Consider the following 56,489-nt stretch of genomic DNA (forward strand, 5'->3'; position numbering starts at 1 on the left):
TCGTGGGGGTGGGTGTGGGGGGCTTTGCTCCTTCCCTTGGGCGGGCTACCTCGCCATCCAGACGGAGAGGCTATCACGTAGGGCGAGTGAGGTGTGCCTCAGGAGCCATGCCGTACGGAAGGAGTAGCTCAGTGGAATGCTGCAGTCGAGCTCGGGGAAGGCTTTGCTGAAGGCCTTCGCCTCGGTGTCCGTACAGACCGTATAGGTGATCTTACCCGAGGCGACCCGCATGGCTAGCTGCTCGGCTTGGTAGAGGCTGTCGATATCTAGGTGGATGCTGTCGCCGATCTCCTCGCTCAGGTGCTCGATGAAGAGGGCGAAGGGAGAGCCCTTCGGTAGGGTGACCGTTCGCCCCCCGAGCTCGATCTGCCTCTTCACGAGGGTCGTGCTGTCCGCCCTACGCTGTACGAGGAAGAGTGGACCCGAGGTCTGCTGTCCGAAGAGCAGGAAGCGGGTCGTATCCACATCTGCCGTGCTCGCCATAGGACGTACGACGAGGTCTGCCCCCCCGTCACTCAGGAGCTGTAGGGCACGCTCCCAGCTATTCTCCAGGATGACCTCTACCCGTAGGCCACTACGCTCCTGGAGCTTCTTGGCTAGGGTGTAGACGGCGCCCGTGAGTTCACCGCCCTCGGCATGCACACCACCCTCGGTGTAGGCAGTCAGTAGGCGGAGTGTTCCCTCGCGTCGTATCTCGGGGTAGTCACGCCCTACGGTAGGGGGCGGTGAGACCTCGCCCCCGCTATGGGTGCGCAGGTAGAGCATCACAGCGACGACGAGGAGGAGTAGGACGAGGTAGAGGGGAGTACGTCCCTTGAGGAGCTTGGTCTGCATGGGTCAGGGCGGGGTTAGTTATTGAGATCTACGATGACACCCCCAGCGAGGTACATCGGGTTGTAGGGATACTTGTACATCGCTAGGCGGGAGCTGGTAGCGAAGGCCTCGGTGACGTTGTACATCTGGAGGAAGAAGCGGGCACGCTTCAGACGGAAGTTGGCATAGGCATTGATCAGCGGAGCCTCCCCCCCGATCTTGCCCTCCGTCTGTAGGATGAACTGCTGGGTCGTCGGGAGGTAGTAGGGGGCATAGTAGGCACTGTGCCAGTAGGCCTTGAGCCCTAGGTCTATGCGCATGACTTGAGCTACGAGGAAGCGTAGGTAGACATCTGCCGCCGCAGTGAGCTGGGGGAGAGGAAGCACAGAGGGCTGTGAGGAGGTCTGGTAGGCGGCCTCTACATCCCAGTTGAGTAGGCCTGCGCTCCCCGTCTGCCTTGCCCGTAGGGAGAGGACTTGGATGATGTCGGAGTATTGGCTGGGCTCGCCCTTGGCTCCATAGTAGATATAGTTCTGCAGGCTCGCCGTGCGTGCCTCGAGCTGGGTACCCCAGGAGCTGAGGTGTACCTTGCCCCCGAGCTCGAGACGACGGGTGAACTTCAGATCCTTGTCCCACCAGCCATAGGTGCCGTGGTGATGAGCAGCGAAGTAGGAGGGACGAGCATTATCAATGTAGGTGTCGGCCTCGAGGGCGAACTCACGGCGGAAGAGACGGAAGGCCGTACGTATATCCCCCTCTAGGCGGAAGGCGCCGAGGTCAGAGCCAAGTACACCGAGTTCACCCCGAGCGGAGAAGTTAAGCCCCGTGCCCTCCCTGCGCTCCATGAGTCCCCCGACGAAGGTCGAGGAGAAGCGGTCGGTCACTCCATAGAGATGTGTCGTGGCATCGGGGTTCTTCGCCCAATACTGCTCCTGCCGTACATAGGCTGATAGGCCGAACTTCACCCAGGGACGGAAGCCCTCCATGAGCGATAGGGCTAGGGTGTTGTGCAGCGTAGTGAGCTGGGCGGTATCGTTGGGGTAGGCATACTGGACGGGTGTGCCTCCACCACTCGGAGTACGGGTCTGTGTCGTCACGGGATCGCCGAAGACAGTCTTCCAGAGGTTGTTCTCCCCCTGAGCCTGTAGGCGACGGCTCTGCTTGTTGTAGTAGGTCGTCAGGGACACCCCACCGACGGGCACGAAGTAGGTGGAGTCGAGCCGGAGGCTATCCCCCGAGCGTGAGGCCTCCTCTAGCTCCCGATCTGTAGGGGTACGACGGACGCTCCGATAGCTCCCTAGGCGATAGGTCTGGGCGAGGTAGGCATGACCTGCACGGATGCGGTTCGTCAGAGGCTCTGTGATCAGGACGGGGATGTCCTTGGCACTAACCTTGGTGCGCCCGTTGGTGTTGTAGCGGTCGGGATTGAGGATGTAGTCGGAGTTCGTGATCCCTCCGTTCTCCTGCTGCTTGTAGTAGTCGTTGGCTACGTAGGCATAGAGCTCGTAGCGGTCGGCTCGGTAGCTAGCGAAGAGGCGATAGCGTGCGTCCTTGCTACGGCTATTGGTATAGAAGCCCTGGGCATTGCGGTAGTCGAAGTTTGCCCCGACATTGATCTCTCGCCCCATGTTCACACCGAAGTCCCCCGCAACGACGTCTTCGCTCTCGTTGGTCTTGAAGTTGCGCTGGTAGCGCACGAAGGTGAAGGGCGTCTTCGTGTCGTAGAAGCGTACCTCCTCAGGGGTGTAGAGCATACGATAGTAGCCGTCGGTGTAGAAGAAGTCCCCCACACGACGAGGTCGGTCGAAGAAGAGCTTCGCCTGCCAGAGGTGGTTCATATTCCCTTGATAGGCCGTCCCTAGGGAACGGAACTCTGGGGATATGTACTCAAAGGTGTAGTGGGTGAGCGTATCGGGCATCTGCACCTGCACCGCTCTGGCGACGCTGGGAGTGATGCGGTAGGCACGTAGCTTGTCACCACGCACCATCTTGATCTCATCGGGGATCTCTACGACGTCTCGCACCTCGTAGGGACTATAGGTGCGCCGCTCGGGCACCTGCGCCTGTGCTACGGCACTCACGAGTAGCAGCACAGTCAGTAGTATGGTCTGTAATCTCATCTAATATCTATTGATAAGGCAGCTCTCTCCCTCCTAGCAGTGCTCCATCCCACAGCTACAGCCCCTAGGGTCGATCTCGATGGTGATGTGCTCCAGCTGGTAGCGAGAGGCTACTCGGCGAACCTCCTGCTTGAGCTCAGCCCAAGCCTCGGGGGAGGGGTAGCTCGGACAGTCGAAGACGAGGTGCAGCGAGGCAATATGCTGCTCCCCGTTGAGCGTCCATATATGTACGTCGTGTACCGAGAGGACGCCTCGTAGGGCTTCGACTTCGTGTACGAAGCCCTCTTGGTCTACCTCCACGGGAACCCCTTGTAGGAGGATGCGGAAGTTGTCACGGAGATTGAAGTACACATTGTACAATATCCATGCAGTGATCCCCAGTGAGAGCAGAGGGTCAAGGATCGGAAGATCGACAAAGTACATCACGACACTGACGATCAGTACTGCTATCCAGCCCAGCACATCCTCCATCAAGTGTAGGCGCATGGAGCGTTCGTTCAGGGAGTGTCCCCCGCTCATTCGCCAGGCTGCATAGCCGTTGATCAGGAGGCCGAAGATAGCTAGTAGGAACATCCCCTCGGCGTGGGGACGTGCAGGATGGATGATGCGCTCAATGGACTCTGTGATGACGAAGAACGAGCCGACTAGTAGGATCACCGATATAAGTAACGAGCCGAGGAGCGAGAACCGCTTGTAGCCGTAGCTGAAGTAGCGGTCACGCCCTTTCTTCGAGAGTCGCTCCAGATACCAAGCGACGCCGAGCGAGCAGGAGTCCCCGAGGTCGTGTAGTGAGTCCGAGAGGATAGCGACACTCCCCGTATAGAGCCCCCCGACGAGCTCGACGGCTGCGAAGAAGAGGTTCAGCAGGAAGGCTACGAGGATATTCCCCTCCGCATGGTGATGATGGTGGTGATGGTGTCCGTGGCCATGACTATGCACATGGCTATGGGTATGAGCGTCGTCGTGGCAGTGTCCGTCGTGCTCATGCTTATGGTCGTGCTCATGAGGATGCTCATGAGTGTGACCGTGGTGCCCCTCCTCGTGTTGGTCGTGGCTGTGTGCTCCTTCGTGCCCCTGGTGGGTTAGCTCTGCACTTTCATTATGCTGGTCGTCATCGTGTCCCATTCTCTGATAGCTTTGAAGTCCTAATTATACACTATTGAGCTTGTTGTATCACAAAAGTACAACTATTTAGGCGTACGATACGAGAGCTTCTAGGGGAACCCCCTTCCCTCACCCTAGGGGTGTGGAGCACGATGAGCCTGTAGGCGGGCTCTCCATACGAGGAAGAAAGCGAAGAATACAAGCCCCTTCAGCACAGAGGTTAGGCAGATCGCCCACCAGGCTGCCTCTAGCCCCCAGCCTAGGGAGACGAAGAGTAGAACGATCGGGATGCGCAGATACGTCCCCACGATCCCTATCCCTGCGGATAGGTAGGTCTTGCCTAGACCGTTGAATAGCCCCCCAGTCGTGATCTCCAGCATCATAAACATCTGGCTGAGCCCCACGATCCTTAGGTAAAGCCCACCCGCAGTATAGGCCTCTCGCTCGGGGACGATGAGCGAGAAGAGCTCCTCACTGAACAGGAGAAAGGCTAGCATCCCCACGAAGCCCACCGAGAGCGTGAAGGTGAGAGCTCTTCGGTAGACCTCATAGACTCGTCGCAGGTGACCAGCTGCCCAGTTTTGTCCTACGATAGCCACTAGGGCGGTCGTCACACCGTTGGCGGTATTCCAGGTTAGCGCCTCGATCTGTGCCCCCGTGGTCATCGTCGCCACTCCGATATGCCCGCCGATACGAGAGACCACTCCACCCATATAGATACTCACGAAGGCAAAGAGGACATTGAGTAGCACGACGGGTACACCTACCTGCAGGATATGCAGCACGTAGCTCCTACGTAGGCGGACAAAGAAGGGGAAGCTATCGAAGAGCTTGTCCCGCTGAGCCTTCCTCACGAAGAGGAAGAGTACCACCGTCTGGCTGATCACTGTGGCGAGGGCAGCCCCTTGTACTCCCCAGCCGATGAGGTGGATGAAGAGCGGGTCTAGGAGCATATTGCACCCTAGACCAATGCACATGATGTGGAAGGGAACCTTGCTGTGCCCAATGGCGTTGTACAGTCCCGTGAGGGTAGCCGTTAGGAAGATTTCGGGGAAGCCGATGAGGCTCACATACATATAGCTCAGAGCGTCGTGACGGACTCCCTCCTCTAGGCTATAGAGATCGACCATAGGCTCGGCACAGAGTGCATAGCCGATGGTCAGGAGTGTGCCCACGAGGAGACTCATCGTGACGTTGTGCGAGGCATATCGTCCCGCCTCCCTCAGCTCTCCCGAGCCGACACAGTGGGAGATGGTGACCTCACAGCCCGTCTTGTTGAGCCAAGCCACAGAGTTGGCTATCCAAATAAAGACGGAGACCACTCCTACAGCTGCTAGAGCCTCGCTACTTAATCGCCCCAGCCAAGCCATGTCGGTGAAGCTATATGCGATCTGCACGAAGGAGGTACCCATGATGGGTAGAGCCTGCTGGTAGAGCAGTCTCGTGAGGTCACCCTGCGTCAGATCCTTGACCTTACTCATCTAATTATTGGTTGTGATCCCCTGGGGTATATCCTTTGCTCTTGGGTAGCTCCTTTGCTCCCTTTGCTCCCTTTACTGATGGAGCAGGACAGAGGTTATACACTCTAGGGGTGTATCTTACGAATTTGAGGCACAAAGGTACACTATTTCCCTCTGTACGTTCCGTCTCTTATCCACCTAATAGCTCCGCATGAACTCGCTCGCACACTCCTGCCTTTGGATCTTCGGGAAGATTATTTCATATCCCAGGGAGCCTTAGCCCATCCCTAGAGATCCTACGTATTATCCCCAAGGGATAGACATACAAGCGAGCCCTAGAGAGGAGATACTTAGAGCGCACTTGTGTACACGCGTGTATACAGTTGTGTACACGTGGGTATACAGTTGTGTACACACGTGTATACTCATCCCTCCTAGGTAGGAGGTATTCGCTGGGTATCTCTACACCTAGGATACGGATACTTCTATCTTCGGTGTATGCTCCTTGACGACCTTGCCCTCGCACTATGGTGATTTCATGCGTCAGCCCTGTCCTCCTAATAGCTCCGCAGTATGAGGATAAGCTAGTGGCGGTAGTGGAGGGTGAGGATAGCTAAGGTCATCGAGGGGCGGGTCTCTACACGCTGGTGCTGGTGCAGGAGCTTGGCCTCGAGGGTGTAGGCATAGGAGGGTTGCCAGCGTAGACGCATCCCTACATCAAACCCTTCGCCGAAGAGGAGCGTAGAGGTGTATTCGTAGCGTACCCGAGGGTGTGCTGCATAGAGCCTTGCCTGCCAGTCCTGAGCACGGAAGTAGTCGGCGAAGAGCCCGACACGTAGCTGATCCCCTAGCGAGAGCCGTACATCTGCTAGGACTGCCCAGCTGGGGCTGCTCTTGGCCTTCGCCCAGCTGTAGGTGAGTGCTCCCGTCCACCCCTCTCCCTCATGACGCAGGCCTAGGCTGAGGCGCTGTGCTCGATCCCCCACAGCCAGCTGCCGCTTACGAAGAGAGGCTAGGAGCAGTGTGCTCCCTGCCCGATCGACACCCAGCTCTAGGTGTGCCCCATAGTCCCAGCCCCGATGCCTTGGGGTGAGGCTATCCCGCTCGGAGAGCCTTCGGTAGCCACCAGCATAGAGCTGTAGCTGTAGGGATCGGATAGGTAGAGGGGGGCTCCATAGGGCTCGTATGCCCTCCTCGTCATTTGGGCGAAGGCTATGCGTACCACTTCGCCCATAGTAGCTCCAGTAGTCGGGTGCGATATGCCAGTAGGAGAAGCGTGCATCGCCGAGCGTCATCTGCTGTAGGCTCAGGTGCTGGATCAGTGCCCATGCCCCGAGCATATTCCGACTTAGCTCGCCACTGAGTCTCAGGTGTCCCTGCCTGCTCTGCCACCCGTAAGATAGGCTGAGGGCAGAGCTCGAGGAGAGCCCCTGTAGGTGTGGACGGTGCGAAGCCCCCGTAGCTACAGCTAGTGGATACCTTCGCCAGTCGTGGTACAAGGCTTGCAGAGAGATATGCCCCTGTGATGCTCTGTACTCGATCCAGCCACCGAGGAGGCGACTGGGGACCTTCCTTCGATGGCGCCATTCCGTCGGGGTGCGGTGTAGCCCTGTCTCCGAGAGCCCTACGATATGCCCCTCTTCGTCGATCCTGCCATCGAGGCTACGTGAGGAGGCGAAGGCTCCTATCCGCCAGCGCTCCTGCCCCATCTCTAGGGCAATACCTCGGCTAAAGTCGCTCTCTGTGCTGGAGCGAAGGGGGCGGATCCCCTCGGGAAGGCGAGGGGAGAGCGCTCTGAAGCTCATCGGGTACACCCCCTGCCCTAAGAGTAGTCCACAGCCACGGGAGACCCGATAGTCCCCGAGGACGAACTGACGTAGGAGCCCTCGCTGAGTGAGCGCCCAGTGGAGGTTGTAGCTGTCGAAGCCTCGGTGCCCGTCATAGCTCCACGGCTCGCCAGCATCCTTCTCGGCGCTGATGTAGAGACTGCTCGCACGTGCACTGCGGTAATGTAAGCGTAGCAGTAGTGCACTATTGCCCCCGAGGTAGCTCTGTCTCTGTGGGGATAGCTGTCGTGTACTCGCCCTTCCCCCGACCTCAAGGCGTCCCTCTCTCCCTCGTTGCTCCACCTCAGAGGGTGGGCTACAAGTGAGGACGGGAAGTAGGAGGCTGATGAGTCTGCTATCCCACCCTTGTATGAGCTTGAGGTCTCCTAGCTCACGGAAGGGGCCATAGAGTCTGCGATAGTCGATGAAGTGCGTGATCTGTATATCCCGTACGAAGGGGATACGCTGGAGTTCCTCGGGCAGTAGTTGGTTGATGTCTAGGGGAGCTTGGCTGAGCTCGTCATAGAGCTGCTGGATCGCTGTCGCCTCTTCGTCTGAGAGTAGACCTAGGTGCCTCTGCTCCTCGATATAGTCCTCCCAGGGATGAGCCTGTCGGGGTAGGCTATCCTGCTGGGCGGACATCTTTAGAGGAGCGAGGAGTAAGGCTAGGGTGGCGGTGAGGAATAAATACCGAATAAAGCGTATGTGTGTAGGCATGGTAAGGTCAGTTGGGGGGGCGGTGCGTACTAGTCGGAGGGGGTAATAGCCTCGGCGAGCTCGATGAGACGTGCGAGGGTATTGCGGTTGCGAGTCGTAGCGGTGAACTTGAGTTTCTTCTCTAGGAAGTTATTGCTTAGCTTCGATCGGCTTGCATCCTTCGGGAGGTACATATAGAGTCTGCCCTCTACCATACGGAGCTCCTCCTCCCCGAAGTCCTCCTGACAGAGGGCTGCTATTCGCTTCGGGTCAATGGGCTCCATCGTAGTGGTATAGAATACTCGATCCTGCTGGTATTCGTCACCGAAGGGGTTGCCTCGGAGGTGCTTCTTGAGCTCGCTAGCGTCGGTGGTGATGACTTGTAGCTCCGCACCGCAATAGGCTCGTATGATCTCTGCGATACGTACGGAGGTCTCCTCCTTAGATAGGGGTGAGCGAAGGACGATATTCCCGCTTTGTATATAGGTCGTGACCTCGGCGAACTCCTCCGCCTCGATGGCATCACGTAGCTCAGCCATCTTGGGGATACGGTTCTTGCCGGAGGGCATTACTCCTCTGAGGAGGACGATGTAGGTGTGCACGTCGGCTCTAATATTAGGTCGTCGAAGACATGAATCCCTTGTTCTTTGCAGTAGGAGCGAAACTCACGAAGTACCTCGAGTGTAGCCTCCATGTTGATAAATCGCTCTAAGGGGAAGGAGCATAGAATCTGCGTAACACCTTCGATGTCTCGGACTTCCTTTGTGTGCTCCTTGCTCCCGACCTTCTTGTCGAGGACTATTCCCTCTAGGCTGGTTCCATCCCCCCATTCCCAATTTCTATCCTTGGGTTTATATTCAAGGAAGAATAGGAGCTTAGAGTCAGACTCATCCTCTGAACCGAATTCACTAATTCTACACCTTCTCTGTCCATCTTGGTCGAAGTATCCCGTATCACTATACTGAATGAGGCTAAACTTATATTCATACGCCTCATCGCTTGTTTTTTGTACTCCGAGGTAGTACTCAAAGAGGTAAGAATACAAGTAGTCCCAAGCCCACATATTATGCCATATGTTTAGACGGCTATGCCCTTTACTTCGGCCATAAATAGGGTTAGAGAAGTGTTTGAACCCATAGAAATCGGGCATGCCTAGCTTGCACTTGATGAAGTATGCAAGATCAGACATTCGCCTCTGGTAGGCATAGAGTATTCGGTGTGCTCGTCTAACGTCTAGAAGAGCTTTAGAAAGGTTTTCTGAGGTTGTCTCCATGATGCTTATTTATAATTAGGAAGGTGGAACAAGGTGTCGATAGAGGAGGGAGCGAGTCTTGCGGGGGTATCCTTATATGTGTCTGCGATGCTATCCAGCCATTTAAGGGAAAAGTACTCGAATAGCTCAAAAGCCTTGATGATGTCATTGCATATTCGCTTCTCTACGCTGCTGTAGGGAGAGAACTCATATGTACACTTCTTGACTTCCTCAAGGAGTGTTTGCCATCGTATCTTAATGATGCGATATGTCTTGTCGCCTAGAGTTAGTGACTGCTTGGAAGTTTGATAGTTTCCACCTAAAGCAAGCAACCATATCGGTCGTTCATCGTCTTCCGCAAGAGTGTTGAGAAGGGCTTGTATCTCATTAAGCCATTGACCTTCATATTGTCCTTCTTCTTCGTATCTCTTAGCTTCGATGATGAGGTGCATTCGCTCTAGCTCAAGCCATACATCAGGCTCTACAGAACTTTGGTTGGTTGTTCCTTTCGCAGACATTTCCTCTCAAAAGGATATGTTTTCGATCGTACCAGCATCAGAGAACTCTGGTAGCGTATGCTCACTAGCCTCATAGAGTATCTCCCAAAAGGTTTTGTCTGGTAGATACTGTAGTAGACCTATGGTGCTGGAGGTAAGAGCATCTTCAGATCGCTTACCTGTAGGAGTCCTAAGATTCTTCTTACGTAGTATTGCTTGTAACATATATCTAAGTAGAAAAGTAAGCCCTACCCCTACATCGTGGAGACCTAGGGGTAGGGCTTATCTTGAGCTGCTTATCCCTCTACTGTGGGGGCTAGGCAGGCGCAGAAGGCGGGGACGAGGTTGCGGTCGCCGAAGCCATTATCGACACGAGCGACGTTGATCCAGAACTTATTCTCACGCAGGAAGGGCAGAGGGTAGGCTGCCTTCTCACGGGGATAGCTGTGCGTCCACGTGTCAGAGACCACTTCGTACTCGGGGTGGGGGGCATTCTTTAGGACGTTGTCCTCAGCATCCACACGACCCTCCTTGACCTCTTGGATTTCGTCCCAGATGCACTGCATCACGTCGAGGAAGCGATCCAGCTCAGCCTTGCTCTCGCTCTCCGTGGGCTCGATCATCAGGGTACCGTGTACAGGGAAGGAGAGGGTGGGGGCATGGTAGCCGAAGTCCATCAGACGCTTAGCGATGTCACTCTCATCGACACCGCAGGTCTCCTTGAGGCGGCGGCAGTCGAGGATGAGTTCGTGCCCGACACGTCCGGTGGCGCCGGTGTAGACGATGCCGTAGGTGTCCTTGAGGCGAACGGCCATGTAGTTGGCATTGAGGATCGCTGTGCGTGTGGCACGCTCGAGTCCCTTGGTACCGAGTAGGCGGATGTAGGCGTAGGAGACGACGTCGATCCCTGCACTACCCTGAGGTGAAGCGGCGACTACATTCCCCTGGATAGGGTCGAAGTCCACACCGTAGCCGTGGGTCGGTGCATAGGGTGCAAGGGCCTCCGTCATGCAGATCGGGCCACTACCAGGGCCACCACCGCCGTGGGGGATGGCGAAGGTCTTATGGAGGTTGAGGTGGCAGACGTCAGCACCGATGAAGCCGGGGTTGGTGAGCCCTACCTGAGCGTTCATGTTCGCACCATCCATATAGACGAGGGCACCGCAGTCGTGGATGCGCTTGCAGAGGTCGATGATGTTCGTCTCGAAGATCCCGTGCGTGCTGGGGTAGGTGATCATCATCGCAGCGAGATCGTCACGATGCTCCTCGGTCTTCTTCATGAAGTCCTCCCAGTCCACATTCCCGTGTTCGTCACAGGCGACGATCACGCACTGGTAGCCACACTGTGAGGCGGAGGCGGGGTTTGTCCCGTGGGCAGAGGCTGGTAGGAGCACCTTGTTGCGGTGACCATTGCCGTGTGCCTCGTGGTAGGAGCGTATGGTGCGTAGGCCTGCGTACTCCCCTGCGGCTCCTGAGTTGGGCTGTAGGGATACGGTAGGTAGCCCCGTGATGGTCGCCAGGAGTCCCTTGAGGTTCTCTAGGAGCTCTATGGAGCCCTGTACCTGCTCGGCGGGGGCGTAGGGGTGGATGTTGCAGAAGGCGGGGTTGCTCAGAGGGATGACCTCCGTAGCAGCGTTGAGCTTCATCGTACAGGAGCCGAGGGAGATCATAGAGTGCGTGAGGGAGATATCCTTACGCTCTAGCCGCTTGATGTAGCGCATCATCTCGGTCTCGGTGTGGTACTTGTTGAAGACTTCGTAGCCGAGGAAGGGGGAGGTACGTACATACTTGCGATCGATGTGGATCGTGTGTTCCCCGACCTCGTCGTTGAAGTTGCTTTCCTTGCCTACAGCTGAGGCGAAGATGTGACAGAGCACCCCTAGATCCTCGGGGAGTGTCGTCTCGTCGATGCTCACGAGGGCGACATGGCCACAGGGGGAGTAGAAGAGGTTCACACGACACTCCTCGGCTATCTCACGGAGCTTGGCCATGAAGCCCTCTTCCTCGGGGAGGATGATACAGAGGGTGTCGAAGAAGTCTTCGTGTAGGAGCTTGTAGCCAAGTCCCTTGAGCTTGCCTGCGAGGAAGCCTGCGTAGGAGTGGATACGTCGGGCGATGTTCTTGAGCCCTTCGGGGCCATGGTAGACAGCATAGAAGCCACTCATCGAGGCGAGCAGAGCCTGTGCCGTACAGATATTGCTCGTGGCACGCTCACGCTTGATATGCTGCTCACGAGACTGGAGGGCTAGGCGATAAGCCTCCTTGCCGAGGCGATCCTTGCTAAGCCCGATGATACGTCCGGGGAGGGTACGCTTGTACTCCATGCGACAGGCGATGTAGCCTGCCGAGGGGCCACCGTAGTACATGGGGACACCGAAGCGCTGTGCCGAGCCGAAGACTACGTCTGCGCCCCATTCGCCTGGAGGGGTCAGCAGGACGAGGCTCATCAGGTCAGCGGCTACACCTACCTTGATATCTGCTTCGTGCGCCTTCTCTACGAAGGCTGTGTAGTCGTGGACACCCCCTAGGGCACCTGGGTACTGAATGATCGCGCCGAAGAACTCACCGCTGAAGTCGAACTCCTGCCACTTGCCGAGCACGACCTCGATCCCCTGTGGGGCACAGCGGGTAAGGATGACGTCACGGGTAGAGGGGAAGACTTCCTTGTCGACAAAGAGCTTACGGGCTCCTGCCTTCGCCTTGGCCTTGCTCCGCTCGTTGAAGAGGAGGAAGGCAGTCTCTGCCCCCCCCGTAGCCTCGTCAAGTAGCGAGCAGTTGCTCAGGGGTAGGGAGGTGAGGTCGGTGATGACGGACTGGAAGTTGAAGAGCGCCTCTAGGCGGCCCTGCGATACCTCTGCCTGATAGGGCGTATAGGAGGTGTACCAGACGGGGTTCTCTAGGACATTGCGCTGTATGACGGGGGGGAGTACGGTATCGTACCAGCCCTGGCCGATGTAGGAGGTGAAGACCTCATTCTTCGAGGCTAGGTCGGCGATATGCTCGGCGAACTCCCGCTCAGTCATGGGCTCTGGTAGGTCAAGGGGCTTAGGGAGCCGAATATTGCTAGGCAGAGTCTGTTCGATGAGTTCGTCTAAGGTCTTGACTCCGATCGTACGGAGCATCTCATCAGCATCTAGCTGGCCTACGCCGATGTGGCGTATCGAGAAGTCATTAGTGTTCATTGGCGAACGATAGCAGTTTATAGTTAGTAAGATGTACGCTGCACATTACAGCATACCAAAGGTAGTGAATTTGTATGAAGATCCCTAGCTTAAGCCCTTGAGGAAGGGGTTGTGCCGACGCTCCTGTCCGATCGTCGTCTCCTCACCATGTCCGCTGAAGACGATCGTCTCGTCGGGCAGAGGGAGATACTGCGCTTGTATGGAGCTGAGGAGCTGGTCGTAGTCCCCGCACCAGAGGTCGGTGCGCCCGATCGTCCCCTGCAGGAGCGTATCCCCCGAGAGGAGGATCCCCGAGTCCTCTGCGTAGAAGGCGATATGCCCCGGAGCATGCCCCGGTACGAAGAGCACCCGTAGCTCCTCGCGCCCTAGGCGGATGCGGTCGTCTTGTCCTACGAGGGTGTAGCTCTCCCTCGGGACGTCCTCTAGGTGGAGGGGGATGGCGAAGGAGCGAAGTTGCTCCGAGGGGCGGGGGATGAGGTCAAAGTCTGGGGCATCGGTATAGGCGGTGATTTCGGGCCAAGTACGTAGGACGTAGGCTGCCCCCCATACGTGGTCAAAGTGCTGGTGGGTGCACAGCAGGAGCTGTGGTGTCAGCGCCTCCTCGTCGATGAAGGCCTTGAGTCGAGCCTCCTCGGAGCGTACCATGCAACCCGGGTCTATGATGGCGGCCTCACGTGTATCCTCATCGTAGAGGACATAGGTATTCTCCTGCACGGGGCTGAATACGAACTGGTGTATCTTGAGCATTTCCTAATACATATATTAATGTGATCAGTTGGGAGAGAGAGGATGTCGGAGCCTAGTTCCCGTTACTTAATGTTCGAATATAATTTATGGTGAATGTAGGCTCGACATGGAGGTGTGAGATGAGTAGATATTCCCAAGGCTTCCCTCCATGCTCTCGAGTGAAGTCTGACGCCAGACGACAGTAGAGTCGGGCTGCTTCTGTTTTCTCTTTCACATCTTCATTAGAGAGGTCTTTGTCTGCCTTAGTTTCTACTAGGTAGATGCAGTCCTTCGTTTCGACGACAAAGTCGGGCTCATAACGACGACTCTCACGTCCCCACATGATGTTGAATTGCTTGGGGGCTGGACGTAGCCATCTCAATACCTGATCATCATTCTCCAGAACTAGGGCAAAGATGCGCTCTGTATCGCTGTCGAAGCTGTAGCACTCGTGACAGGACTTCTGGAAGCCATGGTAGATGACGAGGCGTATCTGAGTCTTCGAGGGAGGAGGATCCTGTAGTGTCTTTCTCGGATAGTTGCTGCGCTCAGCGAGATTGATAGGTTCGATACGGGCAAAGGGGAGTATCTTGGCGTCTTCGTGGCCTCCCACCTCCACATGGAGATGCTCCTTCACCTGTTCATAGAGTCGCTTGGCTATGAGCTGACAGTTCTGGTCTAGTACACGTAGAGCCGTCCCTTCATCGCCTAGCTGGCTATACAGATGTGTTAGTACTTGGTTTACTACGGCTACGAGCTCCTCACGCATGACCTGATAGTCTAGGTCAGGCTCATTGAGGAGCGTTAGTAGGAGCTTCGTCTTCGCCCCCATTTGAGACCGACCACTGTCGATTACCTCAATGATCTCCTGTACTCCACTCTTGAGGTCCTGACGTACGATCTCCTCCTTACGTTCTCGGAAGTCAAAAGAGTCTCCAGAGAAGTCCACATCAAAAGCCTTTAGCCCATATGTTACCTCACTAGGGAGCACGCTGATACGTGGGATCTCGATGATGTTCTGCTTGAATTTAGTGGCTGTCTCGGTGACAAATTCCGGTGTGATAGTTTGCTTTATTTCGGAGCTAAAGAGACTCCCAATCAGCTCTGTCCGTTCCTGTGCAAGCTTCACGACGAGTTCACGATTCTCGGGGCTACGGACCAGCTCCTCTAGGGATGCGGACTGAGTCTGCTCCGCTGCTTGAGATAGTACTGCTTGTACGACCTCCGTAGCAGTAATGAGTGTAGTGAGCTCTTGTTTCTTTTGTTCGGTACTAGCTCGTCTGAGTTGGTCTCTGTATTGGGTGATAGAGGTATTCTGTGCCTCGAAGGTCTTGATACTTACCTGCCCATCGTTTGTTTTCTCAATATCAAGTTCTACGAAGGAGTCCTTCTGTAGGAGGCTGTCTTCCTTTTGTGCCTCCTCCACGATGCGGTTAAAGTTGTCGTGGGCGATGATGGTGAGGGTGTCGATGTCCTTCTTGCCAGTCCGTTTCCCGCCGAAGGGGAGACGTAGCCCCCGACCAATGGTCTGTTCGATGAGCGTCTTTGCATTTGCTGCCCGGAGGGGGATGATGGTATAGAGGTTCTTGACATCCCAGCCCTCGCCCAGCATATTCACGTGCACGACGATCTCGATCGTGTTCTCAGGTGCTTCGAGGGTTAGGAACTGCTGGGCAATATCATCTTCTTCCTTGGTACTGCTATCGATTTGTAGCACCTTGCCGCTGTAGCGACCCTGATAGAAGTCCTTACTCTCTAGGTAGTTCACAACCTCTGTAGCATGTGCTATGTCTCGGCAGGCCACCAGGACGAAGGGTTTGATGAGGGGTTGCTCATAGTTGTGTGCATAGAGCTCTAGCTCTGTGCATGTGTGCTGATGTACAGATAGTCCATCCTCGAGCATTACCCGGTCTAGCTCCTCTCTGGAGAGTCCTTCGCTTTCAAAATTCCTACGTGTGGCTACTGTAGGGATCTTTACATAGAGGCCATCCTTTAGGGCTTGGGCTAGGTTGTACTCATAGATGATGTTCTTAGCTGGCGTGAGGCTTTGCCCTCCCGCATTCTTTTTGTCCGAGTAGTTGTTCCATGGGGTCGCAGTGACCTCGATGCCGAGTATCGGGCGTAGCTCATCGATAGCCTTCTTGGAGGCCGGGGCATAGTAGCGGTGGGCTTCGTCCATGAGTATCACTAGGTCAGATAGGCTCGCTAGGTAGCTATAGTAGCTCTCTCCGATGTACTCGGATAGACGTTTCATCCGTGGTGGGATAGGTTGTCCCCCTTTCTGGCTAGCTTTGTTGTCCGAATTAAACTTGGCTATATTGAAGATGTTGATCTCTATACTCTCCTTGGAGAAGAGTCCCTGAGCTCCAGCCCCGAGGTAGTTCTCTCCCGTCACGATGCGAGGGGGCGTCGTCACATACTCCGACAGCCCTCGGAAGACATAGCCTGCATAGCCTGTGTCTCCGAAGTCCCGGAGTAGCTTCTCGTAGAGTGTGAGGTTGGGGGCTAGGATGAAGAAGTGCCGTAGCCCATATGCCTGGTGGAGGTAATAGATCGTAGCTGCCATGAGTCGGGTCTTCCCGATCCCTGTGGCTATGGAGCAGGTGAGAGAGGGGAAGGCGCGCTCCCAATCCTCGAGGCTTTCGGGGGCAACTGCTTTGGCCTTCGCGAGCTCTGCTTTGAGGAACCCTTCGGCCAGCTTCTCGTCCTCAGGTACCTTGGTGCGTGAGAGCTGATCGGTGATCTCTGCTATCTTCTCCAGTGCTGCCCCTAGGGGAGGACGTAGGGAGAGGCGAGCCTTGACGTTGTTTAATATAGACTTCTTGACCATAATATTTATGCGTGTTCTTCTGTGCTCTCAAAGCATTCCTCTTCCTCTTCTTTGCTCAGCTGGGGGACAATGTTTAGATTGTAGCCATTCGTGTCGGGACAGAATCTACAGCGATCGAGCAGTAGCTGAGGGATACGCTTGAGGGTGATACGTGTATCGAGGGTGTCTAGTCCTACCGAGTAGGAGGTACAGCAGATAAGGAGGCTCTCCTCCTGCCCCAGAGAGTCAGAAATATAGCTGAGCGTCTCCTGCGTGAGGTGCTGTGTGGTTGTGTAGATAAAGTCGCTCTCGGAGCTATACCCCTGCTTCCAGAAGGTCTCGCTGTCTGGGGCATAGGTGAACCCCTCATGTATCGCCATCGCAGCAGCCAGCATATCCCCATTGTAGTCAGGATTGATTACGGGGATACCCTCTTCATCCACTTTAATGAGGGTAGGGGCTAGCTCAAAGAAGCGATATCCTCCGCCTCCCTGCCATCCTACTGCCTTGGATATGCCTCCCTCATCCGTTCCATCGATGACTCTCTGTAGGCGTGTGGCACAGTGTGAGTAGGCATGGTCGCCCAGCTCGATGCCGATCCACCTGCGACCCATCTTGTGTGCCACCGCGGCTGTTGTACCTGAGCCCAGAAAACTGTCGAGGACGAGGTCACCCTCTTCAGATGCAAGTGTTAGAATACGCCCTATTAAACGCTCGGGTTTGGGGGTGTCAAAGACGTTATCCTTATTCAATGCTTTGACTTCCTTTTTCGCTTCTTGAGTGTCTCCCACCTCTATGCGCAACCATAAGGTCGTCGCAGTCACTCCCTCCTTAACCTCCGAGAGAAAACGTTTGATACGAGGTGTATTACCTCCATTCTCTCCAAACCAGATTCGATTATCTGCTACAAACTCAGCAAAACGTTCTCTCGTGAGTCTCCACGAGTAGCCTTCAGGTGGTAGGCAAACCCGTCCTGAGGGGGTGGTAATGGGATAAATATTGGACTCGACTGCAGGTCCCACGGATAAATCTCCTGATGTCCACGGACCTCTTGGGTCGTTGTCCGGGTTCTTGTACCTGCTATTAGCCTCCTCAGTACGAGGTAGTTTGTTCAGTGTAAAGCCCTCGCTGCTGCGTGCATAGATAAGTATCGCATCATGTGCACGAGATACTGTTTTCTTTAGGTTAATGGGAGCATATGATCGCTGCCAAATCACTTCATCAATGAAATTGGAGCGTCCGAATACTTCATCACACAAGACCTTTAGATAATGGCACTCATAGGCATCAATGCTTATCCAGATGCTACCATCTGGTGATAGTAGTTCTCTGAGCAACTCCAGTCGTTGCTTCATGAGCGAGAGCCAGAGGGAGTGCTCTACATTATCATCGTAGTGTTCAAAGGCAGATCCAGTATTATAGGGAGGATCGATGTAGATACACTTTACTTTTCCTCCATAGCCAGCTGCTAAGAGAGCCCTTAGTGCTAGGAGGTTATCTCCGTGGATGAGGAGATTACCAGCCTCGTCAGGTGCGAGGCTGATGGGGTGTATGCCATAGTGTAGCTCGGGGCACTCGAGTAGGATACGAGGCTCGAGGATATCTTCCTCTCCCTTCCCGACCCAGATAAGCTCTAGCTTTTGTTTGTTATTGTTCATCTCTTCCTATACGTGTTGGATATTTGCGATGAGTACTACCCATCGTCCTGTTTTCTTTGCTCCCTCTCGCTGGATGATCTTGGTGTCAATCAGTAGCTTGAGATCACGGGATATGGTCGCTGTAGATACCCCAAGGTGTACAGCGAGCTCCTTCCTGGGGATAGAGGGGTTGGTGACGAGTAGCTCAAGGAGCCTTGTGAGCCTCTGCTTTAATGTATCATTTAATGTATCATTTAATGTATCATTTAATGTGTCATTTAATGTCGCTAGGGGCGAGAGCGAAGTCTGTCCAACGAAGTCTGGATGGCAGGGGATCGTGATCAAAAAGTAGCTACGCTGGCTATCAGTTTCTATGGTTGCCCTTGGTGATCCATTCCGTCTGAGTTCATCCTGGATGGTGGGTATCCCTGTGGCACGTCCCTCAGAGAGCTTGAGTTCCTTGAGGAAGTCTCCCAGATGTCTATTCCGGTATCGTCGAGCCTGGAGGTGTCTGGCTTGTCTGAGGACACTATCTGAGATAGAACGGTCTGGCCCCGAATAGCTGAGGATAACGATCTCATGGGGTTGTATACGGATCTCGACAGGCTCTTGTTCCAGATAGTCTCGGTGATATAGAGCATTGACTACAGCCTCCTCGAGAGCTTGATAGGGATAGTTGAAGTATCGAACAGACTCTGCCCGATCCTTAGGCTTGAGTATTCGTTCCTTGATTACATTGACACGAAGATAGTCGAGGGTGGCACGGATCATTGTGGGTACGGATCCCGTGATCGGGGGCACCTCGATCATGTTGCTCGGATTCTGCTCTATTCCTTCGGGGAATATCACGATATCTATCTGTGTACGGGGAAAGAACTTCATGGGCTTCTCGCAGAACATCATTGCCGCTACGTTCTTTAGCCTTCGGTCTTCCGTTGGTCCCGTCCATAGGTTGAGCTGCTCTAGGGTTGTGCCTAGATCTTGCCTCTGCATCATGTCTGCTAGCTTACTACCTATGCGCCTGAGATAGTCTTGCACGAGTAGGGGAGATAGATCTTGTATCGAGATCTCCTTATTTGATCGGTCATCGAAGGGGATCCGATTGGCCATCGCTCTTAGCTCAGCTAGGGGCTCCCCCTTCGCCTCTATCGTGCTACTTTCAGCTCTGATGTAGGGTTTGGAGGGTGATCGATCATTGAGCACATCACTTCTCACTTCATAGGGACGGGCATCTCCAGAGGGCACCCAGATGACGAGTAGGGACTTCCCATCCACCTCCTCTACGGAGGTTCTAGGGAGATAAAAGGGGCTGATCTTATTGTTGTATCCGATCATTGACTTGAGGATCTTATCGATCTCCTCCTCGGGTATGCCCTGTATAGGGCGCTTGGCTACGCCGTGCTCCTCCTCTACACCGACGAGGATATATCCACCATTGATGTTATCAAAGTCATTGGCGAAGGCACATATGCTCTGATAGATCTTAGTCGGGTTCCACCCTCTCTTGAACTCGATGCGACTGCCTTCGATGAGGCGCTTCTGGAGGATCTCCTCTATATCGGTATGCACAGTCATTCTTCGGATGTTATTATCTGATTTTCCAGGGGAGTATGAATAGGGTGGTACGCTCTGTCCGCAGCTCGATGAGCTTCTCTAGGTCACTCATGAGCTGATCCTTCTGAGCCTCGATACGATCATCTGCCTCGAACTGCTCACTACGCTTGCGTCTCAGCTCCTTTTCGAGCTGCTGTACCTCACGTTCCATCAGCAGGCGTTCGGCTATTGTGTCTGCCTTGCGCATCTCGACTTTACGTAGGCGGATGGTCTGCTCGAGGTCTTTTCGCTCTTGCTCTAGCCCCGCCTTCATATCTTCTGCCCACATGTCGATCTTATCCATCTCTTCCTTGAAGAGCGTGAAAGCATCCTCCTTAGCTTTTTGGCTGGTGGTATCCACCTGTTGATCTTTGATCTCTTCTATCAGAGATGGTAGATGAGTCCGAGAGAGGCTTTCATAGAGCTCCATAGAGCTGGGGAGAGTCCATAGGTGGGACAGGATCTCGTCCTCGATTACGCGTCCATCACTCGTCACCATAGCCGTGATGAGCCGCTCCTGGCTATCAGCAGTATGTATGCTCAGGAGGTCTACCGATATGTAGCCTTGTTGTCCTACCAGTTCGGCTACGGGGCTGATATTCCTCCCTGAGTGAGAATAGTCTATTACCCAGCACTCCTGTAGTGAGGTGTCGAGCAGCTGCGCCTGCTGCATCACATACTGGGCTAGAGGGTGGTTCGCCCTGTAGAGCGAGCCCTGGGGCTCTGACCCTGTGTCGCCCTCTATCACTTCACGCCCCTTCCGCTCGAGCATATAGTAGTGCCCCGCATGAGCTACCTCGGAAATAGGTTCCCTCAGGGTGAAGCTATAGTCCTGTAGGGAGAAGTCCGCCTTGTCTCGTAGGATGAACTGGGTGAGTAGCCATAGTAGTTCTTCATAGCGCGCCAGTAGCCTCCGACTGCGCTCCTCACTATCTCGGAGGCGGCGGCGTACCTCATCGTCGAAGTGCTCGAGCAGGGTAGCTCGGGTCTGACGCATGCGCTCATCGATCTGAGGAGAGAGCTCAGATTTTAGCGTGTCGAAGGCCTTCTGGATCTCCTCCTCAGTACGACAGTTCTGATAGATCTGAGCGATGCGTTGCTCGAAGTCTGTCCCACTACTGATGCTACCTAAGACCTCGTCGCTAGCTCCAAAGACCCCATTGAAGAGTCGGAACTTCTCATCCAGGAGCTCGTAGACGCGGCGGTCTGCAGCGTTCGTCTTGTCTAGGAAGTTGATCACGACCACATCATGTCGCTGCCCATAGCGGTGGCATCGGCCTATGCGCTGCTCGATGCGCTGGGGATTCCAGGGAAGGTCATAGTTCACTACTAGAGAGCAGAACTGTAGGTTGATCCCCTCGGCAGCTGCCTCTGTGGCGATCATGATGGTCGCTTTGTGGCGGAAGTGGTCTACTAGAGCTGCTCGCATGTCGGCCTCCTTGACACCAGTCACCCGGTCTGTCTCAGCATGGATAGCCTTCCAGTCCTTGAGGATCTTTGCGCTTCGTGCGTCGGTGTTTGTCCCGCTGAAGGTCATCACCTGATCGGCATACCCGTGCTCGGAGAGTAGGCGAAAGAGATATTCCTGAGTACGGCGGCTCTCTGTGAAGATGAGGGCCTTGCGCTCTGCTCCGAGCTGGGAGAGTTGCTCGAAGCCTTGCTTGAGAGCCACCAGGAGCTGCTCGGCCTTGCTATTGTGCTCGATATTATGGGCGAGGGCCTGGCATTGGGCCAACCATTCACGCTCCTCACGGAGTAGGGCTATATCCTCCTCCGACATCTCTTGGGTCTCGGAGGATAGATCCTCGCTCTCCTCTGGATACTCCTCTAGTAGTAGCTGTATCCCCTCATAGTCCGAGGCGGTCTCAGCCAGCTCTTCCTCAGCAGAGGACAGTCTGTTATCTATACGACCGAGCAACGTGTCTAGTGTCCCCCCGATAGCATAGGAGGATGAGGCTAGGAGCTTGCGCAGGACGAGTGTGGTGAGTGTGCGTTGGCTTGCCTGGATAGAGTAGAGCTGTGGTCGTTGGAGATACTTAGTGACCATGTTATAGAGCTTGGTCTCCTCTTCAGAGGGGACAAACTCCTGAAGCATCGGTATACGCGCTGTGTAGCTGACGTACTCCAATACCTGTCTGCGGAGTGTACGCTGGCAGAGTGGTGCTAGACGCTTCTTGAGTTGGGCGAAGTCAGCCTCGGTAAGTGTCCCACTATAGCGTGCCTTGAAGCTTTTGAAGTCCCCGAAGACGTAGGGGTCAATGAAGCTCGTGAGCCCATAGAGTTCATACAGACTATTCTGTAGAGGAGTAGCGGTGAGCAGGACCTTTTTCTTCCCCTCTAAGGCTACCCGCAGGGTATTGCCTGTTCGGTTATCCTTGCGATAGACATTGCGTAGACGATGTGCTTCATCTAGTACGACGAGGTCAAACATCGCCTGCCTGAGGTAGGACTCGTTTCGGCGAGCAAAATCATAAGAGCATACAATGATCCTCTCTGACTCGAAGGGGTTACTCCTCCCTCTCTCCTTCTGTGCCTTGACCCCCTTCTTGTCCAAGATGAAGGCCGGTAGATAGAACTTATCCTCAAGTTCCTCTACCCACTGCTTCCGCAGATTGGCTGGTGCTATGATCAGGAGTCGGCGCTTGCGCTCAGCCCATTTCTGTGATAGGATGATACCAGCCTCGATGGTTTTCCCTAGTCCTACCTCATCGGCGAGTAAGGCTCCACTTGATAGGGGGGAGCGGAACGCGAAGAGTGCGCTCTCTACCTGATGAGGATTGAGATCGACCTTTGCATCCTGTAATGTCTGAGTAAGAGCATCTGGATCAGAAGAGGATCGCTTGCGCCTTATCTCTGTAGCGATATATAGGGCTTGAGGCCATGTTATCTGAGCATGTATCATACGACCTAGTGAGTCATTAGTGAATTTGGGCCCGAGGGGGCTTTGTCTAGGTCTTAGGTTTGCATATGATTGCCCATGCTCTCCTCCCTACACAATCTTTCTCTCCATCCCTGTCCTAGGTCTGATGTGCAAGCTCGCCTCTACCCCAATGTGATTATTTTGCAAAGTTACCTATATAACTCGGAAATGATAAATGTACGATAGGCTCTATAGCCGAGTAGGGTGCCGTCTCTCTCCTCCCTGCATGATCGATCCTACCCCAAGGGATAGGTATGAGGGGGATGAGCCCGTGGGCAGTGGCGTCGCCTAGAGGCCCAGGAGCTGTCCCGTCGTCGGCTACCTCATGAGGGCATTCTCTAGGGTGGTGTCTAGTGTGGGACGCTCGAGCTTCTTCCCTCGCCCGAAGCCAAAGCTATAGGTCACCGTCACACCGATATACCGACCCTCGGCTTGGCTGTAGCGTTGTTGGTCTAGACGATATGCCCCGTAGTCCATATAGGTATGAGTGGAGGCATACTGACGGAGGATGTTCCGGATCGTAAGGCCGATGTTCCAAGCTCCGTGGTGCCATCTGATCACCCCTCCGTAGGTGCTGGGGCTGTGGAGGTATAGGGGCTCTCTCGCATCAAGGGCAGTATAGGGGGCTGAGTAGTCCGCCCCTAGATACACACGGCCTATCAGGTAGGATAGGGATAGGTCAAGCCGTGCCACGTGCTGCCTTAGCTGGTAGCGTGAGGCATCTATGATATTATACTCATAGGTCATAGAGCCCCCTAGGGTCAAGCGCTTCCCTAGTAACGAGTAGCTCCCCGATAGAGAGAACATATTGCCGTAGAATCTCCCGTCGTTGGCTCGGGTACTGTAGATCCTCCTCGTGTCCGAATAGTAATGCCGGAGTTCGTTGTGGAGATAGATCGTGCTGCTATAGGCCAGCTCCATGCCGAGCAACCTATAGTACCGTTGTAGGCAGCTGTATTGCTCACGACCTTGATCGGGCGCAGGTATGGGTTCCCCACCTTGACCTCGAGGGCAGAGATGGGGATCGTCATTGCATTCTTGTTGGATGGATCGAAGAGTGTATGGGTGTATTGCCCGTTCAGGGAGATCGAGTGACTCGGGGAGAGGGTATAGTTCGCACCATAGAAGAGTACGGGATGTAGGTAGGTCGTCGGCTGGTGATTTAGTGTGATCCCCATGGAGGAGAGTCTTGCGGAGGCATAGTAGTAGAGCTTGTTGCCAATCGCTTGGCTTGCTTGGAGCAGTGCCATGCCCTCTCTGGTGGTGAGGCTTTGCTCCCCAGTACTTATGCCCGTATAGCTGTCTCGGTAGCTCTTGGTGCTGTACATGAGGCTGAGCGTGCAGGAGAGGCCACCCCTGAGCGTCTTGGTGTAGAGGGCATTGGCCGTATAGGTGAGGTTCTGCTCCGAGGCCTCTGTGGCGAAGCCCTGCTGTCGATCCTCCTGATAGCTACGGCTATGCCGATGGTGTCCGTATGATCCGTCTAGCGATAGGCTGACCGTCTGCTCCCGAGGGAGTGTAAGGCTGTAGTCTAGGTGGAGCGAGAGGGAGAGCCCTCGGGCTCGTGTGCTCGTGTGCTGGGTCGTGGAGCCTTGGTCCCGATAGTTCAGTAGGCTATGCCTTTCCTCCCGAGGAATACCGGTGCTAAGGAACTGGATGTAGCCACTCAGCGAGCTACTTGTCCCCGTGTGTGCGAGGACGAGCTTGGCGGCCTGTCTATCGCTCTGCTGAGTCGAGCCGAGGGTGGTCGTGTAGCGCTCCCTCGTCGTCCCGTCGTGTAGGTGGAAGGCCTCCGAGCCCTCCGTGTAGTCATGCTGTCTCTTCCAGTCATGGTGCAGGGTGAGGGAGAGGGTCAGCGAGCGTCTCGTGTAGTCCGCATAGGCTAGGTAATCCCCCTGCCTAGCCAGGAAGCCCTCTCGGAGGGAGGCATAGATGTTGCCCCCATAGTCGAGTGGGGTGGTGCATATATTGATTAGTCCAGCCCTACCGGTGTATCGTCCCGTAGGAGTCCTCGTGTATTCGATCTTCTGGATCGTGCTTGACCTGAGGGGTAGGAGGTCTTCTAGCTGAGCCTCCCGACCGTTGATACAGATCGCGACACTTCCCCCGAGTTGGGTGCTGATGGAGGGTGGGTAGAGGGTGACGGAGAGGCTGGGGATCTGTAGGGCACTCAGGAGCTCAAGGGCATTGGTCGTATGTGTCTTTAGGAGCTTAGAGGGCCAAAAGAGGGCTCGCTGAGGTGTCTCCATCTGAGCCTTGGCCTCGATGGCTACCTCGGGTAGGCTCTTCACCTGGAGCGTGTCGGGAATAGGCGGCTGAGCGACAGCGTAGCTAGCCACACTGATGATAGTATAGAGGATCAATAGAGGACGAATGCTCATACTCGTGTAGATATGGGGTGTGTACTTCTCCGTGGATGACCCTGTGGGGCAATGATCCCCCCAGCACCTCAAAGGTAAGGAAGATTTGGTTGGGGCAAGGGGTACCTGCTAGCGGATGATCGGGGGGACTCCCGAGGGCGAAGGTAACTCACTCTGTATCCACCTCTTCTGAGAGAGGGTGACGCTCTCGGTAAGAGCGCCTCTGCGCTCTCGGTAAGAGCGCTTTCACGCTCTCGGTATGATCGCAAGTGCGCTCTCGGTATGATCGCAAGGACGCTCTCGGTAAGAGCGTTTCCCCCCCCCTGGCATTAGGTGGCGGAGGCGGACATTTTTGCCCCTCTCTAGTCTGTAGTGTGAGAGGGTATATAGTGCTCTCGAAGAGGTCGTTAGGGTGGGGTGATTTTGGCTATTCTTCCGCTTTCATTCCTTGGGGCTCCGGCTTTCGGTCGGGGGACGGCTGGGGGAGACTTCTTGGGAGGTGTGGTATCTTTATTGTGGCTTTGGGATAGAGTAACGTGACGAAAATGAAGATGAAGGACATAGCTGTAATCCTAAAAGGAATCCTACCAATCGCCCTGTGTGCTCTCGGACTCTTCTCCTGTCGGGGAGGTGGGCAACAGCAGAGCTTGCAGGGACAAGGGCACACTGCGCTCTCTGTCTACCTAGGGGTGATCCCCAGTGCAGACTGTGCGGGGATCGAGGTCTCGCTCACGCTAGAGGACTCCACCCACGCCACCTATACACGTGACTATATCGGCTCGGATCGTACCCTCTCCGAGCAGGGTACATACATCGTCGAGGATAGCGTCCTGCAGCTGATGTTACCACACGATACCCTACGCTTCGCCCTTGCGGAGGAGCGCCTCATACTCCTCGCAGAGGACGGGGGGCAAGACCATGGCTCCCAGGGGGGACACAACGTCTTGTATAAGAGACGTACCTATGACTTTGTCGGCACATACGGCGCCTTCGATAGCATCGATGGCGAAAGAAAAGAGAAGACCCTCCTGATAACACCCGAAGAGGAGCAGTATCTGGTCTCGATAGTTGTCCCTAAGGCCGGAGGCAAGGGTCTCTCCTACTTCACCGAAGTAGGGACACTCCGCAATGATACACTCTTTGTCCCTCTTGCTCGGTCGGATGAGAGCGCCACGATGTGCATCGTGCCCAGTCACGACCAGCAGGGCGTCAAGGTCTCCACGACCAAGCCCGAGGATCGCCACGCCCTCACGTGGTACTGTGGCGGTGGATCAATGGCTGGGACTTACTACAAGCCTACCATCACGAAGAGTAGCATCGGGGGGATCACGAGCGAGATGACCATCGGAGATATCCTCAAGCGCATACCTGAGGCTCAGGTGAAGCGGATGGAGGAGCATGGAGCGGCCGCTGATGAGTCGTCGTAGATGCGATCCATGCGCACTTCGCTATCTCCAAGTCCAAGCTCCCTCCTACAGGGTGGGATAAGAAGGCGAAGCGTATAGATGCCTCACAAATACCCGATACGGCACAGGTCGATAGCTTCACCCTCTGGTGGGAGTAGCCTTCATCGTACTCCATAAATATATATAGGGTAGGGGCAGTCCCTCCCCCGTATATGCTCATGCACGTTACCCTAGAGAGGAGGTCAGGACGGGGCTAAATAGCACTACTCCCCTAGTATGTGAGACCGTTGTGTCGGATAGAATGCCGCCGAGGTAGATATTGATGTGATCCCCCTGAGGGTGCTTGCTTTTCGTCTAAGTAATATCTACATTTGTCATACTACTAAATTACTAACTATAAACAAGAAACAGGGCTCTCTATGAAGTACCTATACCTTGTCGCAAGATATAGCCTGATGCGTGTATCCATGGGCGGGTTACCCATACGAGACATTATTTCGTCGTGCCATGAATAAGATGAAGTCTACAATGGGGCTAGTCCTCATGCTCATCGTCTTCGCCACACTCAGCGCCGAGGCTCAGATCACGATGAGCCTAAGGGTCAGCTGGCGCACCGAGGTCAGCCCGCTGGATACATTGAGGCAACAGATCAACGTGCCCTACCTGCATGTAGTGTATCGAAATGACAGCGATACGAATTACTATCTGGTGCGGAGGGACAGGCCTAGATGGATCTTCCCTTACGTCGAGTTTTTGGATGAGGCGCAATGTTACTATTTAGATAATCATGATTTTGTACATGATAGAGAGACGGAAGCCTTACGGTTCAAAGTATACAGCGAGGCAGAGCGAGAGAAGAAGAAACATCAGGTCGTGCTCCACTCCGAATGCTGGGAGGTAGATCTGCGAGACGCCCGAGATGGATATAGGTATTCCACGGACGCTAAGCTGAACTGGAATGTATCCTTAAGCTCCCTTCAGTATATCCTGTGCTACCTCATGAAGCCAGGGACGAAGCCTTCTAGCCTTATGCTCTGGACGGGATACCACCGTGCAGAGAACTTCGTCTATTCTGTAGCCAAGGAGCCCTACAAGACCGACGGGATACTGCGCCTGCTGGAGGGGCGCCTAGCCTTCCTACCGGCTCGGAGCGAACGAGAGTATATCTACAGCCTACTGGCCTTTCGGATTGTACGAGGGCGCTTCCACTTTGTCATTCCGAACTGGGTGGCGAAGGATACGACTATCGCTAATGAGGCTCTAGGAATGGAGGGAGATCCGAATCCACTCTATAATGGGGAGTCCCAACTGCCTCTTCCCAAGCTCTATGAGGGCTACCAGCTCTATCTAGGTCGGGTGAAGGGATGCTCCCTTTGGATCGATATGTAAAATGAGGAGAAGATGGATACCATTATGCCACTGCTAAGGAGGCTCGTCCTCATTATCCTACTACTGTCGGCGGTGAGAGCCATCCAAGCCGAGGAGAGGGTCTCGGTACACTTCGAGGTGCGCTGGCATCGGGAGCGAAATCCGATGGATACGCTGAGGCGAGAGCTCAATGTGCCCTACCTACATGTGGTCTACCAGAACCACACGGATACGGCCTACTACCTCGTGCGCCAGGATCAGAGCAACTGGATCTTCCCTCGGCTACGCTACTACACGATGATCGAGGGCTATCCCCGGCGCGAACGAATAAGTGATACCCATTATGTGCCTAGGTGGTCTACTAATGCCCTCAGATTCTACAAGGAACGGGAACGAAGACACATGACCCATCAGGTGCTCGTGTGGGATCAGGCTTGGGTGGTCGATCTGGAGCCCTCCATCGTAGATGGTCTGCCCAAGCCGCGCCTTGACTATCAGTACCCTTATGCTAACTGGAGTGAGTGTGCTTATTACCTTCAGGGACATCTGTACTATCTGCTGACACCTCAGAGGGGGCACGATTGGTTTCAGGTCTCCTTCCTACCAGATCACGCGGCGCACTCCGTGGCGACAGAGGCTGTCGTGACGGAGGGTGAGCTACGTCCCTATGTGCATCGTCTGGCCTTCCTGCCTGCCCGCAGTCGGCGGGAGTACGTGTACAGTCTGCTGGCCTTTCGCCTCATCCGTGGGCGCTGGCACTTCATGCTCCCCGATTGGGAGGCGAGTGCACGACTACGGGATGAAGGTACTTCGCTGAATGTCTACTTGCTTCGAGACCAAGAGGCTCCGACCTCGCCACAAGGCTACGCCCTACCTGATCGCTACGAGGGCTACCAGCTCTATCAGGGGCTAGTGCGGGGCGACTCCATCTGGATCGAGATGTAGCGAGAACGAGTATCGGCTACTAAGTGCCCTCAGCAGATGCTAAGGCTCAGACTTAGTGTATAGAGGTGTGTGCTTGTAGCGTCCGCCCACACAAGGGGCGTGGACAGAGGGGGACGTAAGTCGCTACTCCCCATTGTCTGCTGAGTATTGCCCTCGTGTAGAACATAGCTAGTGGGGAGAGAGGGGATGTGTAGGTTAGGGAAAGTGTTAGTACCGTGCAAAGATGTATCTTTGTATGCGTAGCTTGGGGAGGGATGTTTGGAGTCTCCGCTCCCTAGGCTACTTTGCGTGACAACGATACAGCCCCAGTATCACCCTAATTAGACGAGCTCGGGTACTTGCTATAGCTTCCTCCTCCAGGGGGACGAGGTGGCAGAGATCCAGTCTGAGGGGGACGGAGGGCACAGCAACAGGGTACGTAGACAACATAGACATACACAGCGAGCAGTGGAAACAAAGTATATCTTCGTGACGGGAGGCGTCGTGTCCTCCCTCGGGAAGGGCATCGTAGCAGCCTCCCTCGGGAAGCTCCTTCAGGCACGTGGCTACAGCGTCACGATCCAAAAGTTTGACCCCTATATCAACATTGACCCAGGCACCCTCAACCCCTACGAGCACGGCGAGTGCTACGTGACCGATGATGGGCATGAGGCCGACCTCGACCTCGGGCACTATGAGCGTTTCCTCAACGTCGCTACCTCTCGAGCCAACAACATCACCACGGGACGTATCTATCAGAACGTCATCCGCAAGGAGCGCAAGGGCGACTACCTCGGCAAGACCGTACAGGTCATCCCCCATATCACCGATGAGATCAAGCGTAATGTCAAGCTCCTTGGGCTCAAGAAGCGTTACGACTTCGTCATCACCGAGATCGGGGGGACGGTAGGGGACATCGAGTCCCTTCCCTTCCTAGAGAGCGTCCGTCAGCTCAAGTGGGAGCTCGGGCAGAGCTGTCTCTGCCTGCACCTAACCTATGTCCCCTACATCGCTGCGGCCGGAGAGGTCAAGACCAAGCCGACCCAGCACTCCGTCAAGCAGCTCCAGGAGGTAGGTATCCAGCCCGACATCCTCGTCCTGCGTACCGAGCATAGCCTCGGCAGTGACATCCTGAGGAAGGTCGCCCTCTTCTGCAACGTCTCCCCAGAGTCCGTCGTGCAGAGCGTAGACGTCCCCACGATCTATCAGGTACCCCTAGCCCTGCAGGCTCAGCACCTAGACGAGATCGTGCTGAAGAAGTGTGGTATCACACCCGAGGGAACGCCCGAGCTCAAGCCCTGGAAGCACTTCCTCGCCCTACGTGAAGAGGCTACCGAGGAGGTACGCATCGCCCTCGTAGGGAAGTACGTGGAGCTCCAGGATGCCTACAAGTCCATCGACGAAGCTCTCCTACAGGCAGCGACCTACAACGGACGCAAGCTCCGCCTCATCTCTATCCACAGCGAGCGGATCACCCCATCCAATGTCGCCTCACTCCTAGAGGGGGTCGACGGAGTAGTGGTCGCCCCTGGCTTCGGGTCAAGAGGTGTGGATGGGAAGTTTGAGGCTCTGCGCTACGCCCGTGAGCAAGGTATCCCCACGCTAGGGATCTGTCTCGGGATGCAGTGTATGGTCATCGAGTTCGCCCGCAATGTGCTCGGCTGGAAGGATGCCCACACGACAGAGATCGACCCGACGACGACGCACAAGGTGGTAGACCTGATGGAGGAGCAGAAGAGTATCTCCGACCTCGGGGGCTCTATGCGCCTCGGGGGCTACGACTGTATCCTTCGTCCGGGCTCACGTATCGCCGAGGCCTACGGCAAGGACTTCATCCGGGAGCGCCACCGGCATCGCTTCGAGTTCAATAGCCAGTACCGTGACGACTATGAGCGTGCAGGTATGATCTGCGCCGGGGAGAACCCCGATACGGGTCTCGTAGAGACGGTAGAGATCCCCAGCCATCGCTGGTACGTGGGGGTACAGTTCCACCCCGAGTATCAGAGTACGGTACTGCACCCTAGCCCCCTCTTCATGGCCTTCGTCCGAGAGGCTATCCGCTATAGCCAGGAGAACCAAGACGCGTGCTAGGACATTATATACACTGTATAGTATAGCATCCGAGTGGAGCGGAGGCTGTGATAGCCTCCTCTCTCACTCGGTCAGTAAATGATAAATGGATAAGAATACAATCATTGGAGCCCTACTCATCGGTGCTGTACTGATAGGGTTCACACTCTTTCAGCAGTCGGGTCCACAGCCGCAGGCCACTCCTACGACGGATACGACTCAGGTGGTAGCCCAGAGTCAGCCTACTTCCCCAGCCACATGGTCGGGGGCAGATGGCTGTACGATCGACCACCCAGGGGACTCCGCCTCTGTAGTCGGCCCCGTACTCCCAGCCTACCTACAAGAGCGCCCCGAGCAGACTGTGGTACTGAAGAACAAGAAGCTCACCCTCAAGCTCTCCAACAAGGGCGGCTCTCCCGTAGAGGCTACGCTAGCCGACTACACCGACCAGCAGAAGAAGCCCGTACAGCTCTTCCGCCAAGGTGACGCTACCCTCAACCTCCCCCTACGTACGCTGGAAAATAAGATCGTCAATACCTCTACGGCCTACTTCGACGTCATCAGTCAGAGCGACAGTGCAGCTGTCCTACGTATGCAGATCGACTCGGTGGCCTACCTAGACTTTGCCTACACCCTGCGCCCCGACGACTACCGTGTGGGGCTCACGATCACGGGACACGAGCTACGTCGCCTACTACCCGTGAACATGACCACGCAGGACCTCGAGTGGCGACAGCGCATGCCCCAGCAGGAGCAGTCCTGGAAGTTCGAGGGGCAGTATAGCGGTATCTACTATCACTTCCCCAAGGGGGATGTAGAGCGTCTCGAGACGAGTAGTGAGAGTACCGAGGAAATCAAGGAGTCTCTCCAGTGGGTGGCCTTCAAGGATAAGTACTTCAGCTCGGTGCTGATCAACCAGCGCACGGGCTTCCAAAACAATACGCTGACACTCCAGGCAGAGAAGGAGGGTAGTGGCTATGTCCGCTCGTGCTCCCTCGCAGCCACCTTCCCGATGTCCGTCAAGGAGGAGGTGACGCAGGTACCCCTGACCTTCTTCTTTGGCCCTAATGACTACGAGCTCCTACAGCGCTATGACGCCGAGCTCTCGCAGAATGATGCCCCTCTGCAGCTAGACCACCTCGTCTATCTCGGTATGAGTGTCTTCCGCTGGATCAACAAGTACCTGATCATCCCGATCGTGACCTTCCTCTCGGGCTTCATCTCCAACTGGGGGATCATCATCCTACTGATGACGCTGATCATCAAGATCCTCCTATACCCCTTCACGCACAAGAGCTACCTCTCGCAGGCCAAGATGCGTGTCCTGAAGCCTCAGATCGATGAGATCAATGCTAAGTACCCCGGCAAGGATCAGGAGGCGATGATGAAGCGACAGACCGAGACGATGAACCTCTATCGCTCCGCAGGTGCTAGCCCGATGAGTGGCTGTCTACCTATGCTGCTGCAGATGCCCTTCCTCATCGCGCTGTACATGTACTTCCCGACCTCGATCCTGCTGCGTGGGCAGAGCTTCCTGTGGGCACAAGACCTATCGACCTATGATGCGATCATCTCGTGGGACTTCAATATCCCCCTTATCTCCTCCTTCCTGGGTAACCACCTGAGCCTCTTCTGCGTGCTGATGACAGTGACCAACGTCATCTATACACGCTACACGATGAGCCAGTCTCCTAGCTCCGCAGAGGGTATGGCTGGGATGAAGATGATGCCCTACATCATGTCGATCATGTTCTTCTTCATCTTCAATCAGAATGCCTCTGCGCTGAGCTACTACTACTTCGTCTCTACGCTGATCACCATCCTGCAGTATCTAGCCTTCCGCTGGACACTCAATGAGGAGAAGCTACTGCACGAACTCGAGGAGAACAAGAAGAAGCCCCGCAAGAAGTCCAAGTGGATGCAGCGCCTCGAGGAGGCTCAGCGTCTGCAGCAGGAGCAGCAGCGCAAGGCTCAGAAGAAGGGTAAGCGCTAGACTATACCCCCACTCACCCCCTATAGATAACGACTAAACAAGGATGCGCATCTCTCACTCCAAGGGTGCGCATCTTGCATTCGGATGATTCCCATTCCCCCTAGTAGACTATCCTATTTCCTCTTCCTAAGATACAAATGGAACCCCTCAAGCATGAATGTGGCGTGGCTATGATCCGCCTGCGTAAGCCCTTCAGCTACTACCAAGAGAAGTATGGTACGTGGATGTATGGGCTCAACAAGCTCTACCTCCTGATGGAGAAGCAGCACAACCGCGGGCAGGAGGGTGCAGGCCTAGCCGTCGTCAAGCTCCAGAGCGAGCCCGGTGACGAATACCTCTTCCGTGAGCGTGCCGAAGGCTCCTCTGCCATACAGGAGATCTTCAATGCCGTCCATGCCCAGCTCGCCCATGCACCTGCCGATAGCCTCGGCGACGTAGCCTATGCCGAGCGCAATCTCCCCTTCGCAGGCTCCTGCCTCATGGGGCACCTCCGCTATAGCACCACGGGCAAGAGCGGTCTGACCTATGTGCACCCGATGATACGCCGTAGTAACTGGCGTGCGAAGACGCTCTCGATCTGTGGAAACTTCAACCTCACGAACGTCTCTCAGGTCTTCGATGCCATTACCTCCGTAGGACAGCACCCTCGCCACGTCTCCGATATGCATATCCTGCTGGAGCAGATCGGGCATAGGCTGGATAGAGAGGTCGAGCGTCTCTTCATCGAGAGCAAGGGGCACGGCCTGCAGGGGATGGATATCACCCACTACATCGAGGAGCGTATGGATCTGGCCAACGTCCTGCGTCAGTGTGCCCCCCTCTGGGATGGTGGCTTCGTGATGTGCGGACAGACGGGTAGTGGGGAGAGCTATGCGATGAGAGACCCTTGGGGGATCCGTCCAGCCTTCTACTATGTAGATGACGAGATCGTCGTGCTGGCCTCCGAGCGTCCCGTCATACAGACGGTGATGAATATCACGAGTGACCGAGTGCAGGAGCTACACCCAGGGCAAGCCCTCCTCGTCAGTCGCTCTGCCGAGGTGCGCACGGAGCAGATCGTGGAGGCTAAGCCCAGCGCTGCCTGTAGCTTCGAGCGCATCTACTTCTCTCGTGGCAGTGACCGAGACATCTATCGGGAGCGCAAGGCCCTCGGGGAACACCTCACGCCCGCTATCCTCAGGGCAGTAGACGGAGACCTACAGCATACGGTCTTCTCCTTCATCCCCAATACTGCCGAGGTTGCCTATTATGGTATGGTCGAGGGGCTGGACAAGTACCTCACTGAGCAGAAGCTCCAGCAGATACAGTCCCAGCCCGACCTTAGTGAGGAGGCTCTGAGGACTATCCTTGCCCAGCGTGTACGCACCGAGAAGGTCGCCATCAAGGACATCAAGCTCCGTACCTTCATCTCCGAGGGCAAGAGCCGTAATGAGCTCGCAGCACACGTCTACGACATCACGTATGGGTCGGTGGAGCGAGGTGTAGATAGCCTAGTGGTCATCGATGATAGTATCGTGCGGGGTACGACCCTTCGGCAGAGCATCATCGGTATCCTGGATCGCCTCGGGCCTCGCAAGATCGTCATTGTCTCTAGCTGTCCACAGGTGCGCTACCCAGACTACTACGGGATCGACATGAGCAAGATGAAGGAGTTCATCGCCTTCCGTGCTGCCATAGCCCTCATTCGTGAGCGAGGGATGCAGCAGCTCCTAGATGAGCAGTACCAGAAGGCGCTCCAGCTAAGTCAGCTACCCGAGACGGAGTGGGTAGAGAATGTGGTGCAGGCTATCTATGCTCCCTTCACCCCCGAGGAGATCTCTGCCAAGATGGTAGAGCTTCTTCGCCCCGAGGGGACACGTGCCGAGGTGGAGCTCGTTTTCCAGAGTCTCGAGGGACTCCACGAGGCCATCCCACATCATCCAGGTGACTGGTATTTCTCGGGCTGCTATCCTACGGCTGGTGGCTCACACCTAGTCAATCGCGCTTTCATTGATTATATGGAGCAGGATCTAGGTTAGTGCCTAGTCGGCGAGTTCTCTAATCTCTTTATAGCCCCTGCCCTCAGAGTAATGAGGGTGGGGGCTTGCTTTATCTGAGGGTGGGGGATAGGGAGGAGCTTTGGACACTCTCCCATCAAGGAGGGAGAAGTCTACAAACCAATCTCTGAGTGCACGAAGATCCATCCGTGAGGGAGTGGAGACGCTTGTCCTGAGGGTAGGAATACCCATTTCCCGAGGAGGCTAAAAAGTAAGAAGGTCACCCGCTCCCACGCTATTGGGTAGAGGGTGACCTTCTCTGAAGGGGGGAGCCACGAGCAGATTAAGTGAAAACTCCGAAAAACAGGATTTGAGTTCCTCGATACCTTTGTAATCTACTGTATCCCCTGTCGCCAGGAGAACGTCCCTCGAGAGGGGCGTTGTAGCCCGCCATTAGCATCTCGGTTTGTCTCGGTTTTCAACTATAGTACGATGAGTTTCCCAACCGACATCGTGGCTCTGTTTCTTTCTATAGGCAAAGGTAGGCTTTATCGTGGAAGAATGCAAATAAATGCAGGGAAATCCTCCATCGGGCTAGTCTATTGTCCGAATAGCTCGTGTAGGAGCTCGAAGCGCCGCAGTGCCTCCTCGCCGTGCTTGGCGAAGCCCGAGCGTACCTTGTCGAGGCTCTTACGCTGTCCTAGCTTCGTCTTGGAGTAGAACTTGTCAGCGTAGCAGATGAGCTTCTCCTCTAGGCTCTCTGGGGTGTAGATCCCAGGGGGGAGGGCGATCCCCCGGCTATGTATCTCCTCCTCGGTCAGCCCGCTGCCCGTATGACGCTCGGCGACTAGGGCGTGGCGGGGGAGTCCTAGGCTCCTCAGGAGCTCTGCCCCGAGGTAGCCGTGTAGGATATAGGGGGCATCGCCGTGGCAATGGATCTCGGGGGCATTTGTCCTATAGATGCCTATATCGTGGAGCATAGCTGCCTCCTCGACGAAGGTGCGGTCGAGGTTCATCTCGGGGTGTCGGTCCACGAGCTCTAGGGCTAGACCAGTGACATCCTCGCTATGTAGGCGCAGGATGCGCTCTATGTCGCTACCCTCGGGGTAGTAGCGGTGAATCAGCTCTAGTGGGTTCATCGTCTGCGCTTCTGAGTGGGTGGGGGAGTAGGAGCTTCCTCGGGTTGCTTGGGCTCCTCGGGGAAGATGATAGTCTTTGCCTGCCGTATATCGCTGACGGCACGTATGAGGCAGGGGTAGAGGACGGAGGTCTGTCGGGTCGTGAGGGGCTCACCGCTCGAGGGCTTGAGTGGAGGTGTAGGGAAGATCCCCTCGAAGAGGAGACAGGCATAGCCCATCAGGTAGATCCCCACGAGTAGACCTAGTGCAAGGCCTAGTATGCGGTCGAGGATCCCCAGCAGTGTCCCCTTCGTCAGGGAGGAGAACCACCCCCCGAGCATACGGATCCCTAGGTATACGATGAGGAAGCCAAGGAGCGGGATGATGAAGCCCCATGCGCCCACAGGGTGCCCGAGGAGTCCCTCTAGTGCGGACTGAACCCATGGGGTCAGACGCCAGGACTCGCGGAAGGCAATGACGACGGCGGCCACCTGTACCACACGCTTCACCGCTCCACCGAAGAGCCCTGCGAGGGTGAAGAGGAGCACGGCTCCACCGAGGAATATATCTAGTTGGTTCATCTCTGTCTCGTAAGTACTTATTGCCTACAAAGGTAGCTTATCTCCCCCATATGGGGTCTCCGAGCTCCTGCCCTCAGCCCTCGGGGGGAGGGGACGAGGGGGAGGTCGTAGCCCCTAGGGCTGACGCATGATCTCGCTCGCATACTCCAGCCTTTGGGTCTTCGGGGATATTATTTCATATCCTAGAGAGCCTTAGCCCAACCCTAAAGATCCTAGGCATTATCCCCAAGAAACAGACCTACAAGAGAGCCCTACAGAGGATATACTTAGAGCGCACTTGTGTACACGCGTGTATACTGTTGTGTACACGTGGGTATACAATAGTGTACACACGTGTATACTCATCCCTCCTAGGTAGGAGGTATTCGCTGGGGATCTCTACACCTTGGACACGGATCCTTCTATCTTCGGCGTATACTCCTTGACGACCTTGCCCTCGCACTATGGTGATTTCTGTAGTGATTTCTGCGTCAGCCCTGGGGGGTAGCCCCTAGGGAGCGATACCCTTGGAGGGAAGTCGTGTATCGGAGTGAGGATGAGGAGGCTGTGTTTTAGGGAAAGGTGGTATCTTTGCCTTGCAACAATATTTAATCTCTACATAGGATGAACTACCGAATAGCTTTGGTCTCGACGCTTTTTGTGCTGGCGAGTCTGACGTTCTTTGCCTTGCCCTCCTGCTCATCGTGCTCCTCTCACTCGTCCGACTCCACGGCCTCTGGGGTAGGTGATAGCACGGGGACGGCTACCCTCGCGAGCCTGGACTCCATCGTCGTGGAGGGTACGTACTATGAAGACCAAAATAAGAAGAGTGGCCCTTCGCTCCATGCGAGCATCGTCTTCCGCTACCTCGCTGGAGACTCTACGCTGGAGCATCTATTCTCTCGAATAGCTTTCGGGGATCAGTATGCGAGCCTCTCCCCTCGTGCAGCTGTAGATGCCTACATCCGAGATATGAGTATCGAGTATACCATACAAGATGAGTCCACCGAGGAGATGTCCCAGGAGGACCTCAATGAGCTCAAGAGTGACCTACAGCTCTCTACCAAGGTAGACTATATCGACAGCCTAGTGATCAGTGTCCGCAAGGATCTGGCTGAGTACTATGCGGGTGCTGTGCATGGCAACTATGGGACGGGCTTCTACAATATTGACCGCCGCACGAAGACCCTCCTCAGGGAGAGTGACTACTTCGTCGAGGACTATGCAGCGCAGCTGATCAAGATCCTACAGCGCAGACTCCTCATTGGCTACAAGGTTAAGACCCTCGAGGAGCTAGAGGAGAAGGAGGGGATCTCAGCGGTGGACCTCACACCGAATGACAACTGCTCCATTGGCCCGAAGGGACTGACCTATATCTACAATCCCTACGAGATAGGCCCCTATGCCCTCGGGCAGGTCACGATCTTCGTCCCCTACGAGGATCTACAGCCGATCCTTCGCCCCGGCTCTATACTCTCCCATTACCTCCCTCACTAGCCCTACCCACATAGATCGGATGGATATCATCAAGAAGTACTTCCCCGCTCTGAGCCCAGAGCAGACCGAGCAGTTCGCCCAGCTCGATGCCCTTTACCGTGACTGGAATGCCAAGATCAACGTGATCTCCCGCCGAGACATCGACGGGCTCTATGAGCACCATGTCCTGCATTCCCTCGGGATCACGCAGATGATCCGCTTCAAGGCGGGCACTCGTATCCTCGACTTTGGCACGGGCGGGGGCTTCCCTGGGATCCCCTTGGCAATCCTTTTCCCCGAGTGCGAATTCCTACTGGTCGATAGTATTGGCAAGAAGGTGAAGGTCGCAGGGGCAGTGGCAGAGGCTCTTGGGCTAACGAATGTCCGTACGCTACATGGACGAGGGGAGGATGTACGGGAGACCTTTGACTTTGTCGTCAGTCGTGCTGTGATGCAGCTTGGCGAACTCGTCGGCTTCACCCAGCGCCTGATCCATCATGAGCACCGTAACGGGATGCCCAATGGGCTCATCTGTCTCAAGGGCGGGGAGCTACAGGCGGAGATCCGCCCCTACAAGCGGATCATCGAGGTGCAGGATCTCTATCCAACCTTCGAAGAGGAATACTTCAAGACGAAGAAGGTCATCTACCTCCCCCTCTAGCCCACGAGCCGAGGTATCCCCCTTAGACTTCGTGATGAAGAAGCGTACGATCACCGAGATGGAGCGACTCACGCTCCAGGACTTCCAGCGGAGCGATAAGCTCCCTATCCGTCTCGTGCTAGAGGATGTGAGGAGTATGAATAACCTAGGCTCCATCTTCCGCACTGCCGATGCCTTTCGTCTCGAGGGGCTGACTCTGTGTGGGATCACGGCACGCCCTCCACACCCAGATATTCATAAGACTGCCCTCGGGGCGGAGGAGAGTGTCGCTTGGCACTACGAGCCCTCCATCCTAGAGGCACTACGTGCTCTACGTGCAGAGGGCTATCACTTGCTCGCGCTAGAGCAGGTACACGATAGCCTAAGCCTAGAGACCTTCGTCCCTGATCCTGCGATGCGCTATGCTCTAGTCCTAGGCAATGAGGTGCACGGGGTGAGCGAAGCTGTGGTATCCGAGGTAGACCAATGTCTGGAGATCCCCCAGTATGGGACGAAGCACTCTCTGAATGTCAGTGTCGCCACTGGGATTGCCCTCTGGCAGATGGTCTCGCCCCTTCTCCCCTTGCTCGGCCGATGACGTACCTTCCTCCCGAGCTTCATGAGACCGAGGATGGGAGCTTGACGCTGTATACACCTACCTTCGGGGAGCACTACCACTCGACGCACGGAGCCGTGCAGGAGAGTCGCCATATCTATATGGGGCTTGCGCTACGGGGGAGGCTGGAGCGATGGGATCGGAGCAGTGGGCGAGTCCTAGAGGTGCTGGAGGTAGGCTTTGGTACGGGACTCAATGCCCTGCTGACGGCACTCCTTGCCGAGGAGCTCCATCAGCCTATCCACTACACGACCCTAGAGAAATACCCGATCGGCGAGGACGTCTACAGTCGTCTCTCCTATGACTTATCCACAGAGACACAGGGCGACACCCTCCTACGACTACTCCACAGTGCTCCTTGGGACGAAGATGTGCCACTGAGCCCGACCTTCACTCTGCACAAGGTACACACCGATCTCACGACCTATATACCCTCCGAGGGGATAGACGTCATCTACTACGATGCCTTCTCGCCCGAGGCTCAGCCCGAGCTATGGGACGAAGTCCTCTTCCAGCGCCTATACGCTGCCGCACATCCTGGGGCAATGCTCACCACCTACTGCGCTAAGGGGGAGGTGCGCCGACGCCTCCAGCGTGCAGGCTTCGCCGTAGAGCGTCTCGCAGGCCCTCCGGGCAAGCGTGAGGTGCTCCGTGCCACTAAGTAATCCTCACCCTTATCCACCGACTATCTTATGCTTATCCTCATATCCCCGGCGAAGACCTTCGCAGGAGCTAAGTCGCTATGTCCCGATGCTCCATCCTCCACTCCCCGCTTCCTCTCGGAGGCACATCAGATCATCGCCGAGAGCCTTCGCCTCTCAGCCCAAGAGCTGGGACGGGAGCTTGCCCTAAGCCCTCGCCTAAGGGACGAGGTCTATGCTCGGCAGAGAGCCTTCTTCGACGAAGGTGTAGTGGAGCGACCTGCCCTGCTGGCTTACTCGGGGATGGTCTACCGCAAGATAGCAGCGCAGACCTTCAGTGCCGAGGAGTGGCGGATGGCGGGCGAACGTCTTCGGATGACCTCCTTCGTCTATGGTCTGCTCCGACCGAGTGATCAGATACGTCCCTATCGGATGGAGGGGGGCATTCACCTACCCCTGTGTGGGGAGGGAGAGCGTCTCTTTGACTACTGGCGAGACCGCCTCACCCCGCTACTCATCGAGGAAGGCAAGCGACAGGGAGGCACGCTCCTCTATCTGGCGAGCGAGGAGATGCATCAGCTCTTTCACTGGGCGGAGGTGGAGCGACAGCTACGTGTCCTCTCCCCGACCTTCCTAACCGTACAGCCCGATGGTCGCCACAAACAGATCGTCGTCTATACCAAGATGGCTCGGGGAACACTCGCAGGCGAAGTGATCCGCCGAGGGCTCACCACCGAGGACGAGGTCAAGGCCTGTCGTCCCGAGGGCTTTTGTTTTGCACCCGAGCACTCCACCGAGCGGGACTGGACGTTTCTCCTCCCGCAGTAGTACTGAGGGGCGAGTGGAGGGGTAGGTCTGATAGAGCTAATAGGGATAATAGGGCCAATGGGTCTAATGGGTCTAATAGGGTCTCAGAAAAGGCAACCGCCGAAGGGGGAGGCTCTCAAGCGATCCACGGACACCCCCGGGGTACATCATGTGCGACGCCCCTGCCCTATACGAGATAGGGCAGGGGCGTCATACTACTTACTACACTGTGAGGGCATCGACCCCCGAGGTGGGGAGCCAAGCCTCACGAGGGGCGAAGGCTACTCTGTGGGGACGGCAACACGTGCGTTGCCTGCAGAGACGGCCTTGATGCTGTTACCCTTGACCCAAGAAGAGCCGAGGAAGAAGTGTGCTTCCCCTTCCTTGGGATAGGTAGCGTCGGCGACGAAGATGAGCTTACCCTGAGCGTTGTACACCTCGAAGGCAACGACATTCTTCCACCCGCTGATCTTTATGGACTGGCTGTTGATGCTAGCCTTGCTTCCCTCGATAATGCTTGGCTTATCCTTGTAGAGATAAGCGTTGTTATCGGTGATGTACTCTAGGGCGATGTCCTCCTTGGGTAAGTGGAGGCTAGCGATGCGGTTCTTCACTGCGTTTGCTTCCACCTCGGTGAGGACGAAAGGTTTCTTGCCATAGTCATCAATGATCGTATTCACGGCACGGAAGAAGCCCCATCGCTCGAAGTAGCGGGTGAGGTCTCGCCCGGCCACCTTGGAGACAGCATAGGCAAACTCTGCCTGCTGTAGACCAGGTGTCCCTGGAGAGTCATGCCTGCGGAAGTATTCGTAGAGGTCGGGGTAGAAGCCAGAGACAGCATCCGCATTCAGACGAGGGCTATGACCGAGCACCCTGCCGAAGTAGAGCTCCAGCTGCCAGAAGGGTACGAGCTGCTTGAAGACATCGACCCCCTGCATGACACCATCCTTAGAGTTCGTACTCCCTGCGGAGCAGAATGGTGTCTCCCCGGCGATGATGTGCGAGAAGGCGAGCGAGTAACGGTTGTTGCCATCACCCATACGCTCCTCCTGTAGGCGAGAGGGTTGCTTGAAGACGTAGGTCGTGATGTACTCCGAGGGGATGTTCACCGTACACTCTGTCATCCCATGCCATAGGGCTCCCGGACGGATCTGGTTCATATGCCCGATCTCGTGTGAAGGCCCCCAGGCAGCACCCTGCGACTTGGGGTTACGCATCTTAGCTGGGTCTAGGATAGCCTCTGCCGTGCTGACTACGTAGGCCGTGTGGTACCACGTAGCGTACATATAGGCATGGTACATGACGTGCAGGTACATGCGGTTCCGAGGCTTGCAGTTGTACTTGTAGTAGCCGTGGAGTACCCATTCGTTGCGTACGATGCTGTCGTAGGTATTGGTGATGTCGCGCCCCTCGGGGGTGTAGTTGCGGAAGTTGGCCGTCTCGAAGGTCAGGTGAGCATACTTACCAAGGACGTCGAAGTACTTATCGGAGGCCTTGTTCAGGAGCTCCTTCCAGCGACCAGATAGCTTCGGATTTTGGGAGTCGTAGTAGCCGTTGACGGTACCTGTAGCGAAGTGCATACGTATAGGCTGTAGCGAAGGGAGCTTAGCCTCGTCCATGGTGTGGTACATCACATAGGCAAGCCCTGGGGCACGCATCTTGAGCTTGTTCATCCCCTTGTAGAGCGGGTAGTACTCACCGCCGAAGCCATCACCACCAGGCTTGTCGAGGTTCTGTACACGTAGGCTTAGCCCCTCGAAGCCCCGAGTGTCCTCGACGAAGACGATGAGATCCTCACCCTGCTTGACCGAGATACCTGTGGGGTTATCTAGGAGCGAGTAGGGATTGGTCTTATTGCGAGCAGCGACCACATTGGGGTGGAGGTAGGGCTTGAATTCGGCGACACGGAACTCCTGGTTGTACTTACCCTGCTTGATGAAGAAGGCTAGGTTGCGGAAGAAGGGATCGGTGCACTGAGCGATCTTGGCATCGGTGACGTCGGGACGTAGGGTGGTGCAGAGGTCGTCTGCGAAGAGCGTCTTGTAGTCGAAGCTCTTGCTACTACGCTTGAAGAACATCATCTCGGCACACGAGGCGAAGCCCTGACCGTCTCCTGCTCCACTGCGTACGATGAAGCGGAAGCTCTTGGCCTGTAGGCGACGATCGAAGATGACCCGTGTGGGCTGTGAGCTCCCCCCGAAGTCCTTGGAGACGAGCTTCTCGAAGTTCACGCCATCCTTCGATACCTCGATATCGACCTGCTTGAAGTTCCCATTCTGTCCGCTGGTACGTGGATAGTAGACGAGATAGTCTACCTCTGATACCTCGGCGAAGTGGTAAGTCAGCGTGATGGGGAAGTAGTCCTTGCCCGTATTGGTCCAGTTGGAGTGATAGAGCGTACCCATGTCTCCGTCGAAGGATCTTTCGATCTCACCACCGCTGGGCTGGAAGGAGGAGGCCTGACCGCTGACTACCTTGATCTGCTCGTCATCGGCTAGATTATCCGTGCTACCTGCGACGTAGTCCTTTGCACCGAGCTGTGTGAGGGAGATGAAGGCACGGATGGCCTTGGAGGCATCGGCGACCCCCTTCTGTACGACCTCGATCTTGGCGACACGATTGCTCTCGCCGGTGTGAGGGAGGGCAACATAGGCATGGCTCTCCTTGTGCATAGCCTTGAGCTCGGAGGGTGCCTTGACCCACTCTGGGAGCTTGACCTCGACCTGCGTATTGGTCGTGATGACGAAGTCAATACCGCCCCCAGAGGCGGGTAGGGTGAAGATCTGCTTGTCGATGAGGATCGCTGGGGCTACCCCTAGCTGGCGTACGGTGATGTACTTCTCTCCAGCGGAGGAGCTGATGGTGAGCTTAGCTTGACGGATCTCGGTCTCCTCGTTGGTCTGTACCTCTACGTGGAGGGTCTTACCCCGGGGCTTGGCACTGCACCAGGACTGGTTGCTCTCGACTCGCCAGCCCTGGGGGAGGTCACCCACCTGGATGATCTTGGAGGAGGACTCGCTCTTGAAGTCGATATTCTCGGGGAGGGTCGTCTGGCTACCATTCTCCCCTCTCTTCTTGCCTCTGCCGGGGTCGTCGTCCGCCTTGCAGGAGACGCAGGCCAGGCTGAGGATAGCTGCACAGAGCAGGCTAAAGAGTCTGATGGTCTTCATTCTTCTCGATGATTACGTGTTATAGTTAATCTGTATCGTATGCGAAGGGAGAGAGGTCGGGAGAGGGCTAGGCATGACCTATCCCTCTACCCGACCTCTCAGGAATGTAATCTAACGATCACGACTATTCTTTGGTCGTCTCACCGGTCTCGGGGTCATAGACCTCGGTCTGGTGAGCAAAGACGTGGAGCTCAGCTAGGGCTGCGAAGAGTTGGTTGTTGTAGACCTTCTTGATCTGGAACCAAACGTAGGTGTAAGCCTTGTCGGCGAGCATCACGGGAGAGGTGTAGTCTGCCGCCTGAGCATCTGGTAGACCAGTGAAGGCTCTGAGACGGACGGCCTTGTTGGCCTCGAGGTCAAAGCTACCATTGAAGGCTTCGCTCACGTAGATGTCCATCTCCACAGGGTTGAGTCGGCTATTGTGACGACCCTTCATGAAGAAGTGGAAGGCCTTGACTGCCTTAGGGAGCTTCATCACGATATAGTGAGGCATAGGACGTTTAGCCTTGCTCCAGTTCTCGTGGTAGAAGGTCGTGTTGTTGTTGTCAATCAAGTTTGCCTTGGGGCCTTCTGAAGACTCGGGGTCACTGACGAAGAGGTCATCCGCACCTGCCGCGAGGACGAGCTTCTCGGCAGCTACATCCGTGATCTTGGTGACCTTGGGCAGTGGCTTAGCCTGAGCCGAGATAGTACGGGTAGTCCCCTCAGCGCCCTTCTGTCCTATGGGGCAGATCTTGAACTCGATCTCTCCATAACGAGCGAGTAGACCATCGACACGTAGGGAGTCTGAGTAGACGCTCGCCAGACGCATTGCGGGCTTGTTGGTCGCAGGGTGCGTGTAGGTGACCCGCACGTAGCGGTAGTCTGCACCCTGTGGGATAGCCCACTTCAGTAGGACAGAGCCCGGTCCCGGCTCTGCCGTGAGGGAGGCTTGGTCTAGGTCGGTAGGCTTGGCGCCTAGGTCTTCCTTTTTACAGGAAGACACTAGGACAAGCGAGCCCAGCATGAGGGCCATGAATATCTTGTTCATCTTATCGTCTATGATGGGTTAGTAACCAGGATTGTTGATGAGGTTCCCGTTCCTATTGATGTCGGCGATGGGGATCGGTAGGAGGTAGTTGGCATCGGAGAAGGCACGCTCGAAGACGACTTCCTTCAGCTTCGCAAAGTCCTCGATGCTCGTGGCCTCGATGTCAAGCCCCTTAGCCTTGTGACCGAAGGCATCCTTAGCTAGGAGCCAGCGACGCATATCCCAGAAGTTCTGGTTCTCTAGGTAGAGCTCGATCTGGCGTTCCTGACGTACGATCTGGCGGAGCTTAGCCTGGTCGGGGGTTACCCCAATAGAGCCCCATGCAGCGTCTACAGTGGGGATACCCGCACGGGTACGGATCTTGTCGATGTAGGTCTTAGCCTCAGCTAGGTCGCCCGTCTCGACGCAGGCCTCTGCGTAGGAGAGGTATAGATCCGCAAGGCGTAGCAGTGGCCAGGGATGAGAGATGACGGAGACACCGTTCTTGGCCATGAGCTGGTTGGGGAAGGTACCCTTCTTGTTCAGGTAGCCACTGGGGGTGTAGTTGTTGTTACGTCCCTTTCGCCCTTGGTTCCCGTTCTTGGTGAAGTCTAGGAGTACACGGCCAGCCTCGGGCATGAAGCTAGGAGTGGGGTAGAGGGGGTTGTTGGGCTCCTTGTTAAGGATTTCGAAGTACCCACCCTGGAAGCCGATCCAAGCATAGAAGCGAGGCTCACGCTCGAGGTTGAACTTGATGGTCTTCACACCCTCCTTGGCATGGGCGGCATGAGCAGCGTCTACGGTCACGACCTCTAGTGGATCTAGGCTCTTGGTCTCGGGGTCTTCATTCCAGGGGAGACCGTTCTTGGTGTAGAAGCGGTTGAGCATAGCCCACGTAGGCCCTACCCCGTTGTACCCATATTCGCTACCATCGACACCCTTAGGGGTAGACTTACCCTGGAAGTCATACAGACCGACCCCACGAGAGTCTGCGAAGATCACCTCGGGGTTGGGGCGACCTACCCAGTCTAGGATCGTTAGGCGTAGGCGACGCTCGATGCCATTCTCTGGGTACTTGTTCTCAGCCTTGTACAGGTCATCCTTCATATAGAGGGCATAGCCGGCAGCCTCGGCAGCGTCGATAGCCTGCTTGAGAGCTTCCTTGGCACGTACCCACTTCTGAGGGTCGTAGGTCATAGGCATCAGGTGGTTGCCATTCTTGTCCTTGAGGGACTCGAAGAGGCTTGGCTGTCCTCCGTTGAAGAGGGGCGAAGCGGCATAGAGATAGAGCTTGGCCTTGAAGCCCTTGGCAGCGGTGCTCGTAGCGAGTCCGACACGGCTCTTCACATCGTTGCGCGTAGCAGGTAGGCCAGCGGCGGCTTCGTCGAACTTAGCAGCGATCCAGCTGACACACTCATCGAAGTTCGTACGAGCAGCATAGTCCTCGACCTTAGTGTTCACGTCAGGGAGTTCCTTGACGAGGATGATCGGGCCGTAGCAACGTAGCAGGAGATAGTGGTAGTAGGCCAGCAGGAAGTTGACCTGAGCCTTGTAGTCCGCCTTCTCTGCATCAGAGGTATTGGGGATCTTGTCGATCACTCTATTGAACATGTAGCACTGGCGGATCCCCTGAAAGAAGGTATTCCAGTAGGAGATACCTGGGGTAGAGGCTGTGTACTTTCCCTTAGGGAAGCTGGCGAAGGACTCGTGCTCGAAGGAGGTGATCACCTCATCGCCTGTCAGCAGGTCGAGACTCCCAGACGTCCCCCCAGGATTGGGGAGATAGGCATAGCAGGAGTAGAGGTAGTCGATCCCCTTATTGCGGTCTGAGAAGGTGTCCTTCTCCGTGGGACGTTCGTCAGGGACGATGTCCAGGAAGTTGCAGGAGTTCCCGAGCAGGAGGGTAGCCCCGCACAGGAGGGCTAGCTTATATAGTCTGTTCATCGGATTCTTCTATGATAATATAGCGTGATAGACGGCTACTTGAAGGTGAGCTGTATCCCGAGGTTGAAGGTACGCTGCAGAGGATAGGACATCCCGCGGCCACCACCAAGCTCTGGATCCCATAGCTTGAAGGGGGCGAAGGTCAGGAGGTTCGTCGCGTTTACGTAGATACGAGCTATCTTGTATTGATAGCCTAGCTCTAGATTACGAAGCTTCAGGAAGGAAGCATCGCGTAGCCAGTGTGAGGACCCCTGCTGGTTATTGTTATTGTCGTGTAGCGTTAGACGAGGATAGAGGGCGTTGGGGTTCTGATTGTCCCGGCTCCAGTAGTCTTTAGCTACCCACTGCAGGACGTTGCGCCGAGACTGTGTGCCGAAGGGGTGGAAGCCACTCATCATCAGCGATACATTGGCCTGTCCCTGGAGAGTGAAGTTGAAGTCGAACTGCTTGTACTTCACCGTTGCACCTAGCCCATAGTTGATCTCAGGCACCGTAGGATAGCCCATGGGGACACGGTCGTCGGCATCGATCTTGCCATCGTAGTTACCGTCCTTGTCGGGCTGATCCTTGTACTTGAGGTCCCCTGGAGCGATGGCGATATTATTGAGCGTGCTCTTGGGGCTGTGGTCTATATCTGCTTGGTCGATGTAGTAGCCATCGGAGACGTAGCCCCAGTGGGTGAAGAGACGCTTACCTACGCTACGTAGGGCTGGGCGAAGGTTGGCAGCTTCATCGTACTCGAGGATACGGTTGCGGGCGAAGGTGAAGGTACCACGTGCCTGGACAATCCAGTCCTTGTTGAACTGCTTGTTGTACTCCAGAGCTATATCCAGACCCCAGTTCTTGATCTTAGCTAGGTTGCCATAGATCTTAGCATCAGCCGTACCGAAGTAGTTAGGGATGGTCTGCTTCTGCTGGAAGATGTTGCTACGGATTTCCTGGAAGGCATCCACCGTGAGGCTAAGGGACTTGAAGAGCTGGAGGTCAAAGCCGACGTTGAGCTTCTTCCCGATTTCCCAAGTGATCTGGGGATTAGCATAGCGGGTGAAGCCTGGACCACGACGGTTCTCGTAGGTTCCATCATATCCCGTAGTGAAGTTGGGGCGGTGGTTATTCCCCGAGGTAACGACATCCTCGAGGTAGATGAAGCGCTGTCCTACCGTCTTGTCATTCCCTACGAGCCCATAGTTGGCACGGAACTTTAGGTTGGAGACAACTTTCTCTAGGGGCTTCCAGAAGCTTTCCTTGCTGACATTCCAGCTTACCCCGATCGAGGGGAAGAAGCCCCAGCGGTGTCCCTTGGCAAAGTTTTCAGAGCCGTTGTACCCAGCATTGACTTCTAGGACATAGCGATGAGCGTAGTCATAGGTAGCACGGGCTGCAAACCCCTGACGGCGGTGAGGGAGTGAATAGACGAGGTCGGTACCTGGATTGTTGATGGTAGCCTCATCTTGGTTGTAGAGCGCCATCGCAGACACATTATGGTCACCGAAGCTACGGTCGTAGTTCAGGTAGGTCTGTATATAGAGACGCCTATCTCCCATAGAGCTCCCGTTTGAGCTCAGGATGGGCTTGGTGGGATCTCCTCCGATGGGGGTTAGGTTGTAGTTCCCATTAGCATCCTTCGCTGGGGAGGCGAGCATGTAGCCATTGTAGCCCTGGAAGCGGAAGGCATTACTGAAGCTCCAGTTCTTGAAGGAGATGAGCCCCTTGAAGCTAAGTCCCTTGGTGATGAAGTCGAGCTTCTGAGAGTAATCGATATTGGCGATCACTGTGCTCTCGAAGGTATCCTTATATCCAGCAGCTGCCATAGCCACAGGATTGGTGGGAGAGTAAGACCCGATCTTGGTCCCCCCCCAGCGGTACCAGAGTGCATCTCCCTGTGGGAACATGACGGGGTTCGCTACCGGGTTGGTATCCATGATGGAGTTGAAGACCCCGTTCACTCCCCCAGCACCACTACTGGCTGTGATCGGGCCATGGTAGTCGTTGATTTGAGTGTTCAGGTGTAGGGCGATCGTTGCGCTTGGGGAGAGGTGGAAGTCTACGTTGTTCTGGAACGCATACTTGATGTAGTGGATCTCGTTGCTGTAGGAGAAGAACTCCCTGCTTCGTCCCCGGAGCATCCCCGTCTCATGGCTGACGTTGACGTTCATGAAGTAGGTGATCTTCGACGTACCCCCACGGATGTTCATGTTGGCGCGCTGGTTATAGGTCATGTTCTTGAAGACCTCCTTGTACCAGTCCACGTTAGGATACTGATAGGGATCGGTGCCAGCCAGAGTGTTGCGGATGTAGTCCTCGGAGTAGAGCGCATCACCTGTGCCTTGGTTCCTCACAGCCTCGTTGTACATACGCATGTAGGTCTCGGCACCAGCGACCTTAGGCACGTTAATCGGGGTATTGATATAGTTCTCGATACGTACCCCGATGATGGGGCGCTCTAGGTCTGCCCCACTCTTGGTCTTGATGATCAGGACCCCGTTTGCCCCGCGGGTACCATACATGGCAGAGGCCGTAGCATCCTTCAGGATAGAGAAGCTGTCGATGACCTCAGGGTCTAGGGCATTGAGGTCGGCCTTGGAGATCTGCACCCCGTCGAGGATGATCAGAGGCTCAGCACCATTCATCGTGGCGATACCACGGATGAAGAAGTCGGCGCCATTGCTCCCAGGCTCCCCACTACGCTGGTAGGAGATGACCCCCGCTAGACGTCCAGCGAAAGCGGTGGAGAGGTTGGCAGCAGGCACCTTCAGCTCCATAGGGCGGATGGTCTGGATCGACCCCGTGACGGTCTCCTTCTTCTGTCCCGTACCGAAGGCGGTGACGACGACCTGGTCGAGCATCTTGGAGTCCTCGGCGAGGGAGATGGAGAGGATGTTGGTCTTCCCGACACGTACCTCCTTAGACGTATAGCCCACGGAGGAGATGAGGAGGACGTCGCCAGGATGAGCCTGTATCTCGAAGTTCCCTTCGATGTCGGTCAGGGATCCCGAAGTGGTACCCTTGAGGCGAACTGCAGCCCCGACGATGGGCTCGCCCGTCTTGGAGTCCGTTACGACCCCGATGACCTTGATCTTCTTAGAGCTCTGGTCATTGAGGTTGGTGGAGGCTTCCACCTTGGCTACTTGGGAGGGCTCCGTCGCAGGGCTAGCCGAGAGGAGCGTGGGTAGCGAGAGACCAGCTAGGACACACACGCATACGCTTCGGCGCAGGAGGTGCTTCCTTCGGTGGTCGTCATTGTAGTGTATTCCCATAAAATACGTAAGTTGTATTACATGATTATGTTACGCATGTAGATCATTATTGCTGCTGGGGGTGGTGGTACGCCATGCTCGCCGAGCATACACCCTCATGTCTGGGGAGATGCCGGATAGAGGAGGTTGAGTTACCTACTTTAGAGTGTTGATGTTGTCCCTATACTAAGATGTGTAGAAATAAACTCTTGTGGTTTGCTTATCGGGCGTTCCACATGGCAAAGTTATATAAAAACTTATACTATAAAATACCTTGCGATAGAGGTGGATATACTAAAATTCTTTATTAGAAAAATACTGTTTACTATACGCTATTCCTCAGGTGATCTACCCCCTAATTCACCTCCTTTCCCTTGTCTCGTGAAAAGAATTGTGTATACCTCAATCTCAAGGTTTAGGTATTTTTTGCGTGCATTGTGTGCCTTCCTCTCCCCTTTTCGAGACATGAGGTAGCGAAATGTACCATCTTTGGGTCAGAGCTGGTGAAAATGTGCGCTCAGGGGCAGGGCGGAAGAGCCTGAGGAGCATAGACCCGGGGCGGAAGTGTCGGTCCTCTATCCGTGGGCTTACCCCGTGTCTCCCCACTTCCTAGATGGGGTAGTGTACACGCGTGTACACTACAGTATACACGTGTGTATACCACAGTGTACCCACGTGTACACAACCTCGCTCTAAGTATATCCCCCGTAGGGCTCTCGTGGATACTTTGTCCGGGGGACTAACGTCTAGGTATCCGAGAGGTTAGGCTAGGGCACCCTAAAGGTTAGGAATAGGCCATCCCCGCCATTAGGGATAGCGTATTCTTGCGGTTAGGAAGTTGGGGATCCAGCGGTTGGGGGTAGGGGCTCTGTTGGTTGGAGGTAGGGGCTCTGTTGGTTAGGGATAGGGTGTTCCACAGGTGAGAGGCGGGACATCCCTGCGATTAGAGGTAGGGTATTCCCTCGGGTAAGAAATCATCCTGCCAAACGACCCGAGAGGGGGTGGCAGGGAAAAGAGATCATACGGTAGAGATAATCTCCGGGTAAGAGGAAGGGGCTGACCACGCTCTGACGTGATCAGCCCCTCGTAGCCTCGCCCCCCGTGCCTCTGAGGGGTGGGGGGAGACGCTCCTATTGTCCGGAGCGGAAGAGTAGACGGAAGGCCTCCTCGACGGTCTTCACTCCGACGAGGCGGATCTTACGCTCCTTGTCCTCTTTGCCTCCTGCGAGTCCCGAGAGGTTGGCCTCGGGTAGGAGCATAGCTCGACAGCCGATACGCTCGGCCTCCATGATGCGCTGCTCGATGCGACTCACGGGACGTACTTCGCCGGAGAGCCCTACCTCACCCGTGAGGCAGATCCCCTCCGGGAGGGCTAGGTCTAGGCTCGAGGAGAGGACGGCCGAGATCACGGCTAGGTCGGAGGCTGGGTCATTGAGGCGGATCCCCCCAGCGATGTTGAGGAAGACGTCCTTCTGGATCAGCTTGAAGCCCGCGCGCTTCTCTAGCACTGCCAGTAGCATATTCATTCGCCGAGTGTCGTAGCCCGTGGCGGAGCGTTGGGGGGTGGCATAGACCGCAGAGCTCACCAGCGCCTGTGTCTCGATGAGGAAGGGGCGCACGCCCTCCATCGCCGCAGCGATAGCGACGCCACTTAGCTGTAGCCCTGTGTGACTCATCAGGTGTTCGGAGGGGTTCTCCACGGGGCGTAGCCCACTCTGTCGCATCTCATAGATACCGAGCTCGGCGGTACTGCCGAAGCGGTTCTTCTGTCCTCTCAGGATACGATACATATAGTGCTTATCGCCCTCGAACTGTAGGACGACGTCCACCGTATGCTCTAGGATCTTAGGCCCTGCGATGCTTCCCTCCTTGTTGATGTGTCCGATCAGGATCACAGGGACGTTCTCGCTCTTGCAGTACTTCAGTAGGGCACCTGCACACTCTCGTATCTGTGAGACGCTCCCAGCCGAGGAGTCGGAGAGCTCGGTCTGTATCGTCTGTATGGAGTCGATGACGACGAGCTCTGGGCGCACGTCTAGTGCGGTGTGTAGGATCTTCTCTAGGTTCGTCTCCGCATAGATCAGACACTCCTCGTTCGTCCTACCGAGGCGGTCTGCACGCATCTTTAGCTGGGAGAGGCTCTCCTCCCCCGAGACGTAGAGGGTGCGGTAGGGTATGCTGAGGACGGTCTGTAGGATCAGGGTGGACTTCCCGATACCGGGTTCACCACCGAGTAGGATGAAGGATCCCTCGACGAGTCCCCCGCCCAGCACGCGGTTCAGCTCGGGGTCTCTGAGGTCGAGGCGTACCTCCTGTCTCTGCTCGATGTCCTGTAGGCGTACGGGGCGGGAGCTGGTGGTGATGGAGGCGGCGGTGAAGGTGGAGCTCGCCTCCTTCTTCCCTACGACGATCTCTTCCTCCTCGATGCTGTTCCACACACCACACTGCGAGCAGAAGCCCTGCCACTTAGGGTACTGGGCACCGCACTCGGTGCAGTGATAGATGGTCTTTTTCTTTGCCATGAGCTACTTAATCTTTCCTACAAAGGTAGCTAGAGTCCGCGGTACCCCTACCTCCCCCACAAGTGAGAGGGCTGACTCCCCCATGGGTTCATTAACCATGGGGAGCCAGCCCTCCTATATATTGTAGGCTTAGCTTAGGGGCTAGAGCTACCAGATCACGATCTCGTCGGTGAAGATGAAGTGCCCAGCAGCACGGTCGTTCGCTGCTCGTAGGCGGACGTAGCGTGCTCGCTCCTTCATCGGGAAGCTAAAGGTCTCGAAGACGGGCTTGTACTCCTCCTCGCTCGTCTGGGTCGTACGCTTGCCTACACTGCGGTAGTTCACTCCGTCCTCGCTCAGGAGGATCTCTACCTCACCGGGCATATAAACCCACTGGATGCGCTCCTGCATGAAGCGGGCGAAGATATGGTGCAGCTCTGTGACAGCCCCGAGGTCGATCGTCACATCCAGAGGCTTCGTGAAGCCCTGCCACTTGCCGTCTAGGTAGGTGGGAGTGCCACGTACTCCATCGAGTAGGGCTCGCTCACCGCCTGCGGGGTACTTGTCGTTCCAGCGGTGCTCGTTGTAGGTGATCTGCTTGCCGATCCCCTTGTGGTAGTCTGCTCGGTAGTGGACGCTAGGCAGGTCAAGGGGCTTACCCTCTTGGAAGAGCTTAGCGACCAGCAGCACAGAGTCGGTGCAGATGATCGGACGACCCTCATAGCGGGGAGAGGATAGGGTAGGCTCAGTGCCGTCCGTCGTGTAGTGGATGTCGGCCTTGGGACGCTCGGCAGAGAGACTTAGGGAGATCTGTCGCCCGATGCTATCCACCTGCATATCTACGGCGATACGACGTAGGGGATAGGCATTGATCCCTCGCTTCTGTAGGCGGGGGAGATGCTGATTGACACGGGCGAGGAAGTCTGGGTAGCTCCTCACACTCTGAGGGCTCCAGGTAAGCTCTGCCAGCGCGAGGATACGGGGGAAGAGCATGTACTCTGCATGCCGCTCGTCGAGTACGTACTCCGTCCAGAGGTTCGCCTGTGCCCCGAGGATGTGCTTGCGTTCGTTCTCCTTGAGTACCGCAGGGACGGGGTTGTAGGCGTAGACCTTCTCCAGCGTGGTGAAGCCTCCGTTAGCCCGAGGCTCGCCGTCGGACTCTCTCTGGTAGAAGTCCAGGTACACGTGGCTCCCAGGGGTCATGATGACGTCATGCCCAGACTGAGCCGCAGCGATACCGCCCTCCTCTCCACGCCAGCTCATCACGGTGGCATCGGGGGCTAGTCCGCCCATCAGGATCTCATCCCAACCGATGAGCTTGCGCCCCTTGCTGTTGAGGTACTTCTCTACACGGCGGATCATGTAGCTCTGTAGCTCGTGCTCGTCCTTGAGTCCCTCCTGCTCCATACGTCGGCGGCAGTCGGGGCAGCTCCCCCAGTGGTTCATCGCTGCCTCATCGCCCCCGATATGGATGTAGCGAGAGGGGAAGAGCTCCATCACCTCGCTGAGGATATCCTCTACGAAGCGAAAGGTCTGCTCCTTGCCGATACACAGATCCGTGCTCTCGAAGTCCCAGCGTCCCCGACAGCTCAGCTCGGGGTAGGCGGCGAAGATCTCGTTGCTATGCCCGGGCATCTCGATCTCGGGGATCACGGTGATGCCTAGTCGGGTAGCGTGCTCTACGACCTGACGGATCTCCGCCCGGGTGTAGTAGCCACCATAGGCACCGGGGGTACCCTCGTCTACGAACTTGCGGTCCTTCTGCCAGAAGGAGTCCCAGTCGTTGGTCATGCGGTAGGCCGCTTTCTTGGTCAATAGGGGGTACTTCGTACTGGGGAAGCGCCAGCCTCCTCCATCGACCAGATGCCAGTGGAAGCGGTTGAGCTTGTAGCGAGCCATCTCGTCGAGGAGACGTAGGATCATATCGCTACGCATGAAGTGGCGGGAGACGTCCAGCATCACCCCTCGGTAGGCAAAGCGTGCCGAGTCTGTGATCGTCAGCTGGGGGAGGCGATCGCCATACTGCTCTACGAGCTGTAGTAGGGTCTGTACCCCCTGCTGTAGCCCTGTCTGATCTCGCCCAGAGAGGGTGATCCCCCCCGAGCCGATCTCTAGACGATAGCCCTCCCGCCCAGCGATCCGAGGGTCGATGAGAGTGCGTAGTCGTCTACTCCCCTGCGAGCTCACCGTGACCCTACGACCCGTCAGTCGCTCTAGTCCTGTGCGCAGAGACTCGGGGGCATTACGTCGCAGGACGAGGGCCTTGGGCAGGGTGTAGCTCCCCTCAGCCCGCACGACGGAGGCTGGGTGGGGGATGATCTGTAGGCTGTCGGTGGGGGCTGCCTGTACACTCTCGGCCGAGAGTCCCAGGAGCAGTAGCGCTAGGGCGGTGTGCCAGTGCACACGGGATAGCTTCATAAGTGTCACGTCTCTATATATTGTATATATGATGATGTCTCTAGGACAAAGATAGCCCAAAGGGTGGGGATACAACGAATAAGCCTCAGGTGAGTCGCCCTGACAGTAGGGGTGATCCCCTATCATCTGGACGCTACCTGAGGCATATCCACTAAATTACTACGGCAAGCCGAAGATCCTCTTGATTTAAAAGAGCGGACTCCTCTTTGGGGAATGAATTCCAAGTGTGGGGTACCCACACCTGTAGCTTTCCTCGAAGCATTTAGAAGAGCATTGCAGGTCTTCTGACTTGCATACCTTGTCTACCGTCGCATCACCTTCCCAAGGACACAGAACCCTCAGTGGTGGCTGATCGCTCAGCTCATCGTGGTAGCAGTATGATATGCTCACAGCAGCGGGACTGTCCGAGACTTGCACTCGGTTCCCTTTTAAGCCCTCCCGCCCCGAGATACACACAGATTTTATTCTCAGGACTTCGGGCACAACGCTCGGAGCAAAGTTAGTAAAATACTATGAATACTCACGTATCTCACCGTGGGTACTCCTTTGCCCCGTCCGCTCGCTCTCGAGGGGAGGCTCTTCGGGCTAACCCTTGATAGCGATGATCTCGATCTCTACCAGCCCACCCTTCGGGAGCGTCTTGACGGCTACGGCTGAGCGTGCGGGGAAGGAGCCCGTGAACTGACGTTCGTAGACGGCGTTCATGGCAGCGAAGTCCCCCATGTCAGCTAGGAAGCACGTCGTCTTGACGACGTCGTCGATGCTGAGGCCAGCGGCCTCGAGGATCGCATGGATATTGCGAAAGGACTGCTCCGTCTGTGCCGTCACCCCCTCGGGGAAGGTGCCGGTGGCGGGATCGATACCTAGCTGCCCAGAGGCATAGAGGGTGTCGCCGACGAGGATCGCCTGGCTGTAGGGGCCGATGGCGGCGGGAGCGTTGGGGGTGGAGATGATCTGTTTCATTGTCGTTGGATAGATTAAATTAAGATGTCTACAAAGATAGGCTACTCAGCGCAAAGTGCATAGCCAGCGTGATGATCATTGTGTAGAGGGCTACCCAGGGGAGGACGGCACGGGAGGATAGTCCATAGGTGTGGCAGGATAAGCAAGAGAGAAGTGCAGCGAGCACCTCGAGCGTGAGGATGGCCAGTCCGTGCGCTAGGAAGCCCTGTCGCCCCATGAAGAGGTGTATCGTCAGCTCGACGCTGACAGAGAGTAGAGCTACCAGGAGCGCTGTGAGGAGATAGACGGCCCTGCGTACAATACTTGCCTTGTAGGACATAATGAACAGATGAGTTGGGTGGCTAGCGCTGTCCCCACACTAGGGTAGACTGAGCGCTCTAGTCACGAGGGTGTGTATGTACCAATTCTCCGTCACCCGTCTCCTAGGACCCCTCTCTAGGATAAAGCTAAGGATCATCACAAAGATAAACTTTTTTTCTTCCACGCAAAATCCATGGGTTCGCCCCCCCGAGGCTGACGTATGAAATCACTATCGTGCGAGGGCAAGGTCGTCAAGGGAGTATACGCCGAAGATAGAAGTATCTATGTCTTAGGCTAGATATGCCCAGCGAATACCTCCTACCTAGGAGGGATGAGTATACACGTGTGTACACAACTG

38 protein-coding genes and 1 riboswitch are annotated in these 56,489 nt (G+C 55.8%); of the genes, 11 read left to right on the top strand and 27 right to left on the bottom strand.

Annotated features, from left to right (window positions below):
- Window positions 1-45: 45 nt before the first annotated feature.
- The 17 genes from QZ170_RS03325 to QZ170_RS03405 form a co-directional block, all read right to left on the bottom strand.
- Window positions 46-834 carry a transporter substrate-binding domain-containing protein gene (locus tag QZ170_RS03325; protein ID WP_297177048.1) on the bottom strand — a complete coding sequence of 263 codons (789 nt, stop codon included), beginning with the start codon at window positions 832-834 and terminating at the stop codon, window positions 46-48.
- A 14-nt stretch (window positions 835-848) separates the two neighbouring features.
- Window positions 849-2,933: a putative porin gene (locus QZ170_RS03330; protein WP_297177051.1), complete on the bottom strand. Its 2,085-nt coding sequence runs from the start codon at window positions 2,931-2,933 to the stop codon at window positions 849-851.
- A gap of 33 nt (window positions 2,934-2,966) precedes the next feature.
- Window positions 2,967-4,058: a cation diffusion facilitator family transporter gene (locus QZ170_RS03335; RefSeq protein ID WP_297177054.1), complete on the bottom strand. Its 1,092-nt coding sequence runs from the start codon at window positions 4,056-4,058 to the stop codon at window positions 2,967-2,969.
- Between the two features lie 113 nt (window positions 4,059-4,171).
- On the bottom strand, window positions 4,172-5,518 hold the full coding sequence (locus QZ170_RS03340; RefSeq protein ID WP_297177057.1) for an MATE family efflux transporter: 1,347 nt from the start codon (window positions 5,516-5,518) through the stop codon (window positions 4,172-4,174).
- Window positions 5,519-6,081: 563 nt separating this feature from the next.
- Window positions 6,082-8,040, bottom strand: a complete 1,959-nt coding sequence (locus QZ170_RS03345) for a hypothetical protein (protein WP_297177062.1) — start codon at window positions 8,038-8,040, stop codon at window positions 6,082-6,084.
- A gap of 29 nt (window positions 8,041-8,069) precedes the next feature.
- Window positions 8,070-8,588 (bottom strand): DUF1697 domain-containing protein, encoded by a 519-nt coding sequence (locus tag QZ170_RS03350; protein ID WP_297177065.1) that lies wholly within the window; start codon window positions 8,586-8,588, stop codon window positions 8,070-8,072.
- Entirely contained in the window at window positions 8,588-9,292 is a 705-nt protein-coding gene (locus QZ170_RS03355) for a hypothetical protein (RefSeq protein ID WP_297177068.1), read from the bottom strand. Before QZ170_RS03355 ends, QZ170_RS03350 begins: the two co-directional genes overlap by 1 nt.
- Window positions 9,293-9,297: 5 nt before the next feature.
- Window positions 9,298-9,723, bottom strand: a complete 426-nt coding sequence (locus tag QZ170_RS03360) for a hypothetical protein (RefSeq protein WP_297177071.1) — start codon at window positions 9,721-9,723, stop codon at window positions 9,298-9,300.
- 72 nt (window positions 9,724-9,795) lie between these two features.
- Window positions 9,796-9,993: a hypothetical protein gene (locus tag QZ170_RS03365; RefSeq protein WP_297177074.1), complete on the bottom strand. Its 198-nt coding sequence runs from the start codon at window positions 9,991-9,993 to the stop codon at window positions 9,796-9,798.
- Between the two features lie 71 nt (window positions 9,994-10,064).
- Complete coding sequence (gene gcvP, locus QZ170_RS03370; RefSeq protein ID WP_297177076.1) at window positions 10,065-12,950, bottom strand: aminomethyl-transferring glycine dehydrogenase; 2,886 nt, start codon at window positions 12,948-12,950, stop codon at window positions 10,065-10,067.
- A gap of 84 nt (window positions 12,951-13,034) precedes the next feature.
- Window positions 13,035-13,697 carry an MBL fold metallo-hydrolase gene (locus QZ170_RS03375; RefSeq protein WP_297177079.1) on the bottom strand — a complete coding sequence of 221 codons (663 nt, stop codon included), beginning with the start codon at window positions 13,695-13,697 and terminating at the stop codon, window positions 13,035-13,037.
- A gap of 52 nt (window positions 13,698-13,749) precedes the next feature.
- Entirely contained in the window at window positions 13,750-16,506 is a 2,757-nt protein-coding gene (locus tag QZ170_RS03380; protein ID WP_297177082.1) for a DEAD/DEAH box helicase family protein, read from the bottom strand.
- Between the two features lie 5 nt (window positions 16,507-16,511).
- Complete coding sequence (locus QZ170_RS03385; protein WP_297177085.1) at window positions 16,512-18,143, bottom strand: site-specific DNA-methyltransferase; 1,632 nt, start codon at window positions 18,141-18,143, stop codon at window positions 16,512-16,514.
- Window positions 18,144-18,149: 6 nt separating this feature from the next.
- Entirely contained in the window at window positions 18,150-19,697 is a 1,548-nt protein-coding gene (locus QZ170_RS03390) for an RNA-binding domain-containing protein (protein WP_297177088.1), read from the bottom strand.
- Between the two features lie 13 nt (window positions 19,698-19,710).
- Window positions 19,711-22,617 carry an SNF2-related protein gene (locus QZ170_RS03395; RefSeq protein WP_297177091.1) on the bottom strand — a complete coding sequence of 969 codons (2,907 nt, stop codon included), beginning with the start codon at window positions 22,615-22,617 and terminating at the stop codon, window positions 19,711-19,713.
- A 336-nt stretch (window positions 22,618-22,953) separates the two neighbouring features.
- On the bottom strand, window positions 22,954-23,382 hold the full coding sequence (locus QZ170_RS03400; protein ID WP_297177094.1) for a hypothetical protein: 429 nt from the start codon (window positions 23,380-23,382) through the stop codon (window positions 22,954-22,956).
- Window positions 23,383-23,408: 26 nt separating this feature from the next.
- Complete coding sequence (locus tag QZ170_RS03405; RefSeq protein WP_297177097.1) at window positions 23,409-25,016, bottom strand: hypothetical protein; 1,608 nt, start codon at window positions 25,014-25,016, stop codon at window positions 23,409-23,411.
- Between the two features lie 530 nt (window positions 25,017-25,546).
- On the opposite strand from QZ170_RS03405, the gene QZ170_RS03410 reads away from it, so the two are divergent.
- The 6 genes from QZ170_RS03410 (at window position 25,547) to QZ170_RS03435 (ending at window position 34,774) form a co-directional block, all read left to right on the top strand.
- Window positions 25,547-26,422 carry a copper resistance protein NlpE N-terminal domain-containing protein gene (locus tag QZ170_RS03410; RefSeq protein ID WP_297177100.1) on the top strand — a complete coding sequence of 292 codons (876 nt, stop codon included), beginning with the start codon at window positions 25,547-25,549 and terminating at the stop codon, window positions 26,420-26,422.
- Window positions 26,423-26,908: 486 nt separating this feature from the next.
- Window positions 26,909-27,790, top strand: coding sequence for a hypothetical protein (locus QZ170_RS03415; RefSeq protein ID WP_297177103.1), 882 nt, complete (start codon window positions 26,909-26,911; stop codon window positions 27,788-27,790).
- A gap of 12 nt (window positions 27,791-27,802) precedes the next feature.
- Complete coding sequence (locus tag QZ170_RS03420) at window positions 27,803-28,714, top strand: hypothetical protein (RefSeq protein ID WP_297177106.1); 912 nt, start codon at window positions 27,803-27,805, stop codon at window positions 28,712-28,714.
- A 447-nt stretch (window positions 28,715-29,161) separates the two neighbouring features.
- Window positions 29,162-30,784: a CTP synthase gene (locus QZ170_RS03425; RefSeq protein WP_297177108.1), complete on the top strand. Its 1,623-nt coding sequence runs from the start codon at window positions 29,162-29,164 to the stop codon at window positions 30,782-30,784.
- An 85-nt stretch (window positions 30,785-30,869) separates the two neighbouring features.
- Window positions 30,870-32,756, top strand: coding sequence for a membrane protein insertase YidC (gene yidC, locus QZ170_RS03430; RefSeq protein WP_297177112.1), 1,887 nt, complete (start codon window positions 30,870-30,872; stop codon window positions 32,754-32,756).
- A 137-nt stretch (window positions 32,757-32,893) separates the two neighbouring features.
- Entirely contained in the window at window positions 32,894-34,774 is a 1,881-nt protein-coding gene (locus tag QZ170_RS03435; RefSeq protein WP_297177114.1) for an amidophosphoribosyltransferase, read from the top strand.
- 557 nt (window positions 34,775-35,331) lie between these two features.
- Here QZ170_RS03435 and QZ170_RS03440 read toward each other — a convergent pair.
- Both QZ170_RS03440 and QZ170_RS03445 read right to left on the bottom strand, forming a co-directional pair.
- Window positions 35,332-35,871: an HD domain-containing protein gene (locus QZ170_RS03440; RefSeq protein WP_297177116.1), complete on the bottom strand. Its 540-nt coding sequence runs from the start codon at window positions 35,869-35,871 to the stop codon at window positions 35,332-35,334.
- On the bottom strand, window positions 35,868-36,431 hold the full coding sequence (locus QZ170_RS03445; protein WP_297177119.1) for a CvpA family protein: 564 nt from the start codon (window positions 36,429-36,431) through the stop codon (window positions 35,868-35,870). The genes QZ170_RS03440 and QZ170_RS03445 overlap by 4 nt, the downstream gene beginning before the upstream one ends.
- Before the next feature lie 603 nt (window positions 36,432-37,034).
- On the opposite strand from QZ170_RS03445, the gene QZ170_RS03450 reads away from it, so the two are divergent.
- The 5 genes from QZ170_RS03450 to QZ170_RS03470 are packed head-to-tail and all read left to right on the top strand — an operon-like array spanning window position 37,035 to window position 40,611.
- Window positions 37,035-37,907 (top strand): RsiV family protein, encoded by an 873-nt coding sequence (locus tag QZ170_RS03450; RefSeq protein ID WP_297177123.1) that lies wholly within the window; start codon window positions 37,035-37,037, stop codon window positions 37,905-37,907.
- Window positions 37,908-37,926: 19 nt separating this feature from the next.
- Complete coding sequence (gene rsmG, locus QZ170_RS03455) at window positions 37,927-38,547, top strand: 16S rRNA (guanine(527)-N(7))-methyltransferase RsmG (protein ID WP_297177125.1); 621 nt, start codon at window positions 37,927-37,929, stop codon at window positions 38,545-38,547.
- A 34-nt stretch (window positions 38,548-38,581) separates the two neighbouring features.
- Window positions 38,582-39,124 carry an RNA methyltransferase gene (locus QZ170_RS03460; RefSeq protein ID WP_297177128.1) on the top strand — a complete coding sequence of 181 codons (543 nt, stop codon included), beginning with the start codon at window positions 38,582-38,584 and terminating at the stop codon, window positions 39,122-39,124.
- The gene (gene mnmD, locus QZ170_RS03465) at window positions 39,121-39,807 is read left to right on the top strand and encodes a tRNA (5-methylaminomethyl-2-thiouridine)(34)-methyltransferase MnmD (RefSeq protein ID WP_297177130.1); all 687 of its coding nucleotides are present in this window, start codon (window positions 39,121-39,123) and stop codon (window positions 39,805-39,807) included. Before QZ170_RS03460 ends, mnmD begins: the two co-directional genes overlap by 4 nt.
- Window positions 39,808-39,834: 27 nt before the next feature.
- Window positions 39,835-40,611 carry a YaaA family protein gene (locus QZ170_RS03470; protein ID WP_297177133.1) on the top strand — a complete coding sequence of 259 codons (777 nt, stop codon included), beginning with the start codon at window positions 39,835-39,837 and terminating at the stop codon, window positions 40,609-40,611.
- Window positions 40,612-40,871: 260 nt separating this feature from the next.
- Here the strand turns inward: QZ170_RS03470 and QZ170_RS03475 are convergent, their stop codons facing one another.
- The 8 genes from QZ170_RS03475 to QZ170_RS03510 all read right to left on the bottom strand — a co-directional run bounded on the left by QZ170_RS03475 (window position 40,872) and on the right by QZ170_RS03510 (window position 56,150).
- The gene (locus QZ170_RS03475; protein ID WP_297177136.1) at window positions 40,872-43,760 is read right to left on the bottom strand and encodes a M60 family metallopeptidase; all 2,889 of its coding nucleotides are present in this window, start codon (window positions 43,758-43,760) and stop codon (window positions 40,872-40,874) included.
- Between the two features lie 124 nt (window positions 43,761-43,884).
- Window positions 43,885-44,790 carry a DUF4959 domain-containing protein gene (locus QZ170_RS03480; RefSeq protein WP_297177138.1) on the bottom strand — a complete coding sequence of 302 codons (906 nt, stop codon included), beginning with the start codon at window positions 44,788-44,790 and terminating at the stop codon, window positions 43,885-43,887.
- Window positions 44,791-44,808: 18 nt separating this feature from the next.
- Window positions 44,809-46,713 (bottom strand): RagB/SusD family nutrient uptake outer membrane protein, encoded by a 1,905-nt coding sequence (locus QZ170_RS03485; RefSeq protein WP_297177141.1) that lies wholly within the window; start codon window positions 46,711-46,713, stop codon window positions 44,809-44,811.
- Window positions 46,714-46,748: 35 nt separating this feature from the next.
- Window positions 46,749-49,970, bottom strand: a complete 3,222-nt coding sequence (locus QZ170_RS03490) for a TonB-dependent receptor (protein WP_297177144.1) — start codon at window positions 49,968-49,970, stop codon at window positions 46,749-46,751.
- A gap of 1,109 nt (window positions 49,971-51,079) precedes the next feature.
- On the bottom strand, window positions 51,080-52,471 hold the full coding sequence (gene radA / locus QZ170_RS03495; RefSeq protein ID WP_297177147.1) for a DNA repair protein RadA: 1,392 nt from the start codon (window positions 52,469-52,471) through the stop codon (window positions 51,080-51,082).
- A 147-nt stretch (window positions 52,472-52,618) separates the two neighbouring features.
- Window positions 52,619-54,868, bottom strand: a complete 2,250-nt coding sequence (locus tag QZ170_RS03500; protein WP_297177150.1) for a family 20 glycosylhydrolase — start codon at window positions 54,866-54,868, stop codon at window positions 52,619-52,621.
- Between the two features lie 256 nt (window positions 54,869-55,124).
- Window positions 55,125-55,341: riboswitch (cobalamin riboswitch) on the bottom strand.
- 112 nt (window positions 55,342-55,453) lie between these two features.
- Window positions 55,454-55,831, bottom strand: coding sequence for a RidA family protein (locus QZ170_RS03505; RefSeq protein WP_297177153.1), 378 nt, complete (start codon window positions 55,829-55,831; stop codon window positions 55,454-55,456).
- A gap of 28 nt (window positions 55,832-55,859) precedes the next feature.
- Window positions 55,860-56,150: a hypothetical protein gene (locus QZ170_RS03510; RefSeq protein ID WP_297177156.1), complete on the bottom strand. Its 291-nt coding sequence runs from the start codon at window positions 56,148-56,150 to the stop codon at window positions 55,860-55,862.
- Window positions 56,151-56,489 lie beyond the last annotated feature (339 nt).

Source organism: uncultured Porphyromonas sp., from assembly GCF_905372525.1.
GTDB lineage: Bacteria > Bacteroidota > Bacteroidia > Bacteroidales > Porphyromonadaceae > Porphyromonas.

Coding starts and splice junctions, on each gene's coding strand:
- QZ170_RS03330 (WP_297177051.1), bottom strand. CDS start 2,933: ATGAGATTACAGACCATACTACTGACTGTGCTGCTACTCGTGAGTGCC.
- QZ170_RS03460 (WP_297177128.1), top strand. CDS start 38,582: ATGAAGAAGCGTACGATCACCGAGATGGAGCGACTCACGCTCCAGGAC.
- QZ170_RS03490 (WP_297177144.1), bottom strand. CDS start 49,970: ATGGGAATACACTACAATGACGACCACCGAAGGAAGCACCTCCTGCGC.
- QZ170_RS03510 (WP_297177156.1), bottom strand. CDS start 56,150: ATGTCCTACAAGGCAAGTATTGTACGCAGGGCCGTCTATCTCCTCACA.
- QZ170_RS03380 (WP_297177082.1), bottom strand. CDS start 16,506: ATGGTCAAGAAGTCTATATTAAACAACGTCAAGGCTCGCCTCTCCCTA.
- QZ170_RS03375 (WP_297177079.1), bottom strand. CDS start 13,697: ATGCTCAAGATACACCAGTTCGTATTCAGCCCCGTGCAGGAGAATACC.
- mnmD (WP_297177130.1), top strand. CDS start 39,121: ATGACGTACCTTCCTCCCGAGCTTCATGAGACCGAGGATGGGAGCTTG.
- QZ170_RS03505 (WP_297177153.1), bottom strand. CDS start 55,831: ATGAAACAGATCATCTCCACCCCCAACGCTCCCGCCGCCATCGGCCCC.
- QZ170_RS03350 (WP_297177065.1), bottom strand. CDS start 8,588: ATGCCCTCCGGCAAGAACCGTATCCCCAAGATGGCTGAGCTACGTGAT.
- QZ170_RS03325 (WP_297177048.1), bottom strand. CDS start 834: ATGCAGACCAAGCTCCTCAAGGGACGTACTCCCCTCTACCTCGTCCTA.
- QZ170_RS03340 (WP_297177057.1), bottom strand. CDS start 5,518: ATGAGTAAGGTCAAGGATCTGACGCAGGGTGACCTCACGAGACTGCTC.
- QZ170_RS03485 (WP_297177141.1), bottom strand. CDS start 46,713: ATGAACAGACTATATAAGCTAGCCCTCCTGTGCGGGGCTACCCTCCTG.
- QZ170_RS03420 (WP_297177106.1), top strand. CDS start 27,803: ATGGATACCATTATGCCACTGCTAAGGAGGCTCGTCCTCATTATCCTA.
- QZ170_RS03480 (WP_297177138.1), bottom strand. CDS start 44,790: ATGAACAAGATATTCATGGCCCTCATGCTGGGCTCGCTTGTCCTAGTG.
- QZ170_RS03365 (WP_297177074.1), bottom strand. CDS start 9,993: ATGTTACAAGCAATACTACGTAAGAAGAATCTTAGGACTCCTACAGGT.
- yidC (WP_297177112.1), top strand. CDS start 30,870: ATGGATAAGAATACAATCATTGGAGCCCTACTCATCGGTGCTGTACTG.
- QZ170_RS03475 (WP_297177136.1), bottom strand. CDS start 43,760: ATGAAGACCATCAGACTCTTTAGCCTGCTCTGTGCAGCTATCCTCAGC.
- rsmG (WP_297177125.1), top strand. CDS start 37,927: ATGGATATCATCAAGAAGTACTTCCCCGCTCTGAGCCCAGAGCAGACC.
- QZ170_RS03345 (WP_297177062.1), bottom strand. CDS start 8,040: ATGCCTACACACATACGCTTTATTCGGTATTTATTCCTCACCGCCACC.
- QZ170_RS03395 (WP_297177091.1), bottom strand. CDS start 22,617: ATGATACATGCTCAGATAACATGGCCTCAAGCCCTATATATCGCTACA.
- QZ170_RS03500 (WP_297177150.1), bottom strand. CDS start 54,868: ATGAAGCTATCCCGTGTGCACTGGCACACCGCCCTAGCGCTACTGCTC.
- gcvP (WP_297177076.1), bottom strand. CDS start 12,950: ATGAACACTAATGACTTCTCGATACGCCACATCGGCGTAGGCCAGCTA.
- QZ170_RS03450 (WP_297177123.1), top strand. CDS start 37,035: ATGAACTACCGAATAGCTTTGGTCTCGACGCTTTTTGTGCTGGCGAGT.
- QZ170_RS03440 (WP_297177116.1), bottom strand. CDS start 35,871: ATGAACCCACTAGAGCTGATTCACCGCTACTACCCCGAGGGTAGCGAC.
- radA (WP_297177147.1), bottom strand. CDS start 52,471: ATGGCAAAGAAAAAGACCATCTATCACTGCACCGAGTGCGGTGCCCAG.
- QZ170_RS03410 (WP_297177100.1), top strand. CDS start 25,547: ATGAAGGACATAGCTGTAATCCTAAAAGGAATCCTACCAATCGCCCTG.
- QZ170_RS03415 (WP_297177103.1), top strand. CDS start 26,909: ATGAATAAGATGAAGTCTACAATGGGGCTAGTCCTCATGCTCATCGTC.
- QZ170_RS03405 (WP_297177097.1), bottom strand. CDS start 25,016: ATGAGCATTCGTCCTCTATTGATCCTCTATACTATCATCAGTGTGGCT.
- QZ170_RS03335 (WP_297177054.1), bottom strand. CDS start 4,058: ATGGGACACGATGACGACCAGCATAATGAAAGTGCAGAGCTAACCCAC.
- QZ170_RS03360 (WP_297177071.1), bottom strand. CDS start 9,723: ATGCACCTCATCATCGAAGCTAAGAGATACGAAGAAGAAGGACAATAT.
- QZ170_RS03390 (WP_297177088.1), bottom strand. CDS start 19,697: ATGACTGTGCATACCGATATAGAGGAGATCCTCCAGAAGCGCCTCATC.
- QZ170_RS03470 (WP_297177133.1), top strand. CDS start 39,835: ATGCTTATCCTCATATCCCCGGCGAAGACCTTCGCAGGAGCTAAGTCG.
- QZ170_RS03355 (WP_297177068.1), bottom strand. CDS start 9,292: ATGGAGACAACCTCAGAAAACCTTTCTAAAGCTCTTCTAGACGTTAGA.
- QZ170_RS03435 (WP_297177114.1), top strand. CDS start 32,894: ATGGAACCCCTCAAGCATGAATGTGGCGTGGCTATGATCCGCCTGCGT.
- QZ170_RS03400 (WP_297177094.1), bottom strand. CDS start 23,382: ATGACCTATGAGTATAATATCATAGATGCCTCACGCTACCAGCTAAGG.
- QZ170_RS03385 (WP_297177085.1), bottom strand. CDS start 18,143: ATGAACAATAACAAACAAAAGCTAGAGCTTATCTGGGTCGGGAAGGGA.
- QZ170_RS03445 (WP_297177119.1), bottom strand. CDS start 36,431: ATGAACCAACTAGATATATTCCTCGGTGGAGCCGTGCTCCTCTTCACC.